The 57,671-nt window shown below is 70.4% G+C and carries 44 protein-coding genes (2 of these 44 cut by a window edge); 29 read left to right on the forward strand and 15 right to left on the reverse strand.

What is annotated here, in order from left to right:
- Window positions 1–575, reverse strand: partial view of a PstS family phosphate ABC transporter substrate-binding protein gene (locus ACFXKZ_RS04400; RefSeq protein WP_379996248.1) — the 5' portion only. It extends 400 nt beyond the left edge of the window; 575 of the gene's 975 nt are visible here — the first part of the coding sequence; the start codon lies at window positions 573–575; the stop codon falls past the left edge of the window.
- Between the two features lie 370 nt (window positions 576–945).
- On the opposite strand from ACFXKZ_RS04400, the gene pstC reads away from it, so the two are divergent.
- From pstC to ACFXKZ_RS04475, 15 genes are all read left to right on the forward strand, one after another.
- Entirely contained in the window at window positions 946–1,962 is a 1,017-nt protein-coding gene (gene pstC / locus ACFXKZ_RS04405; RefSeq protein WP_379996250.1) for a phosphate ABC transporter permease subunit PstC, read from the forward strand.
- A 128-nt stretch (window positions 1,963–2,090) separates the two neighbouring features.
- Window positions 2,091–3,272 carry a phosphate ABC transporter permease PstA gene (gene pstA, locus ACFXKZ_RS04410; RefSeq protein ID WP_379996252.1) on the forward strand — a complete coding sequence of 394 codons (1,182 nt, stop codon included), beginning with the start codon at window positions 2,091–2,093 and terminating at the stop codon, window positions 3,270–3,272.
- Complete coding sequence (locus ACFXKZ_RS04415) at window positions 3,269–4,891, forward strand: phosphate ABC transporter substrate-binding protein PstS (RefSeq protein WP_379996254.1); 1,623 nt, start codon at window positions 3,269–3,271, stop codon at window positions 4,889–4,891. Before pstA ends, ACFXKZ_RS04415 begins: the two co-directional genes overlap by 4 nt.
- A 193-nt stretch (window positions 4,892–5,084) precedes the next feature.
- On the forward strand, window positions 5,085–7,361 hold the full coding sequence (locus ACFXKZ_RS04420; protein ID WP_379996256.1) for a hypothetical protein: 2,277 nt from the start codon (window positions 5,085–5,087) through the stop codon (window positions 7,359–7,361).
- On the forward strand, window positions 7,358–8,326 hold the full coding sequence (locus ACFXKZ_RS04425) for a sortase (RefSeq protein ID WP_379996257.1): 969 nt from the start codon (window positions 7,358–7,360) through the stop codon (window positions 8,324–8,326). The genes ACFXKZ_RS04420 and ACFXKZ_RS04425 overlap by 4 nt, the downstream gene beginning before the upstream one ends.
- Before the next feature lie 176 nt (window positions 8,327–8,502).
- Window positions 8,503–9,219: a phosphate ABC transporter ATP-binding protein gene (locus ACFXKZ_RS04430; protein WP_379997292.1), complete on the forward strand. Its 717-nt coding sequence runs from the start codon at window positions 8,503–8,505 to the stop codon at window positions 9,217–9,219.
- On the forward strand, window positions 9,197–9,583 hold the full coding sequence (locus ACFXKZ_RS04435; RefSeq protein WP_078974919.1) for a hypothetical protein: 387 nt from the start codon (window positions 9,197–9,199) through the stop codon (window positions 9,581–9,583). Before ACFXKZ_RS04430 ends, ACFXKZ_RS04435 begins: the two co-directional genes overlap by 23 nt.
- 155 nt (window positions 9,584–9,738) lie before the next feature.
- Complete coding sequence (locus ACFXKZ_RS04440) at window positions 9,739–10,716, forward strand: MerR family transcriptional regulator (RefSeq protein ID WP_379996259.1); 978 nt, start codon at window positions 9,739–9,741, stop codon at window positions 10,714–10,716.
- A gap of 42 nt (window positions 10,717–10,758) precedes the next feature.
- A complete protein-coding gene (locus ACFXKZ_RS04445; RefSeq protein WP_379996261.1) occupies window positions 10,759–12,753 on the forward strand; it encodes a 3' terminal RNA ribose 2'-O-methyltransferase Hen1 in 1,995 nt (664 codons plus the stop codon).
- On the forward strand, window positions 12,750–15,350 hold the full coding sequence (locus tag ACFXKZ_RS04450) for a polynucleotide kinase-phosphatase (RefSeq protein ID WP_379996263.1): 2,601 nt from the start codon (window positions 12,750–12,752) through the stop codon (window positions 15,348–15,350). Before ACFXKZ_RS04445 ends, ACFXKZ_RS04450 begins: the two co-directional genes overlap by 4 nt.
- 275 nt (window positions 15,351–15,625) lie before the next feature.
- On the forward strand, window positions 15,626–17,062 hold the full coding sequence (locus ACFXKZ_RS04455; protein ID WP_379996265.1) for an amino acid permease: 1,437 nt from the start codon (window positions 15,626–15,628) through the stop codon (window positions 17,060–17,062).
- A 121-nt stretch (window positions 17,063–17,183) separates the two neighbouring features.
- Complete coding sequence (locus tag ACFXKZ_RS04460; RefSeq protein WP_379996267.1) at window positions 17,184–18,410, forward strand: arginine deiminase; 1,227 nt, start codon at window positions 17,184–17,186, stop codon at window positions 18,408–18,410.
- 135 nt (window positions 18,411–18,545) lie between these two features.
- The gene (gene argF / locus ACFXKZ_RS04465; RefSeq protein WP_379996269.1) at window positions 18,546–19,547 is read left to right on the forward strand and encodes an ornithine carbamoyltransferase; all 1,002 of its coding nucleotides are present in this window, start codon (window positions 18,546–18,548) and stop codon (window positions 19,545–19,547) included.
- A gap of 155 nt (window positions 19,548–19,702) precedes the next feature.
- On the forward strand, window positions 19,703–20,638 hold the full coding sequence (gene arcC, locus ACFXKZ_RS04470; protein WP_379996271.1) for a carbamate kinase: 936 nt from the start codon (window positions 19,703–19,705) through the stop codon (window positions 20,636–20,638).
- Window positions 20,639–20,867: 229 nt separating this feature from the next.
- On the forward strand, window positions 20,868–21,923 hold the full coding sequence (locus tag ACFXKZ_RS04475; protein ID WP_379996273.1) for a hypothetical protein: 1,056 nt from the start codon (window positions 20,868–20,870) through the stop codon (window positions 21,921–21,923).
- Between the two features lie 541 nt (window positions 21,924–22,464).
- Here the strand turns inward: ACFXKZ_RS04475 and ACFXKZ_RS04480 are convergent.
- Complete coding sequence (locus ACFXKZ_RS04480; RefSeq protein ID WP_379996275.1) at window positions 22,465–23,775, reverse strand: TerD family protein; 1,311 nt, start codon at window positions 23,773–23,775, stop codon at window positions 22,465–22,467.
- 298 nt (window positions 23,776–24,073) lie between these two features.
- Between ACFXKZ_RS04480 and ACFXKZ_RS04485 the strand changes: the two genes are divergently transcribed.
- The 5 genes from ACFXKZ_RS04485 (at window position 24,074) to ACFXKZ_RS04505 (ending at window position 31,809) form a co-directional block, all read left to right on the forward strand.
- Window positions 24,074–24,928, forward strand: coding sequence for an ABC transporter permease (locus tag ACFXKZ_RS04485; protein WP_379996277.1), 855 nt, complete (start codon window positions 24,074–24,076; stop codon window positions 24,926–24,928).
- Window positions 24,921–25,730: an ABC transporter permease gene (locus tag ACFXKZ_RS04490; protein ID WP_379996279.1), complete on the forward strand. Its 810-nt coding sequence runs from the start codon at window positions 24,921–24,923 to the stop codon at window positions 25,728–25,730. The genes ACFXKZ_RS04485 and ACFXKZ_RS04490 overlap by 8 nt, the downstream gene beginning before the upstream one ends.
- A gap of 38 nt (window positions 25,731–25,768) precedes the next feature.
- Window positions 25,769–26,716, forward strand: a complete 948-nt coding sequence (locus tag ACFXKZ_RS04495) for an ATP-binding cassette domain-containing protein (protein WP_379997294.1) — start codon at window positions 25,769–25,771, stop codon at window positions 26,714–26,716.
- A 192-nt stretch (window positions 26,717–26,908) separates the two neighbouring features.
- Window positions 26,909–30,079 (forward strand): hypothetical protein, encoded by a 3,171-nt coding sequence (locus tag ACFXKZ_RS04500; protein WP_379996281.1) that lies wholly within the window; start codon window positions 26,909–26,911, stop codon window positions 30,077–30,079.
- A gap of 92 nt (window positions 30,080–30,171) precedes the next feature.
- On the forward strand, window positions 30,172–31,809 hold the full coding sequence (locus ACFXKZ_RS04505) for a BCCT family transporter (protein WP_379996283.1): 1,638 nt from the start codon (window positions 30,172–30,174) through the stop codon (window positions 31,807–31,809).
- Between the two features lie 254 nt (window positions 31,810–32,063).
- Here the strand turns inward: ACFXKZ_RS04505 and ACFXKZ_RS04510 are convergent, their stop codons facing one another.
- Complete coding sequence (locus ACFXKZ_RS04510) at window positions 32,064–32,564, reverse strand: hypothetical protein (RefSeq protein ID WP_379996285.1); 501 nt, start codon at window positions 32,562–32,564, stop codon at window positions 32,064–32,066.
- A gap of 193 nt (window positions 32,565–32,757) precedes the next feature.
- Between ACFXKZ_RS04510 and ACFXKZ_RS04515 the strand changes: the two genes are divergently transcribed.
- On the forward strand, window positions 32,758–33,144 hold the full coding sequence (locus tag ACFXKZ_RS04515; RefSeq protein WP_379996288.1) for a peptidase inhibitor family I36 protein: 387 nt from the start codon (window positions 32,758–32,760) through the stop codon (window positions 33,142–33,144).
- 19 nt (window positions 33,145–33,163) lie between these two features.
- Here the strand turns inward: ACFXKZ_RS04515 and ACFXKZ_RS04520 are convergent, their stop codons facing one another.
- A complete protein-coding gene (locus tag ACFXKZ_RS04520; protein WP_379996291.1) occupies window positions 33,164–35,050 on the reverse strand; it encodes a serine/threonine protein kinase in 1,887 nt (628 codons plus the stop codon).
- Between the two features lie 81 nt (window positions 35,051–35,131).
- Entirely contained in the window at window positions 35,132–35,653 is a 522-nt protein-coding gene (locus tag ACFXKZ_RS04525; protein ID WP_379996293.1) for a hypothetical protein, read from the reverse strand.
- A gap of 69 nt (window positions 35,654–35,722) precedes the next feature.
- Between ACFXKZ_RS04525 and ACFXKZ_RS04530 the strand changes: the two genes are divergently transcribed.
- Window positions 35,723–36,262: a hypothetical protein gene (locus ACFXKZ_RS04530; protein WP_379996296.1), complete on the forward strand. Its 540-nt coding sequence runs from the start codon at window positions 35,723–35,725 to the stop codon at window positions 36,260–36,262.
- Here ACFXKZ_RS04530 and ACFXKZ_RS04535 read toward each other — a convergent pair.
- Together ACFXKZ_RS04535 and ACFXKZ_RS04540 are read right to left on the reverse strand one after the other, a co-directional pair.
- Window positions 36,224–37,786, reverse strand: coding sequence for an MDR family MFS transporter (locus tag ACFXKZ_RS04535; RefSeq protein ID WP_379996298.1), 1,563 nt, complete (start codon window positions 37,784–37,786; stop codon window positions 36,224–36,226). The two genes, ACFXKZ_RS04530 and ACFXKZ_RS04535, sit on opposite strands and share 39 nt — an antisense overlap.
- Window positions 37,787–37,868: 82 nt before the next feature.
- On the reverse strand, window positions 37,869–38,363 hold the full coding sequence (locus tag ACFXKZ_RS04540) for a hypothetical protein (protein ID WP_379996300.1): 495 nt from the start codon (window positions 38,361–38,363) through the stop codon (window positions 37,869–37,871).
- A gap of 242 nt (window positions 38,364–38,605) precedes the next feature.
- Between ACFXKZ_RS04540 and ACFXKZ_RS04545 the strand changes: the two genes are divergently transcribed.
- The 3 genes from ACFXKZ_RS04545 to ACFXKZ_RS04555 all read left to right on the forward strand — a co-directional run bounded on the left by ACFXKZ_RS04545 (window position 38,606) and on the right by ACFXKZ_RS04555 (window position 42,682).
- Entirely contained in the window at window positions 38,606–39,028 is a 423-nt protein-coding gene (locus ACFXKZ_RS04545) for an ATP-binding protein (protein ID WP_078974902.1), read from the forward strand.
- Between the two features lie 761 nt (window positions 39,029–39,789).
- Window positions 39,790–41,703 carry an IucA/IucC family protein gene (locus ACFXKZ_RS04550; protein ID WP_379996303.1) on the forward strand — a complete coding sequence of 638 codons (1,914 nt, stop codon included), beginning with the start codon at window positions 39,790–39,792 and terminating at the stop codon, window positions 41,701–41,703.
- A gap of 34 nt (window positions 41,704–41,737) precedes the next feature.
- Window positions 41,738–42,682 (forward strand): hypothetical protein, encoded by a 945-nt coding sequence (locus ACFXKZ_RS04555; protein ID WP_379996305.1) that lies wholly within the window; start codon window positions 41,738–41,740, stop codon window positions 42,680–42,682.
- 139 nt (window positions 42,683–42,821) lie between these two features.
- On the opposite strand, the gene ACFXKZ_RS04560 is transcribed toward ACFXKZ_RS04555, so the two are convergent.
- On the reverse strand, window positions 42,822–44,027 hold the full coding sequence (locus tag ACFXKZ_RS04560) for a DUF4073 domain-containing protein (RefSeq protein WP_379996308.1): 1,206 nt from the start codon (window positions 44,025–44,027) through the stop codon (window positions 42,822–42,824).
- Window positions 44,028–44,366: 339 nt separating this feature from the next.
- Between ACFXKZ_RS04560 and ACFXKZ_RS04565 the strand changes: the two genes are divergently transcribed.
- Window positions 44,367–45,152: a hypothetical protein gene (locus ACFXKZ_RS04565; protein WP_379996310.1), complete on the forward strand. Its 786-nt coding sequence runs from the start codon at window positions 44,367–44,369 to the stop codon at window positions 45,150–45,152.
- A gap of 38 nt (window positions 45,153–45,190) precedes the next feature.
- Here the strand turns inward: ACFXKZ_RS04565 and ACFXKZ_RS04570 are convergent, their stop codons facing one another.
- The 5 genes from ACFXKZ_RS04570 to ACFXKZ_RS04590 all read right to left on the reverse strand — a co-directional run bounded on the left by ACFXKZ_RS04570 (window position 45,191) and on the right by ACFXKZ_RS04590 (window position 50,538).
- Window positions 45,191–45,745, reverse strand: a complete 555-nt coding sequence (locus ACFXKZ_RS04570; protein ID WP_379996313.1) for a methylated-DNA--[protein]-cysteine S-methyltransferase — start codon at window positions 45,743–45,745, stop codon at window positions 45,191–45,193.
- Window positions 45,742–47,202 carry an AlkA N-terminal domain-containing protein gene (locus ACFXKZ_RS04575; protein WP_379997296.1) on the reverse strand — a complete coding sequence of 487 codons (1,461 nt, stop codon included), beginning with the start codon at window positions 47,200–47,202 and terminating at the stop codon, window positions 45,742–45,744. Before ACFXKZ_RS04575 ends, ACFXKZ_RS04570 begins: the two co-directional genes overlap by 4 nt.
- 87 nt (window positions 47,203–47,289) lie before the next feature.
- Window positions 47,290–48,660 carry a DUF2252 domain-containing protein gene (locus ACFXKZ_RS04580; protein WP_379996315.1) on the reverse strand — a complete coding sequence of 457 codons (1,371 nt, stop codon included), beginning with the start codon at window positions 48,658–48,660 and terminating at the stop codon, window positions 47,290–47,292.
- A 181-nt stretch (window positions 48,661–48,841) separates the two neighbouring features.
- On the reverse strand, window positions 48,842–49,939 hold the full coding sequence (locus ACFXKZ_RS04585; RefSeq protein WP_379996317.1) for a hypothetical protein: 1,098 nt from the start codon (window positions 49,937–49,939) through the stop codon (window positions 48,842–48,844).
- 89 nt (window positions 49,940–50,028) lie between these two features.
- On the reverse strand, window positions 50,029–50,538 hold the full coding sequence (locus ACFXKZ_RS04590) for a SigE family RNA polymerase sigma factor (protein ID WP_379996319.1): 510 nt from the start codon (window positions 50,536–50,538) through the stop codon (window positions 50,029–50,031).
- A gap of 167 nt (window positions 50,539–50,705) precedes the next feature.
- Here ACFXKZ_RS04590 and ACFXKZ_RS04595 point away from each other — a divergent pair, with 167 nt between their 5' ends.
- Together ACFXKZ_RS04595 and ACFXKZ_RS04600 are read left to right on the forward strand one after the other, a co-directional pair.
- Window positions 50,706–51,878 carry a PLP-dependent cysteine synthase family protein gene (locus ACFXKZ_RS04595; RefSeq protein ID WP_379996321.1) on the forward strand — a complete coding sequence of 391 codons (1,173 nt, stop codon included), beginning with the start codon at window positions 50,706–50,708 and terminating at the stop codon, window positions 51,876–51,878.
- Between the two features lie 49 nt (window positions 51,879–51,927).
- Entirely contained in the window at window positions 51,928–52,302 is a 375-nt protein-coding gene (locus ACFXKZ_RS04600; protein WP_379996323.1) for a PH domain-containing protein, read from the forward strand.
- A 9-nt stretch (window positions 52,303–52,311) separates the two neighbouring features.
- Here the strand turns inward: ACFXKZ_RS04600 and ACFXKZ_RS04605 are convergent, their stop codons facing one another.
- Window positions 52,312–53,337, reverse strand: coding sequence for a Gfo/Idh/MocA family protein (locus tag ACFXKZ_RS04605; RefSeq protein ID WP_379996325.1), 1,026 nt, complete (start codon window positions 53,335–53,337; stop codon window positions 52,312–52,314).
- A 353-nt stretch (window positions 53,338–53,690) separates the two neighbouring features.
- On the opposite strand from ACFXKZ_RS04605, the gene acnA reads away from it, so the two are divergent.
- Entirely contained in the window at window positions 53,691–56,408 is a 2,718-nt protein-coding gene (gene acnA, locus ACFXKZ_RS04610; protein WP_379996327.1) for an aconitate hydratase AcnA, read from the forward strand.
- A 434-nt stretch (window positions 56,409–56,842) separates the two neighbouring features.
- Here acnA and ACFXKZ_RS04615 read toward each other — a convergent pair whose 3' ends face one another.
- Window positions 56,843–57,671, reverse strand: the 3' portion of a protein-coding gene (locus tag ACFXKZ_RS04615) for an asparaginase (protein ID WP_379996329.1). It continues 170 nt past the right edge of the window; 829 of the gene's 999 nt are visible here — the last part of the coding sequence; the start codon falls outside the window, past its right edge; its stop codon occupies window positions 56,843–56,845.

Consider the following 57,671-nt stretch of genomic DNA (forward strand, 5'->3'; position numbering starts at 1 on the left):
GAGCCGGCCTGCGGGATGTGCTTCTGGATCACGCCGGACACGGTGCTGCCCGGGATCTGGTTCCAGTTGGTGATGTTGCAGTGGTAGATGTCCTGGAGCTGCGCCCGGGTCAGGTTGGTCGGCGCGCCGGCCTTCTTGGTCGCCCAGGTCACGGCGTCGCCGGCGACCCGCTCGAAGGTCAGGGTGGTCTCGGCGGTGCCGGTCTTCGGGCCGCGCGAGGAACGGGCGAAGTCGAGGCACTTGGCGTTCGTGCCCGCACGCTGGTCCAGCAGCGCCTTGATGCCGTCACCCGAACCGTTCGGCCACGCGTGGCCGGTGCCGGCACCGTACTGCGTGTTGCACTCGGCCTTGCCGGTGTTGATGCCACCGGCGGCTATCCCGGCGTTCACCGTCACCCAGTCGTTGCCATTGGGATCGACGTTCGCCGCGTACTCCGTCGTCAGCGCCTGGGTGACGTTCTGGAGGGTGTCGGAACCGGCGTTGACGTAGGTGTTGGCGTTGGCCGACGCGTTGGCGCCGACGACGAGCGCCATGGCGGCACCGACGGTGCCCAAAACGGTGGCGGTCTTGCGCATGCTGAAGACGCTGGACATTCGAAGTCTCAACTCTCTCTTGGCATTTGCTGGCCGTCGACCCGCAGTGGCCGACGCCGACAACGCTGCCGGCGGCCCGATCGTGGTGGGATGTCCGGCAGGGAAACGGCACCGGGCCGCACAAGGCGCCGACACGAACGGGCCGCGCCTGTAACGGAAACCGGATACTCCGGCACCCGTGCGGCACGGACACGACGTCTGCCGTACACCCTCGGCACCGGTTGTTTCCGTAGCGGACAGTTGCCCGGGGGCTGCGCTCTGGTTGTCTCCAGGCAGGGGTTTCCGGCTTGATCGCCGGCCGTCTGACGAACGGTCAGATCGGTTCGCCACCCGCTTCCAGGAGCCGCAACCCATGGCACACCCGACCGTGTTCGCCCCCGAATCGCCGGAGCTGCTCGATCGGCCCCGCCGGATCGTGGTCCGTCGCACCAGGGCCGACCACGTGTTCCGCTGGACCACGCGTGGTGTCGCGATGCTGGTCCTGGCCCTGCTCGCCGCGATCGGTGGCTACCTGCTCTACCAGGGCAGCAGCGCGCTCGACCGGGCCGGCTGGGGATTCCTCACCGAGGACGCGTGGGAGCCCAAGGGCGGCACCTTCGGTGTACGCGGACTGCTCACCGGAACCGTGCTCGTGGCCATCGTCGCGCTGATCGTCGCGGTACCCATCGCGCTCACCGCGGCCCTGTACATCACCGAGTTCGCCCCACGACGTCTACGCGGGGTGCTCACCTCGATCGTCGACCTGATGGCCGCGGTGCCCAGCATCATCTACGGCATCTTCGGCTTCTTCGTACTGCAACCCCAACTGATCCCGGTCAGCCGGTGGTTGGCCACCAACTTCGACTTCCTGCCGATCTTCGAGATCCGCACGATCGACGTGAAGGCCCGTTTCGTGGACAGCCAGTTCAGCTCCTCGCTGTTCATCTCCGGCGTGGTGGTGTCCACGATGGTCATCCCCATCTGCTGCGCGGTCAGCCGCGAGGTGTTCGGCCAGGCGCCGGTCGGCGAGAAGGAGGGCGCGCTGGCGCTCGGCGCCACCCGCTGGGGGGTGATCCGCGCGGTGGTCCTGCCGTTCGGCCGCGGCGGCATGATCGGCGGCGTGATGCTCGGCCTGGGTCGAGCCCTCGGCGAGACCATCGCCGTCGCGATGATCATCTCGTTCAACACCGACTTCTCGTTCCGCATCCTCGACGGCCAGGGCTCGACGATCTCGTCGCTGATCGTGCTCAAGTACGGCGAGGCCGACACCGAGTCGATCTCCGCGCTGATGGCCGCCGGCCTCGCGCTCTTCGTTCTCACGCTCGCCGTGAACACCGTCGCCGGCGTCCTGGTCGCCCGCTCGCGCAGCGGCAAGTCCACCGAGATCTGACCGAGGTCCGACGGGGCCCGACGCCGCGACCCGAGACACCGAGCCCCGGGACATCGCGTCCCGGTCCACCGAACTCCCGACAGCGACCCACGGCTCCACCAGACCCACCACCGAGGGGATCCACGACGATGACCGTCACCGAGCCGATCGTTCGGCCCGGACCCGACGCGCCGCCGCCCGCGTCCGCGCCGCGAGCACCGGAGCAGGCCCGCGTGGCGCTGCGCCGGGTCGCCCCCGACGACATCGGCGTCGCGCTCGGCGCCATGGTCGCCGGCGCGAGCTTCGCGTGGGTGCTGTACGGGCGGATCCTGCCGGTCGCCGGCTGGCAGGGCTACCTGATCACCGCCTACCTCAGCTTCCTGCTGCTGTACGCGATCGCCACCCACATGCGCCTGGACCGGGTGGCCGCCGGCGACCGGGTCGCCGGCGCGGTGATCTCCACCGGCGCGGCCCTGATGGTCGGCACGGTGGCGACCGTGATCGGCTACGTCTTCGTCAAGGGCTTCGGCCGCATCCTGAACACGGACTTCTTCACCGCCACCCAGCGCCACTTCAGCGCGCTGAGCCCGCACGGGGTCTCGGTGGGCGCCGCACACGCGATCGTCGGCACCTTCGAACAAATGGGCATCGCGATCCTGCTGAGCGTCCCGCTCGGGGTGATCGCCGCGATCTACATGAACGAGGTCGGCGGCCGGTTCGCCGTCGTGGTGCGCGTGGTCGTCGAAGCGATGACCGCGATCCCCTCGGTGGTCGCCGGCCTGTTCGTCTACGCCTTCTTCGTCATCTCGCTCGGCCAGGGCTTTTGCGGCCTGGCCGCGGGCCTGGCGCTGTCGGTGGAGATGATGCCGGTGGTCACCCGCGCCACCGAGGTGGTGTTGCGCCTGGTGCCCAACGGCCTGCGTGAGGCGTCGCTGGCCCTGGGCGCCGGGGAGTTCCGCACCCTGTGGAACGTTGTACTGCCCACCGCGCGCAGCGGCCTGGTCACCGCCGTCATCCTCGGCTGCGCGCGCGTGGTCGGCGAGACCGCGCCCGTGCTGCTGGTCGCGGGCGGCGGCGCGGGCATGAACTGGGACCCGTTCAGCGGTGTGCAGACCTCCCTGCCGTACTTCATCTGGGTGAACTACAAGTCGCCCAGCGACGAGCTCAACTCCCTCGCGTGGGGCGCCGCCGTGACCTTGCTGCTCATCGTCCTCGTGCTGTTCTCCCTCGCGCGCCTGATCGGCGGTCGCGCCCCCGGCGAGTCCGGACGCCGCAAGCGGCGCCGCGCCGGCGCCGCCACCAAGTCCCTCACCCCGGAGCCCACTTCATGACCAGGACCACGCGCCTGCCCGCGCATCTGCTACGCGTGGCGATCGCGTCCGTGCTCGCCGTCCCCCTGCTCGTCCTGCCGTCCGGCACTGCCTCGGCCGCCGCCGGCATCCACGGCAGCGGCTCCACCTGGAGCTCGCCCGCGACCATGCAGTGGTCGGCCGACGTCGCCGCCCGCGGCCTCGCGGTCGACTACACCCCCAACGGATCCACCGCCGGACGCAACGACTTCATGAGCCACCTGGTCGACTTCGCGGTCTCGGAGATCCCCTTCCAAGGCAACTACGTCGACCGGGCCGGGCAGGCGACCAACGAACTCGCGCGCCTGCAGGCCGACAACACCAAGTTCAAGTACCTGCCGATCGTCGCGGGCGGTACCTCGTTCATGTACAACCTGAAGATCCGCGGCCAACAGGTGCGCAACCTCCAACTGTCGCCGCGCACCATCGCCGGGATCTTCACCAACCAGATCAGGGTGTGGAACGACAAGGCGATCAAGGACGACAACCCGGCCCTGTCCCTGCCCGCCACCCCGATCACCCCGGTCGTGCGCTCGGACGGCTCGGGCACCAGCGCGCAGTTCACCGCCTTCTTGACCAACCAGGTCAACGACATCTGGCGGCCGTTCTTCCCCGGCGGCATGACCTCCGAGTTCCCGGTCAAGGGAGCCACCAAGGCGCAGGCCGGCTCCGAAGGCGTGGCCAACTACGTCGCGGCCGGATACGGCGAGGGCGCGATCACCTACGTCGAGACCGCCTACGCGATCCAGCGGCAATTCCCGGTCGCCTCGGTCAAGAACGTCGCCGGCGTCTACACCCAGCCCAGCTCGGATGCGGTGTCCATCGCGCTCACCAAGGCCCGGCTGAACCCGGACAGCACGCAGATCCTCGACGACGTCTACACCAACCCGGACAAGCGCGCCTATCCGATCTCCAGCTACAGCTACATGATCGTGCCGGCCGCCAAGCAGTTCTCCTTCGACGAGTCCAAGGGCGAAACGCTCGGCAAGTTCATCAAGTACTTCCTGTGCGCCGGGCAGGGACAGGCGCCACGGCTGGGATACTCGCCGCTGCCCCCCAAGCTGGTCAGCTTCGGCTACGACGCGATCAAGTCGATCCCCGGCGCGCCCGACCCGGGGGCACTGCCGGCGAACCTGGACAAGCCGACCAAGGCGGACCACGACGCCTGCCCGAACCCGACCTTCGACCCGGCCTGGGTGCCGCCGGAGCAGAAGCAGCAGCAACAACAGCCCCAGCAGGGCGGTCCGGGCGGTGCCAACAACCAGAACAACAACGGCACCAACACCAACGGCACCGGCGGCAACACGCCCAAGCCCGGTGACACGCCGGGAGCCGCCGGCGGCGGAACCGGCGCAACCCAGGGGCCGGACACCGGCGGCGGGGCCACCCTCGACCCGGACACCGGCGAAGTCGTGGCCGGCGGCGACAAGTCCGGCCCCGGCGGGCCGGTCAGCGCCGGATCGGTCGAAGCCGGCGACTCGCCGCCGCTGCCACCGGTCTGGTTCTACGCACTCACCCTGGTGTGCCTGATGGCGGCGGTGTTCGGCGCACCGTTCCTGTACAGCCGACTCGGTCGAGGACGTGGTCCCGATGTCCGCTGACCCGCGCGGGAAGGCCGCGTCGGGTGACCGGGAGATGTCCGGTCCGTACGCCGCAGGCGAACTTTCGAACACCGTGTCGGTTTCCGCTCCCCTCGTGCCGCCGCGCCGCGCGAGGATCGGCGCGGGTCGTTCTCGCCGGGGGGAATCGGTGGGGAAATCGGCCTCGAACGGGGGCGAGGGAAGTGGGGTTGCCGTGAGCGCCATCGAGCGTTCCACCGCTTCGCCGGGCCGCGCGTTGTCCGTCGCCGGCGTCATCGCGCTGTGCGTCGCGCTGCTCGCCGGGTGGCTCGGCGTGGTCGCCGGGACGGCCGGCGCGGCCGAGCCCGCCGCCCGCCCGGCGGTGACGGTGTCGCAGAGCACCAACCTCGTCAACCAGCGCATCCTGGTCAAGTGGACCGGCTTCACCCTCGCCGCCGGTACCAACAGCGTCGTCGTGATGCAGTGCAAGGGCACCACGCCCCGGCCTCGGGACTGCTGGTCGCCGACCTACACCGAAAACGGCGTCTTCCAACAACCCGACGGCAATCCGCCGATTCTCGCCACCAAGCAGACCGGAGTTCCCACCCGCGCGGACGGATCCGGAGAGGCGTGGCTCCAGGTCAGGCCGGCGCTGCGACTGCCGCAACTGGGCTGCTCGGACCGACAGGCGTGTTCGGTCGTGGCATTCGTGATGCCCGAGGCGGGCAGTACCGCCACCTCCTTCCAGGCGAAGCAACACATCGATCTGGGCGTCCAGTACCAGATCACCGACACCGACATGGACCTGGCCTTCGCCGCCGGACAGGTGGCGGTGACGCCGCTGTCGTTCATCCCCGCGCCCGACGCGTGCCCGGGCATGGAACACCCGGACCTGTCGATCAGCGGCACCGGCGAGTTCTCCCAGGCCGGCGCCTCGTGGGTGTTCGGCTTGTGCGGCGCGCGGACCAACCCCGCGAACATGACGGTCAGTTCCGGCTCCGGCCCCAACGCCCGCGAGGTCTTCCTCCGGGACGGAGCCGACATCGGTGTCACCCAGCAGCCCATCGGCGGCGCGCTCGACCAGGCCCGCCCGGTGGCGTTGGCCGGCACCCGGGACAAGGACAAGACCGTGTACGCGCCGCTGACCAACGGTGCGCTGGCGATCGCGTTCAACATCGACGACGCCGGCACCCACGAGCCGATCACGTCGATGAGCCTGACCCCGCGCCTGGTCGCGAAAATGATCACCGGGGCCTACACGACGGGGCCGCGGGGGCCGGGCGCGATCATCAAGGTCTACGACGACCCCGAGTTCAAGGCCATCAACCAACCGCACGTATGGCCCGTCGCCGACCGCAGCCCGATCCTGCGCGGCGTCCAGGACGACATGATCTGGGCACTCACCGCCTGGCTCGCCGCCGACCCGGAAACGGCCACATGGCTCTCCGGAACACCCGATGCCAACGGCATCGCGTGCCCGCCGGAGTGGCGCATCGGCGCGGCGACATACCCGCTGGCGGTGTACACCAACCGCCTCGAGGCCCAGTCCAACGTGAACGTGCCGCAGACGGTGTACGAGGACATCGTCAACCGACTGGGCAACGCGCTGCCGATGAACCGCACCGTGGGCGACTTCGGGCCCAAGGACGACGGCCAGGACGCCTTCGGTTCGCACACCGTGATGGCCGTGACCTCGGTCGAGGCGGCCCTGCGCATGGGCACCCCGGTCGCCAAACTCCGCAATGCCGCGGGCAACTTCGTGGACCCGACCGACCCCGCGACCGTGCGCGCCGGAATCGCCGCCGCCAAGCCGGGCCCGGACGGGGCGACGCTGACCAACGACTACCGCAGCACCGCCGCGAACGCCTATCCGCTCACCGCCACCGACGTGGCGATGGTCTCCACCGACAAGCTCACCGCCGCCAAGGCCGCCAAGATCGACACCTTCCTCGCCTACGCGGCGAGCGCCGGGCAAACGCAGACGGGCACCTTCCAGCCCGGCGCGCTGCCGCCCGGCTACACCCCGCTCACCGACACGCAGAAGCAGCAGATCGCGGATGCCCGCAAGAAGATCGCCGACGCGCCCAAGTGGACCGGGGAAACCCCGCCGCCCACCAACCCACCCGTGAACGGAAACACCGACAACAACACCGGTACCTCCGCGGGCACCAGTGCCGGCAACACCGGCATCCCGAACACCCCGGTCGCCGGCGACCCCGGCGCCTCGCCCTCGGCCGCGCCGTCGACCGCCGCGCCCTCCACCGCACCGGTGGGTGCCGCCGCGCCGCCCGCCGACAAGGGGCCGTTCCCGAAGGTCGCCAGCGTGATCAAGGACGCGCTCGACGGCGACGGGTCCGCGATCGTGCTGCTCGTACTGATGTGCGTGAGCGCGGGTGCGCTCGTCGCCTGCCCCGTACTGCTCTCCCTCGGACACAAACGCCGCACCGGCAACTGGCCACCACCGGTGGCCGCCGTCCTGCGCCTGATCGGTCGCCAGGGAGTGCCCGCATGACCGCCGACACCGTCTCCAAGGTCCCCGCGACCGCGCCGGCGACCGCCCTCGCGACCGCACCCGCGCCTGCGCCTGCGACCGCACCCGCAGGCGCCGGCGGGCACCCGCCGGCGACCGCAGGCGGGACCCGTGCGAGCCGGGCCGACCCGTACACCGTCGCGGGCGCCGCGGTCGCGCTGCTCGCGCTGCTCATCGCGGGCTTCGTCGGCTACGTGTACGTCGTCTCCGACATCCAACAGGCCCGCGACCAGAGCATCCTGGCCGACCGACTCTCCGACGAGCTCTACCGCGACCTCGCTCCTCTCGGCGGCACCATCGCCAAGGGCAGACCGGTGGCGATGTTGCGGATCCCCGCGATCGGCCTGCGCCAGGTCGTGGTCGAGGGCACCACCGCCGACTCGCTCGCCAAGGGCCCCGGACACCTGCGGACCAGCGGCCTGCCCGGGCAGGGCGGACACAGCGTGATCATGGGCCGCGCGTACAGCTTCGGCGGCCCGTTCCACGACCTCGACGACCTGCGCGTCGGCCAGCGCATCGAGGCGACCACCCAGCAGGGCGATTTCACCTACAAGGTGATCGAGCGCAGGCACATCGCCAACGGCAAGGACGACGTGCTCGCCCCCGGCCGGGAGAACCGACTGGTGCTGATCACCGCCGACTCGTGGATCCGCCCCGGCGGGCGCACGGTGGTCGTCGCCGAACTGCAGGGCGCCCCCAAGGCCCAGGAGGGCCGGCGTCCGCAAGGTCTACGCGCGGACGAGAAGGGCACCGGCGGCTACGCGAACGCCGGCGTGCGACTACTCCTGTGGGCGCAGGCGTTCACCATCGTGGTCGCCGTCCTGGTCTGGGCCCTGCGCCGTCACCCCGATCGCCGAGTCACGCTCCTGCTCGGCACCCCGGTCGTGCTCGCCGTCGTGTGGGCACTGTACGAATCCGCCGCACGCGTACTCCCGGCGACGCTCTGACGCCGGTTCCCGTCCCACTCCACACCCCGGAGGCTCCGCACGTGACCAGCCCGGACAGCGGTGCGACGACTCTCGCTCCCGCAGCCGAGACCCAGCCTTTACCGGCTCAATCCGCCGGCGGGCGTGGCTCGACGCTCACCGCGGAGACCGTCAGCGCCTGGTTCGGCACCCACAAGGTGCTCGAACGTGTCGACCTCGTGATGGCGGCCAACTCCGTCACGGCCCTGATCGGGCCGTCCGGCTGCGGCAAATCCACGTTCCTGCGCATCCTCAACCGGATGCACGAGCTGGTACCCAGCGCCCAACTCGCGGGCCGGGTCCTGCTCGACGGCGAGGACATCTACGACTCCGCCCGCCGGCCGATCGAGACCCGGCGCCGGGTCGGGATGGTCTTCCAAAAGCCCAACCCGTTCCCGGCGATGTCCATCTACGACAACGTGGTCGCCGGCCTCAAGCTGACCGGCGTGCGCAACGCGGACAAGGACGCCGTCGTGGAGTCCTCGCTGACCCGCGCCGGCCTGTGGATGGAGGTGCGCAACCGACTCAGGCAACCCGGCGGCGCGCTGTCGGGAGGCCAGCAGCAACGTCTCTGCATCGCCCGTTCGCTCGCGGTCGATCCGGACGTGCTGCTCATGGACGAGCCGTGCTCGGCCCTGGACCCGACCTCCACCAGGCGGATCGAGGACACCATCGGCGAGTTGCGCGACCAGGTCACCATCGTCATCGTCACGCACAACATGCAACAGGCCCAACGTGTATCCGACCACTGTGCGTTCTTCCTCGCGGCGGAGAACACCCCCGGCCACATCGTCGAGGCCGGACCCACCACCGCGATCTTCGGTGCCCCCCGCGACCCCCGGACGGCCGACTATGTCGCCGGTCGCTTCGGATGAGTCGCAGGCCCCGGACGGTACGCCGGAACGGCACGCGCGCTACGACGTCCACCTGGACGCCGAGCAGCACGTGCGGTGGCGGCTCATCGCCCCGAACGGCCGCGTGCTCGCGCGGTCCGCTCGGGGCCATGTCACGGCGGGGGCCTGCCGCATCGAGCTCGACCGACTGCGTCGCCGGGTCGTGGACCTGGTGCCCGTCATCGGACGGGCGACGGGGGCGCCGGGCTGGTTCTGGAGCGTTGCTCTCGAACCCAGCGCCCCCGTCGCGTTGTCGGCCCGTACCTACGAGCGCCTGGAGAGTTGCCAGGTGTCCTACGAGAGATTCGTCCGCCTGCTGACCGTCACCGAGCCCGACGACTGGTGACCCGGGCCGCGTGCCCGCCGCGATGGCACCGCCGCGATCGCACCGATCGTGGCGGTGCGCACCCGCGGCGCACCCGCGGCGCACCCGCCCGGCCCGGGCCGGTGGACCCTCCCGTCACGGGAGGGGGCACCGTGGTCGGTCGGGAGGTGATGAGGATGTTCCTCGGCATCGGAGACTTCGCTCGCGCCACGGGCCTGACCGTCAAGGCCCTGCGCTGGTACGACGAACAGGGCGTATTGGTACCCGCCGACGTGGACCCGGGCACGCGGTATCGCCGCTACTCGGTCGGCCAACTCGAACAGGCGGGCGTGGTCCGCGCGTTGCGGGCGGCGGGAGTGCCACTCGCGGAGGTACGGATCGCGGTGGCCGCCGGCGGCTCCCCGCAGCAGGCCCTGCACGCCCGTCGTGAGGCGGTGCGCGTCGAACGGGCTCGCGAGGACCGGGCGCTCGCGGCGGCCGAGCGGGTGCTTGCCGGCACGGAGGCGCGCTACGACGTGCGGTTGCGGCCCATCCAAGCGCAGGCGTGGGTCGGCGTCGTCGAGTACGTCGCGACGCCCGGGGGCGGCGCGGAGTCGGCGGGTGGGGGCGCGGGCGCAGGTGCGGGCGCGGAGCCGGCGGGTGCGGGCGCAGGTAGTGCGGGCTCGGGCGCGGTGGTCGCGGGGGCGGACGGGACGGTCGTGGACGCCGATGTCGCGGTCGAGGAGGCACTGTTCGACCTGTACGCGAGTCTGGTGGCGGACGGGATCACCCCGAGCGGCCCCTTCTGGCTGGACCTGGGCCGACCCACCGCGGACGCCGGCGCCGAGGTCGTGCTGTGCCTGCCGCTGTCCGCGCCGGCGCCCGAGGGCTGGTCCGTTCCGGGCCGGCGGACGGTCGCCGGCGTGCGCCCGGCCGGTCGCGAGCTCGCCACCGACCACGCGGTCACCGACGACGACCCCGACGACGACACCGCCGTGCATCCGGCGTTCGCAGCCCTCGTTCGCGCCGCCGCCGAACGGGGCTTGTCGATCGACCTGGGCACGCTGCGACAACACTGCCCGCGCGAGGTGCCGGGCGCGCCCGGATCCGGGACGTCCGGGACGGCGGTGGAACTGTCCGTGGCGGTCGAGGGCACGCACCCGACGGGCGAATAAAGCGATCGTCGACACCGGTACATCTGACACATAATCGGTCCGGTGTTCCTGACCATCGCAACCACGCATCGGCCCGCCACCGACCTCGGCTTCCTGCTGCACAAGCATCCCGGGAAGGCCCAGCGGTTCTCCACCACCTATGGCAACGCCCACGTCTTCTACCCCGAGGCGGACGAGGCACGCTGCACCGCGGCGCTGCTGCTCGACGTCGACCCGATCGCGCTCACGCGCGGGGTCAAGCGGGGCAAGGGCTCGCCAGACCTCACGCTCGCGCAGTACGTCAACGATCGGCCCTACGCCGCCTCGTCGTTGCTCGCGGTCGCGCTCGGCACGGTCTTTCGCACCGCGATGCAGGGGCGCTGCGACGCGCGCCCCGAACTGCCCGCGATGGCGCTGCCGCTGGAGATCGAGGTGCCCGCGCTTTCCGCGCGCGGGGGCGCGGAGATGGTCCGGCGGCTGTTCGAGCCGCTGGGGTGGCAGGTGCGGACCGAGACCGTGCCGCTGGACGCGGGCTTCCCGGAGTGGGGCGAATCGCGTTACGTGCGCCTGGCGTTGACCGGCACCATGCCGCTCGCGGAGGCGCTGCGGCAGCTGTACGTGCTCCTCCCGGTGCTGGACAACGCGAAGCACTACTGGGTCGCGCCGGACGAGGTGGACAAACTGCTCCGCGCCGGCGAGGGCTGGCTGGCCGCGCACCCGGACCGTGACCTGATCGCGAGCCGATACCTCGCGCGCCGAGCCACCCTCACCCGCAGCGCGATCGAACGACTGGCCGAAGTCGACGAGACCGCACCGGAAGACCTCGACAACGCGATACCGGACGAGCCGGATGAGGACCCGGGGCCGGGATCGGGGCATGCGGTCGCGACTGACGACGCAGCTCCCGCAGCCGTCACGGTAGCGAGCGCCGGCGTTGCGCCTGCGCCTGCGGGCGTCACGCACCCTCCGGCGACCGGTACGCCGACGCCCGCGACCGCCGCGTCCGCGCCTGCGGCCTCGGGTGTTGCGCCTGCGGGTGCGGGTGCGACCTCGGGCATCGCGCCGGCGGGTGCGCCTGCGGCGGGTATGTCCGTACCTGCGGCGTCGAACGCTGCGCATGCGCCTGCGGGTGCGTCTGAGACCGCGGGTGCTGCGCCTGCGGGTGTGCCTGAGAGCCTGGGCGGCGCGTCTGCGGGTGTGCCTGCGACGAATGCGTCCGTGTCCGCGGCGTCGGGTGTTGCGCCTGCGGGTGCGCTTGCGGCCTCGGGTGTTGCGTCCGCGCCCGCGACCGGTGTCGAGTCGTCTGCGCCCGGGACCTCCGCTTCTGCGGGCGAGGTCGCCGGCGGGGTCGGCCTGTCGCTTGCCCGGCAGCGGCGGGACGCGATCCTGGGGGCCCTGCGGGCAGCCGGCGCCGAACGGGTGCTCGACCTCGGGTGCGGTGACGGCAAGTTGATCGGAGCCCTGCTCGGGGAACCGCGTTTCCGCGAGATCGTCGGCGTCGACGTGTCCGTTCGCGCGCTCACCATCGCCGAGCGCAAGCTCAAGCTCGACCGGATGTCGGAGCGCCAACGCGATCGAGTGCGCCTGATCCAGGGCGCGCTGACCTACACCGACAAACGGCTCGTGGGCTACGACGCGGCGGTGCTGTGCGAGGTGATCGAGCACTTGGACGAACCGCGACTGCCTGCCCTCGAGTACGCGGTACTCGGCGCGGCCCGACCGGCGACCGTCGTGGTCACCACGCCCAACGTCGAGTACAACGTCCGCTACGCGCCCGAGGAACCGGGCGGCCACGGCCTCGCCGCCGGCGCCATGCGCCACGGCGACCACCGCTTCGAATGGGACCGCGCGACGTTTCGTGCCTGGGCCGAACGAGCGGCGGCGACCTACGGCTACGCGACACGCTTCGAGCCGGTCGGCGAGGTCGACCCCGAGGTCGGCCCCTCCACCCAGATGGTCGTGTTCACCCGTACCGACGTCGGCGCGGGCGCGATCACCCACACCGGCGCCACCCCCACCACCCCCACCGACGACGAAGGCACCGGAGCGACGGCATGACCCACGACGCGAGCGCCCGCCGCGCACTGACCATGCCCGACCTGTGTCTGGTGGTTTTGATCGGCACCACCGGCGCGGGCAAGTCCACCTTCGCCCGCACCCACTTCAAGCACACCCAGGTCCTCTCCTCCGACTACTTCCGCGGCCTGGTCGCCGACGACGAGAACGACCAGTCGGCCTCCGGCGACGCATTCGAACTGCTGCACCACGTCGCCCGCATGCGCCTCGCCTCCGGCCGGCTGACGGTGGTGGACGCGACCAACGTGCAGCGCGAGGCCCGGGCGCAACTGATCCGGATCGCCCGCGACCACGACGTGTTCCCGGTCGCGATCGTGCTGGACATACCCCAGGACGAATGCCAGGCGCGCAACGCCGAGCGCCCGGACCGCATGCACCTGCCCCCGCAGGTGATCCAGCGCCAGCACCGCGACATGCGCCGCTCGCTGCGCGGTCTCCAGCGCGAGGGCTTTCGCCGGGTGCATGTACTCTCCGGCACCGACGAGGTCGCGCGCGCCGAGATCGTCCACGAGCGCCGCTACAACGACCTGCGACACCTGACCGGCCCGTTCGACGTGATCGGCGACATCCACGGCTGCCGCGCCGAATTGGAGTCGCTGCTGGTCGAACTCGGATACACGCTCACCCGCGACGAGGCCGGGCGGGCGGTCGACGCGGCGCACCCCGAGGGCCGCACCGCCGTCTTCGTCGGCGACCTGGTCGACCGCGGGCCGGACACGCCCGGCGTACTGCGCCTGGTGATGGGCATGGTCGGTGCCGGACACGCCCTGTGCGTGCCGGGCAACCACGAGAACAAGCTGGTGCGCGCGCTCAAGGGCCGCCAGGTCAAGACCACCCACGGCCTTGCCGAATCGCTCGAACAACTGGCTGCGGAGAGCGAGGAGTTCCGCGCCGAGGTGGTCGACTTCTGCGAATCCCTGGTCAGCCACTACGTGCTCGACGGGGGTCGCCTCGTGGTGTGTCACGCCGGTCTGCCGGAGAAGTACCACGGCCGGATGTCCGGGCGGGTGCGCAGCTTCGCGCTGTACGGCGACACCACCGGCGAGACCGACGAGTACGGCCTGCCGGTGCGCTACCCGTGGGCCGACGAGTACCGCGGCAAGGCCACCGTGGTCTACGGTCACACGCCCACGCCACGCGCCGTGTGGGTGAACAACACGATCTGCCTGGACACCGGCGCGGTGTTCGGCGGCGAGTTGACCGCGCTGCGCTGGCCGGAGCGCCAACTGGTCGCGGTACCGGCCGAACAGGTTTGGTACGAGCCGGTGCGACCGCTCGCCTCCGCCACCCCCGGCGGTCGCGACGGGCGCGCCCTCGACCTCGGCGACGTGCTGGACCTGGCCCCCGGCGGGGTCGGTCGCCGGCACATCGAGACCGCCGGCGCGGGCCTGGTGACGGTGCGCCAGGAGAACGCAGCCGCGGCCCTGGAGGTGATGAGCCGGTTCGCCATCGACCCGCGCTGGCTGGTCTACCTGCCGCCGACGATGGCGCCCTGCACCACGAGCACGCTGCCCGGTCTGCTCGAACACCCGGCCGAGGCGTTCGCCCAGTTCCGCGCGGACGGCGTCACCCGGGTGATCTGCGAGGAAAAGCACATGGGCTCGCGTGCGATCGCCCTGGTGTGCCGGGACGAGGCCGTCGCACGCGAGGCGTTCGGCGTGGACGAGGGGATGGGCGCGGGCGCGGTGTGGACCCGCACCGGGCGTGGCTTCTTCCCCGACCGAGCCACCACCGACGGCTTCCTCGACCGGGTGCGCGGGGCGATCGACGCGGCGGGCCTGTGGGCCGAACTGGACACCGACTGGTTGCTGTTCGACGCCGAGCTGATGCCCTGGTCGGCCAAGGCGCAGGAGCTGCTGCGGCAGCAGTACGCGTCGGTGGGCGCGGCCGCGACCGCCGCGCTGCCGGTTGTCGGCGCCGCGCTGGCGCGTGCACTCGAACGCGGTATCGACGTCGGGGACCTGGCCGACCGGATCGCCGGACGCACGGCCAACGCCCGCGCGTTCGTGGACGCCTACGGCCGGTACTGCTGGCCCACCGACGGCCTGACCGGGCTGCGCTTCGCCCCGTTCCAGGTGCTCGCCGGCCGTGGCGGCTCCTACCTGGGCCGCGATCACGAGTGGCATCTCGCGCTCGCCGACCGGCTGGTCGCGGCCGACCCCTCCGGGCTGCTCGCGCCCACGGGGCGACTGGTCGTGGACGTCACCGACGAGGAGCAGGTCGCGGCCGGCATCGCCTGGTGGACCGAACTGACCTCCACCGGCGGCGAGGGCATGGTGGTCAAGCCGCTCGCGGGCGAGGCCGACCGGGTCGCCAACCGGCGCGTGCAGCCGGGAGTCAAGTGCCGCGGCCCGGAGTACCTGCGGATCATCTACGGCGCCGACTACACCGAACCGGTGAACCTCGACCGGTTGCGCGACCGCGGCCTCGGCCACAAGCGCTCGATGGCACTGCGCGAGCACGCGCTGGGCGCGGAGGCGCTGGCGCGGCTCGTGTCCGGCGAGGCGCTGTGGCGCGTGCACGAGGCGGTCTTTGCCGTACTCGCGCTCGAATCGGAGCCGGTGGACCCGCGACTTTGAGTCCACGCCACCTGTTCGCAGCAAGGGCGGCATCCGCGGAAACGCGGATGCCGCCCTTTTGTAGGTGAATGCCGGAAACTTCGGGTATGTCGCTTCAAAGCCATGTGCCGATTGCGGCGGGTCGAAGGTCCCGGGTCGATCGGTCCGAGCGTCGCCGCAGGTGGGGACCTGTGTCGGAGGTCGGGGCCCCGGGTCCGGGTGCAGGATTCGAATGTGGCGGAAAGCGGCGCCGAACACACTCGACGCCGGTCGCCTCGACACACGGAGGAGCAGCGATGAGCCACGCGGTGGATCCCGAGTCCCCGGCCGTCACATCGGCGCCCCCACCCGCGGCGGACGACCCGGATCCGGCACAGGGCACCCTCGGCCTGCCACAGGCGACCGCGCTCGTGATCGGCGGCGTGGTCGGCACCGGCATCTTCCTGCTGCCGGCCACGCTCGCCAAGTACGGCACCATCAGCATCCTTGCCTTCGGCCTGGTCACCGTCGGCGCGCTGGCGATCGCCGCGATCTTCGGTAAAATCGGTGCCCGCGTTCCCGCGGCCGGCGGCCCGTACGCCTACGCCCGCGAGGCGTTCGGCGAGTTCCCGGGCTTCCTGAACGCGTGGTCCTTCTGGATCACCGCATGGGCCGGCAACGCGGGCATCGCGGTGGCCTGGGTCGGCTACGTCAACTACTTCCTGCACTGGGACTCCACACCGGGCAAGATCGCGATCGCGCTCGTCGGCCTGTGGATCCCGGCCCTGATCAACCTGTCCGGCGTCAAGAACATGGGCCTGTTCCAGGTCGTCACCACCGTGCTCAAGTTCGTCCCGCTGATGTTCGTCGCCATCGTCGGCCTGTTCTTCATCGACAACGCCAACTTCGGCCCGTTCAACGCGAGCGGCAAGAGCTTCCTCGGCGCCCTCCAGGTCTCTGCCGCGCTGGTGGTGTTCGCCTACTCGGGCATCGAGGCCGCCTCGGTCGCCGCGGCGAAGGTCAAGGACCCCCGACGCAACATCGGCAGGGCCTCGATCCTCGGCACGCTCGCCTGCGCCGCGGTGTACATGCTGAGCACAATCGCGGTGATGGGCAACGTGCCGCACGGCGAACTCGTCGACTCCTCGGCCCCGTTCTCCGACGCGCTGAACAATATGTTCGGCGGGAGCGTCTGGGGCGGCCTGATGGCCGCGATGGCGATCGTCTCCGGGATCGGTGCGCTCAACGGCTGGACCATGCTGTGCGCGGAGATGCCGTACGCCGCGGCCAGGGACGGCATGTTCCCCCGCCCGTTCGCCGAGGTCAACCGGGCGGGGGTGCCTGCGTTCGGCATCCTTGTCGCGACGGTCCTGACCTCGGTCGTGGTCGCGGTGAACTACCTGTGGTCCGAGGACGCGTTCGAGACGATCCTGCTGCTCGCCACCGTCACCACCGTGATCCCGTACCTGTTCTCCGCGTCGGCGCAACTGTTCTGGCTGGTCACCCGTGAGCGCCCGGTCTCTCGCGCGGCGCTGGCCAAGGACCTGGTCATCGCGGTCGTGGGCTTCGCGTTCACGCTGTGGATGGTCTACGGCGCGGGCTCCGACGCGGTGCTCAAGAGCCTGATCATGCTGCTGCTCGGCATCCCGGTCTACATCTGGGTCAAGGCCGCGCGCGGCGAGTACGGCCCCGGCGGCGCCGAGGCGCCACCCACCGAGCCGGTGGACATCACCGTCGACATGCGCGGGCACTAGCGCGGTGCGCGCCCGGCGCGCGCATCGTGTCCCCACGAACCGGAAACACCATCCGCAAGCCTGTCCGGTCCCGACGACCGGCACGTACACCGCAGTTCGCAACGGTCAGGAGGACCATTCCATGGGGTTCCACGTCGAGTCGGAGACCGGTCGTCTCAAGCAGGTGATCCTGCACCGTCCGGACCTGGAGATGAAGCGGCTGACCCCGACGAACAAGGACGAACTCCTGTTCGACGACGTCCTGTGGGTCAAGCGGGCCCGCGAGGAGCACGACGCCTTCGCGGACGCGCTGCGCGATCGGGGCATTCGCGTGCACCTGTTCACCGACCTGCTGCGCGAGACCCTCGCGAGCGAGCCGCCGGCGAAGAAGATGGTCCTGGACCGAGTCTTCGACGAACGCGAGTTCGGCCTGCTCGCGGTGGATGAACTGCGCGGCCTGTTCGAGGGCTTCGACGTCAACGAACTGGTGCGCTACCTGGTCGGCGGGATCACCAAGCGGGAGATCCTGGAGTACATGGAGGAGCCGCACAGCGTCGCGTTCCACACCATGGACGTGGACGACTTCGTGCTCAAGCCGCTGCCCAACCACATCTTCACCCGCGACACCTCGTGCTGGGTCTACGACGGCGTCGCGGTGAACGCGATGACGATGCCCGCCCGCCGGCGCGAGACGGTGCACTTCGAGGCGATCTACACCTACCACCCGAACTTCGCCAAGGGCGACTTCAACGTGTGGAACCCCGGTCAGAAAAGCTTCCCCGCGACGATGGAGGGCGGCGACGTCCTGGTCATCGGCAACGGGGCGGTACTGGTCGGCATGAGCGAGCGCACCACCCCGCAGGGCGTCGAGGCGCTGGCGCGGGCACTGTTCAAGCACGGCTCCGCGACCAAGGTGGTGGCGCTGAGCATGCCGAAGAAGCGCGCGTTCATGCACCTCGACACGGTGATGACGATGCTCGACGGCGAGACGTTCACCAAGTACGCGGGCATGGGCATGCTGCCCTCGTACACGATCGAACCGGGCGACCACGAGGAGGCGCTCAAGGTCACCGACCACCCCGCCCACGACATGCACAAGGCGATCGCGAGCGCGCTGGACCTGTCCGACATCCGAGTCCTGGCCGCCACCCAGGACGTGCGCTCGGCCGAGCGCGAGCAGTGGGACGACGGGTGCAACGTACTGGCCGTGGAGCCCGGCGTGGTCTTCGCCTACGAACGCAACGTCACCACGAACACCTTCCTGCGCAAGAACGGCATCGAGGTGGTCACCATCCGTGGCAGCGAACTCGGCCGCGGCCGCGGCGGACCGCGCTGCATGAGTTGTCCCGTCGAGCGCGAGGCCGTCTAACCTGGCGGTTTGCCGATCCGTACGACCGTCGCCCGACCGTCGTGCACCCACGTGCGATCCGTCGAACCCCCGGTGTCCGACGGCTCCCCGATCCCCCGGATCCCCCGATCCCCGTTCGAAGAGAAGCCCGGAGCCATGGCCTTCAATCTGCGTCACCGCAACTTCCTCAAGGAATTGGACTTCACGCCCAAGGAGTTCAATCACCTGCTCGACCTCGCCGCGGACCTGAAGGCCGCGAAGTACGCGGGCATCGAGCAAAAGCGCCTCGTCGGCAAGAACATCGCGCTGATCTTCGAGAAGACCTCGACCCGCACGCGGTGCGCGTTCGAGGTCGCCGCGTACGACCAGGGCGCGGGCGTGACCTACCTCGACCCGAGTGGCTCGCAGATCGGCCACAAGGAGTCGATGAAGGACACTGCGCGGGTGCTCGGCCGGATGTACGACGGCATCGAATACCGAGGCAGCAAGCAGGAGTACGTCGAGGAACTCGGCAAGTACGCGGGCGTGCCCGTGTGGAACGGCCTGACCGACGAGTGGCACCCCACGCAGATGCTCGCGGACATGCTCACGATGCGCGAACACTCGGACAAGCCGCTGCACCGCGTCTCGTTCGCCTACCTCGGCGACGCCCGCAACAACATGGGCAACTCGCTGCTGATCACCGCCGCGATGCTGGGCATGGACGTACGCATGGTGGCGCCCGAGGCATTGTGGAACCACCCGGAGATCGTCGACAAGGCCAAGGAGATCGCGGTCGGGACCGGAGCCACGATCACCCACACCACCGACGTCGCCGAAGGCGTCAAGGGCGTGGACTTCCTGTACACCGACGTGTGGGTGTCCATGGGCGAGCCCAAGGAGGTCTGGGACACCCGGATCGCGCAACTCAAGGCGTACCAGGTCAACATGGACGTGGTGAAGGCGACCGGGAACCCCAAGGTCAAGTTCATGCACTGCCTCCCCGCCTTCCACGACCGCAACACCGCGGTCGGTCGGGACATCTTCGAGAAGACCGGCATGGAGGCGCTGGAGGTCACCGACGAGGTCTTCGAATCGGAGTTCTCGATCGTCTTCGACGAGGCCGAGAACCGCCTGCACACGATCAAAGCCGTCATGGTCGCCACCCTCGGCGACTGACACGCGGCGGAAGGATCGGCGCGGCCCTGGCACCGGACCACCGGTACCCGGGCCGCGCGTGGTTACGGAACGCCCTATTCATCCCGCTTTGCCGCGACGATCGCGATCGGCCGACCGCCGTTTGCGATCTTCGCCCCGGACCGAAGGGATCCACCATGCGCGTCGTCGTCGCCCTCGGCGGAAACGCGATGCTTCAGCGCGGGGACAAGCCCGACGCCGACATCCAACTGCACAACATCCAAAAGGCGGTCAAGTCACTGGCCCCGTTGGCGCGTGAGCACGAGCTGGTGGTGACCCACGGCAACGGTCCCCAGGTCGGCGTACTGGCCCTGCAATCCGCCGCCGACCAGTCGCTCAGCCAGCCCTACCCGTTCGACGTGCTGGGCGCGATGACCCAGGGCATGATCGGCTACTGGCTGCTCCAGTCGCTGCAGAACGCGCTGCCCGGCCGCCAGGTGTGCTCACTGATCAACCAGACCCTCGTCTCCACCGCCGACCCCGCCTTCCAGGACCCGACCAAGTTCGTCGGCCCCGTCTACGAGGAGGACGAGGCCAAACGGCTCGCGCAGGAGCGCGGCTGGATCGTCAAGCAGGACGGCAAGTGGTGGCGCCGCGTGGTGCCCTCGCCCAAACCCGCGCGCGTGGTGGAGACCCGGCTGATCCGCCAACTGCTCGCCTCCGGCGCGGTCGCGGTGTGCGCGGGCGGCGGAGGCGTGCCCGTGGTGCGCAACGAACTCGGCCAGCTCACCGGCGTCGAGGCCGTGGTGGACAAGGACCTCACCGCGGCGCTGCTCGCCGAAGCCCTCGACGCCGACGCGCTGTTGCTGCTCACGGACGTGCCCCGGGTGATGCGCGGATTCGGGCAGCCCGATGCGCAGGAGATCGCCAACGCCACGCCCATGCAACTGCGCGCCGGCGACTTCCCGGCCGGGTCGATGGGGCCCAAGGTCGACGCCATCTGCCGGTTCGTCGAGATGACCGGTGACATGGCGGCGATCGGCGCGTTGGATCAGGCCGCGGAGATCCTGCGGGGCAATGCCGGGACGATCGTCACGCCGAGCGGCAAGTATCCGGAGACCAGCCTGCTCTGATGGGGTTCGGGGGTTGGTGCTCGGTGCCTGGTTTTCGGGGCCGGGTGTTCGGTGCACTGCGGGTCGCTGGTCCGCGGTCCGCGGTCGGCGGTCGGTCGTCGGCGCGGACGGCCGGGGTGGTTCGGGGCGCGGCGGGCCCGCGGGAACGCGGGTTCGCCGACGATCTTTTCGAGCGCGGATCGGTAAAGGGTCTGGTCCGATCGACCCGTGTGCTGTGACCATGTCGAGCATGGCCGTCTCCGTGATGCCTGCCGCCGACACACTCGCCCGAACGCTGCTCGCCGCCCGAGGCGCCGAGTGGGGGGATTGGTCCGTCGAAGCCCTCCAGGAGACCGCCGGGCGGCTCGGCTGGGAGACTCGCCGGGACGAGGACGGGCGCCTGGTGATCGAGACCGGCATCCCCGGACTGCTGTGCCGGGGCGATCCCGGCGAGCATGCCGAGGGAGCGCCGTGCGTACGCCTCACCGCTCCGCTGCCGGTCCGCGTGGATCCACCGCCGCCGACGCCGGGCCTGCAGGGCCCCGTGGTGCCCGGCCAGTACGCCTACGGCGGCGGAGGCGGGATCGGCGCCTGGGGCACGGTGCCCTATGTCCGCGACCGCGGGCGGGAGTTGGACGCCGCGCACACCCGGCTCGGCGCGGCGCTCACCGCGACCCTGGGGCCCGCGCCCTGGCGTGGCGGGCCGGCCGCGTGGTTGCGGTGGCGGTCGCGCCGGATCACCCTGCGGCTCTCGCGTGACGACGCGAACGAGGCGCTGGTGATGGAGTTGTTCCCCACCCGCGCGGGCGAGGCCTTCGAACGGCGCGGATTCGAGCGCGCGGAATCGCTCGCCGGACTGCCGTACATCTGGTGCGTCAGCCGGCCCGACATGAGCCTGGCCGAGCTGTTCCTGCCGTTCGGGCCGGACCCGCGCGACTGGGCCGACTTTTGCGACGCGCTTCCGCGCGTACTGTCCTCGCTGGTGGTGGACATGCCCCTGGTCGGATGGGTGGAACCGGTGCTGCTGGTCTTGGGCGACGTCGCCGAACCCGCGCACACGGCCGAGATCCGGGTCGGACAGGACCGGCTCGAACTCGGCAACATGCCGGGCAACGGACGCCAGGTCTGGCTGCGCCCCGGCGCCGAACACGCGGTCGAGGCCGCCGAGTCGATCCTGGAGGCATTCGCCCACTGGGGCATCGACGGCGTCCGCAGACTGCGCACCCGGGCGTGGACGTCCGGCGGTTACGTCGACCTGCCGGGCATCGGCGTACGCCCGGAGGGAACCCACCCGGACGACGCGTGAGCGGGCACGGGGCGGCCCTCCGGGCGTAGGGCGACCGCGGGCCCGGGCCGGCCGCGAGTTGGCCGCAGGCGCCGAGTGGCCGCACGGAGGGCGCCTGCACGGGGATCCGTGATTACTCGCGACCGGGAGGGCGCCCGTGGACTACACCTGCGACCGAATGCTCCTGCGACCACCGGCACGCCTTGTTCCGGCCGCCGTGAGTCCACGCCCGCGACTACATTCGTGCGCCTGCGCAGTCGACCAAGTGCACACTCGCCATCCCTCCCGTGCGCCTGTGGCTGCAACGGCGACAGAGGCCGCGCTTGCAACCACATTTGTGCGTTTGCGCCCGCGACCAAATGCGTACCCGCGATCGCTTCCGTGCGCCTGCGCCTGCGCCTACGGCTGCAACCGCGACCGAGGCCGCACCTGCCACCGCTCTCCGGGCCCGTGCGCCTGCACCCAAGTCCATGCCCTGTGACCGCCCGCGCCCACGATCGCGACGGCGCCCGCGCCCGTGCCCGCGACGTGTGCGAGCTCGGGTGCGGGCGTCGGCTTCGCGTCAGTCCTTCGTGCCCGCCCGCCACTGCAGGCCCCAGCCGTACGCCTGGTCGACCTTCTCCTGGTTGCCCTTGATGTAGCGCACCTCGCGCTGGATCGTCAGATCCCCACCCTGGTTCTGCACCAACGCGATCGCGCACGACCGCGCCGCGCCACCGGTCTCGTCGAGCCTGATCTCCAGCTCGGGTCCGGTCGCCGGCGTCAACGTCACCACCGCCTGTGCGTCGTCGAACGTCACACCCTTGTAGATGAACGCGAAGATCAACAGGCGCTTGAAGCTGCTCTTGTGATCGAGGTTGATGAACAGGTTCTCGCCGGCGGCATTGGCGCCCGTGCGGTCGTCGCCGTCCAGGTACACGTACGGGGGCGAGTCGGCCGAGCCGAACGAGTTGCCGAGCGCCTGCACGATCCCCTTCCTACCGTCGGACAGCTCCCACAGGCAGCACAGGTCGAGGTCCGTCGGCCCCATCAACCGCTTGAGCATGCCGCGCCCGGGAGCGGCCTGAACCCAGTTCAGGTTCACCCGCATCCGACTCCCGGTGATGCCTTCCTTGCTCAGCGAGACCATCGGCGACGCCTTGGTCAACGTCACCTTGCTCAGCCGCACCGGCGGCCGGGCCGGATTGCTCGGGGCCGGCGACTGCCGGGTGACGGGCGGCGGCGTGGAGGCGGGCCGCGGCGCCGGCTCCGGCTTGCGGACGTTCAGCCGGGGCGGAGCCGGCTGCTGCACCGGGGGCGGAGGCGGCGGCGGCGCCTGCACCCGCGGGGGAGCGGGCGGCGGCGGGGCGGTCACCGAGATGCCGAAGTCGGTGGCGAGCCCTTCCAGGCCGGTCGAGTAGCCCTGCCCGATCGCCCGGAACTTCCAGGCCCCGCCCCGGCGATACAACTCGCCCGCGAGCATGGCGGTCTCCACGGTGGCGTTCGCGATGTCGAACCGGACCAGGTCCACCTCGGCCCCCGGGTCGCTCACCAGCAGGTGCAGATCCCGGATGCCCGCGAAGGTGCCGTTGTGCGCCGACGCCGCGAGCACCACCCGATCCACGCTCGCCGGCATCGACCCGAGATCGATCTCCAGCGCGTCCCGCGACCAGGTCCCCTCGTCCTTGCCGACGTGTCGCACCGCGCCGGACGGATGGGCCGGCTGGTTGTAGAACACGAAGTCGGCGTCACTCGCGACGCGACCGGACGCGCCCAACAACAGCGCCGACGCGTCCAGACCGGGTGTACCCGGCCCCGGCCGCCAGACGAGGACCGCGCGCACCTTCGCGGGGGTCACCGGCGTGTTCTGTCCCTTGCCCAACTGCTGCACCATGGACACGATCGTCACACGAGTGTGCTCATCGGTTCATCCCTTGACGCGAAAAAATCGGGTGCCCACTCGTACGGGTGAGTAAAACCTGGATGAAACGTACCCGAGTGTCCGCTATTCTTGCTCGCCTTGCCCGGGGTGTTGCGGGCCGGAGTCGGCGTTCGTCACGCATCAGACTCCGCGCAACGAAACCAAGAGTGAGCATCCCACGCCTCCGACCGAGGTCACTCCGGTATGCCCGGACTCGCGTGCCCGTTCGGCTCCGCCGACGCCGCACGCCGCCCGGGGAAGGGATTTCACCATGTCATTCGCTTCCGCGCGCCCGCTGCGGCCCGACCGTCCGCCCGATCGCCGGGCCCGCCTGTACCGCTTCGGCGCGCTGTTCGGCGCGGGCTTTCGCCGCTGGTCCACGTACCGCCAGGCGGCGCTCGCCGGACTGTTCACCAACATCGTCTTCGGTGTGATGATCTACTCGCTGCTGCGCGCCCTGGCCGACGACGGCCGCCGGCCGGGCGGCTACGACACCACCCAACTCGCCACCTACGTCTGGGTCGGCCAGGGCATCCTCAGCGTCGTCCACGTGTGGTCCTGGAACGAGCTCGCCGACCGCGTCCGCAGCGGAGACGTGACCGCCGATCTGCTGCGCCCCATCGACCCCTTCGAAGCGTTCCTGGCCGCCGACCTGGGGCGCGCCGCCTACGCGGTCCTCGCCCGCATGGTCGTCCCCGTCCTCGCCGGCGGCCTGATGTTCACCCTGTACGTCCCGCATCGCCTCTACACGGTGCCGCTGTTCGTCATCTCGCTGACCCTGGGCACGGTGCTCAGCTTCGCCCTGCGCTATCTGGTCAACCTCGGCGCGTTCTGGCTCCTCGACGCGCGCGGGCTGAGTGCGGTGTGGCTGCTCGCCTCCGGGGTGTTCGCGGGCACCTTTTTCCCGCTGCGCTTCCTGCCCGAGTGGGCGCAGGCGGTGTTGTGGTTCGGTACCCCGTTTCCCGGGTTGTTCCAGATCCCGCTCGACGTGCTGGTCGAACGTCCCGGTCCCGCACAGCAGATCGGCAGCGTCGTCCTGCAACTGGTGTGGGTCGCGATCCTGATCCCGCTCGTGGCGCGCGTGCAGCGCGCCGCCACCGACAGGCTGGTGATCCAGGGTGGCTGAGCCGGGAGTCGGACAGGCGTACGTGCGCCTGGTGCGGGCCCAGATTCGCAGTCAGACCCAGTACCGGTTGTCGTTCGGCATCGATGTCGCGTCCTGCGCGCTCGGCACGCTCGTCGAGGCCGCGGTGATCCTGGTGGTATTCCGCGTCTCGCCGACGGTCGGCGGATTCGGGCTGCGCGAGGTGTTGGTGATGTCCGCGCTCGCGGCCTTCGCGTTCGACCTCGCGGACCTGCTGGTGGGCAACATCGAACGTCTGTCCACATATGTTCGCAAGGGCACGCTCGACACCATCCTCATCCGCCCGCTGCGCGTGTTGCCGCAACTGCTCGCCACCGACTTCGCGTTGCGCCGCGTCGGGCGTGTGGCGCAGTCGTCGGTGCTGCTGGTGGCAGTCCTCGTATACGCCGGCATCGACTGGACACCGGCGCGCGTGCTGATGCTCGCGCTCACCCCGCTCGCGGGCTGCGCGCTGTTCGCGGCCGTGTTCCTGCTGGGCGCCTGCGTCGCGTTCTGGTTCGTCGAATCCGGCGAGATCGCGAACGCGTTCACCTACGGCGGCAAGGAGTTCGCCCGCTATCCGGCGACGATCTACCCGGGGCTGCTGCGCCGGGTGTTCGGGTACGGGGTCGGCCTCGCGCTCGTCGGCTATCAACCCGCGCTGTTCCTGACGGGGCACGCGGATCCGCTCGGCGGGCCGAACTGGCTCGCCTGGTCCTCTCCGGCCGCCGCCGCGCTCGCCTGGACGATCGCGCTGCTGGTGTGGCGGACGGGGATTCGGCACTACAGGAGTACGGGATCGTGATCGACACCGCGACCGAGACGATGATCGAGACCGACACGATGATCGAAGTGCGCGACCTGCGCAAGGAATTCACGATCAAGCGCAAGATAGGCCGGGTGCGGCGGGAAACGCGGACGGTGTCCGCGGTCGACGGCGTCGAACTGAGCATCGCCCGGGGCGAGATGGTCGGCTACATCGGACCCAACGGGGCCGGCAAGTCGACCACGCTCAAGATGATGACCGGGATCCTGACCCCGACCTCGGGCCACATCCGCGTCTGCGGACTCGAGCCGGTGCCCCGCCGGCGCCGACTCGCCCGCCGGATCGGGGTGGTCTTCGGGCAGCGCTCGCAACTGTGGTGGGACCTACCGCTGCGCGAGTCGTTCCGGCTGTTGGGCGCGGTGTACACGGTGCCGCGCGTCGAACACGAGGCCCGGCTCAAGCGATGCCGGGCGATGCTGGAACTGGACGAGTTCATGGACACCCCGGTGCGCCAACTCTCCCTCGGGCAGCGCATGCGCGGCGAGATCACCGCGGCGCTCCTGCACGGACCCGACGTGTTGTTCCTGGACGAGCCGACGATCGGACTCGACGTGGTCAGCAAGCAGTCGCTGCGCGCGTTCCTGGCGGACATCGGCGCCGGCGGGGAGGTGACGACCGTCCTCACCACCCACGACCTCGCCGACATCGAACACCTGTGCCGACGCCTGATCGTGATCGACCGGGGACACGTGGTCCACGACGGCACGCTGGAGGCCCTGCACGCGCGCTATGGCTCGCGCCGGCGAGTGGTGGTCGATCTGGACGAGGCGCGCGAGCTGGATGTGCGCATGCCGGGGGTTACGGTCGAGGGCGCCGAGGCGGACGGTCGCCGGGTCACCTTTGCGCTGGACGGGGTGCCTGCGGGGGAGTTGATCGCCAGGATCGCGCGCGACGGTGGGTTGCGGGACGTGTCCGTGCGCGAGCCGACCATCGAGGAGGTGGTGGCGCGGTTGTATCGGGAGTGACGGGGCGTGTCGGGTGTCTGGAGAGCGGGCCCGGGCGGTGGTTCCGGAAGCGGGCGCCGGCGGTGCGTGCGCCGATCGACGCGCCGTGGACCGGGTGGGTGCCGGAACGGCGGGCACGGCCCCGGTTTGAGGGATTGCCCGCTGCGGGCGTGTGCCGCCCGGGAGGAGAGTCTTCCTCAGGGAGGACGGGACATGGCGCATGGTGAGGAGGAAGTCGTCGGTGCCGCGCTGCTGCGCTGGGCGGACGGGCGGTTTCCGTTGCCGACCGATCCGGGGCATCGCTGGTACACCGCTCGAGGGGGCGTCGTCGCGGCCTTGGCCGGGGCCGCGGTGACGCTGCGGGCGGCGGATCCCGACGCGAAGGCGACGGGGTGGGTGGGCGACGCCGACCCGGACCAGTTGCGGATCCTCGCCGCTGCGTCCGCCCGTCCTCCCGTCCTCGTGGTGGTGGGCGCGGCCGGGACGGGCAAGACCAGGACCGCCGCGATGATCATCCGGCGGGAGATCGACACCGGCGGTCGGGTGCTCGTGGTGACGCGACAGCGTTACGGCGTACAGCGGTTGTGGGCGGAACTCGCCGACGTCGGGGTCGACGTCGGGGCGCGGGTGCCATCCCCGGGCGCGGGTGCGGGCGGGAGGTGGGGCGCCGGCGAGGGGGCGGGTGCCGAGGACGGTGCGGTGTTGGATCGGCACAGGCGTGCCATGGTCGAGCCGTTCGGCGCCTGGGGGTTGACCCTGCACGGGATCCAGGACCACCTCGTCGGGCGGGCGCCGTGGACCGGGCCCGTTCTCGATCCCCGGCGCGCGGCGGAACTCGATCCAGGCGAGGCCCGGCGGCTCGGATGCGACCTCGAGCGCTTCGTGCGCGCGGGCGGGCTGCGTGACCGCGTGTGGCACGGGGTAAAGATCGACACCCCCGAGCAGGCGCGGACCATGGTCGGCGAACTCGCCGAGTTGCGTGCTCGCTTCCGGGTGATCCGGGCGGCCGCGAGGCGGGCCCGACTGCATCCCGATGGGCCCGAACCGCGCGATCCGGCCGAGTGGGCCGCGTGTCTGGCCCTCGTCAAACGGGTGCGAGAGTTCTCGGTCGGCATCGATCCGGGGGTCCTCGTCGGGCCGTATTCGATCCGGCAACTGCTGGCGACCACGCACTGGTACGGCCGTCCCGCCGTCCGCCGCCATGTGCGCGAGCACACACGCTTTCCCATCGATCGGGGCGGGATGCGGCTCGCGCTGGCGGAGGCACGGGCGCTGCGTCGGCTCTTCCGGGAGCAGCCGGGCGGACTGCCCGAGGCGGCGTTCCTGCGGGCGATGGTGCCGGCGTGGGCCGACTCGGAGCACGAACGGCAGGCGCTCGCGGCGTACGCCGAAACCCTGTTCCCACCCCTGGGCCTGGCGGCCGACACCTCGTTACCCGACATCGCGACCCACCTCGACCGTTTCGCCCGGTCGATCTCGGCGAAGGGCGTGTCGCCGGAGGTACTCGCGGACCGCTGTCGCTCGTATGCCCGACTGGCGACCGCCGGCCTCGCCCCGCTCGTCGCCAGCCTGACGGCGCGGACGGTGCCGGCGGAACAGGTCGCGGACGAGTACGAGCGATTCCTGTACACCTCACTCGCACACGCCGCGACCGCCGGCGACCCCGGCGGGGTGGTGGGCCTGCAGGCGCACGCGCATCGCTATCGGACCCGAGCGGCGGCGACTGCGGGCGCGGGTGGACCCGGGTCGGTAGCACTCGCGGATGGGCGGATGCGGTTGCAGGCGATGCCGGCAAGCGTGCCGGTGCACGTGATGTCGCCGCGTGCGGCGCGGCAGTTGCCGGATAGCGCGCACTTCGACTTGGTGGTGGTGGACGACGCGGGGACGGTGAGCGAACGCGACGCGATCCCGGCGCTGTTGCGGGCGGATCGGGTCGTCGTGATCGGTGACCCCCTGGGGCCGGGGCTCGGCGATCCGGACGGCCCGGTCGAACCCGGCGACCCCGGTTCCGAAGGCGACCTGCGGTCGGTGCTCGCGTCGGTGAGCCGGTTCGTTGGGCCGATCCGGATCGGCTACCCGCACCGTGCCCTCGACGAACGGCTCGCGCTGCCTTCGGACGGCGCGACCGCCGCCCTCCCGGGCGTGCGCGGGGAGGTGGCCGTGCGGCACATCGTGTCGGTCGAGGACGATGTCGCGGCGGTGGTCGAGACGGTGCGGGAATACCGGGCACGCCATCCCGACGAGAGCGTTGCCGTCGTCACCCTGGGTGGGTCGCAGGCGCGCCGGATCCAGGCCGCGCTGCCGGCGGGGCGCTCGGGCCCGGACCTCGTGGTGGGTCGCGCGGCGGCCCTTCATGGCGGTGAGTGGGACACGGTGCTCCTCAGCGTCGGGGCGAAGCGGGATCGCGAGGGTCGGCTGATCCATCGATTCGGCGCGGCGACCATGCCCGGCGGGGACGCACTCGTTGCGTCGGCGGTGTCCCATGCACGCCGGCGACTGATCGTGGTGACCGCCTTCGAGGCGAGCGAACTCGACCCGGCCCGACTGCGCGCACGCGGCGCACGGCTGTTGCGAACGGTGCTACGGCACGCGGCCTCGGGCGGGTGCGGCCGTGGGAGGTCCGAGGGCGAAGCAGCGGTCGCGAGGGCGCCGGCGCGCGTGAAGGCGGTCGCGGGCGTGCGGCTCGGCGGGAACAGGCGCGACGTCGACGGCCCGGACGTGTTTCATGCGGACGTGCTCGATCGGCTGAGGGCGGCCGGTCTCGACCCGATGTACGAGTTCGGGGGCCCTGCGGGTGTTGTGATTGCGCTCCCCGAGCGTCCGGCTGATCTTGGTGCGGGTGCGGGTGCGGGTGCGGGTGCGGGTGCGGGTGCGGGTGCCTGCGAGCGAGTGAGGGTGGAGGCCGTTGTCGACGCGTGCGGAAGCCGCGATCGACATCCGACCGCAGCCAACAGCGCACCTTCCGCAGCCCCGCCCGCCCCCGCAGGCCCGCCTGCGGGCGCCGGCGGCTGCCTCGGAGCCCGCATCGGCGACACCCCTCATGTGGGTGAGGACGCGGTCGAGGCCGCGCACGCCGGTGCGCCTGTGTCCGCAGGCGCAGGCGCAGACTCGGTGACATCGACGAACGCAGTCGCGGGGTGCGGACGGTGCTCGCGACGGATGCTCGTCGCGATCGAGACGGATCGGAGCACGGTCTACCTCGCGACGCCCTCCGCGCGCGAGCGTGAGTGGCTGCGGACGGTTCGACTGGAGCGGCGCGGTTGGGCTGTGTACCGCCTTTGGAGCGGGGACTGGATTCGCGACCCGGACAAGCAGATTCGCCACATCGCGGCGCTTCACCGGTCGACGGCGGAGGCCGTACGGATGGCTGCGACAAAGGAGTGACACCCACGTTCGACCCGGCGCGCCCCCCTCGTCCCGATCCGCGAGCCCGCACGATGTGATGCGGGGCATATCCGGACGAAAAGGATGACTCAGTGAGCGGATCGAGCCGGGACGCCGCAGCCGCGCCTCGCGTGGACCCGGTCGTCGCGGGCATCGGCTTCGCCGCTGTTCTCGCCGTCGTCCTCTGGGGCGTCTTCGCGAAGGGTTCGCTCGATACGGCGGCATCGAGCGGCCTCGACTGGACGATCCGCAATTTCGGCTGGTTGTTCGTCGTCGCCGCCGACCTTTTCCTGGTGCTCGCGGTGTTCATCGCCCTGTCGAAGTACGGTCGGATCCGCCTGGGCCGAGACGACGACGAACCGGAGTTCGGCACCGGAGCCTGGATCGCGATGATGTTCAGCGCGGGCATGGGCATCGGGCTGATGTTCTACGCGGTGGCCGAGCCCATCCAGCACTTCACCACCCCGCCACCGGCCTCGGGAGCGGTCCCGGAGACCCCGGGCGCGGCCGGGGCGGCGCTCGAATGGACGTTGTTCCACTGGACGTTGCACCCGTGGGCCATCTACGCGATCGCCGGCCTCTCCCTCGCGTACGCGACCTTCCGGCGCGGTCGGGGAAATCGGGTCAGCGCGGCATTCGTGCCACTCCTGGGTCGGCACGCGGACGGTGCGGCGGGCCGGGCGATCGACCTGCTCGCCATCTTCGCGACCGTGTTCGGCTCGGCCACGAGCCTCGGTCTCGGTGCCCTTCAAGTGGCCAAGGGCCTCGACCTCACCACCGACATCGAGGACACCTCCACACTGCACGTGGTGATCATCGTAGCCCTGACGGCCGCGTTCGTGGTGTCCGCGTTCAGCGGGATCCATCGCGGCGTCAAGTGGCTCAGCACGGCGAACGTGCTGCTCGCGCTGATGCTCATGTTGTTCGTCTTCGTGGTCGGCCCGACGGTGTACGTCCTCGGCGTGTTGCCGGCCTCGGTCGGCAGCTACCTCAACGACCTGCTGACCACGGCGACCCGCACCGGAACCTTCGGCGGCGACGCGTGGATGGGCTCCTGGACGATCTTCTACTGGGCATGGTGGCTCTCCTGGGCCCCCTTCGTGGGGACGTTCATCGCACGCATCTCACGCGGCCGGACGGTCCGCCAGTTCGTGATCGGCGTACTGCTCGTACCCAGCGGGGCGAGCACCGTCTGGTTCGCGGTGATGGGCGGGACCGCGCTGCGGATGCAACAGACCGGCACGGCCGACTTGGTGGCCAAGGTCGCCGAGGGGCCGGAATCGGGGCTGTTCGCGATGCTGGACGCACTGCCCCTGTACGGCGTCACCGCGACCGTGACGATGGTCCTGGTCGCGCTGTACTTCGTCACCGGGGCCGACTCGGCATCTCTGGTGCTCGGTTCGCTGACCAGCCGGGGCTCACTGAGGCCGGGTCGCCTGCTGGTGGTCGTATGGGGCGCCCTGATCGGCGCGGTCGCCGCTGTACTGCTGGTCGCGGGCGGGCTCAAGTCTCTTCAGCAGGCGACCATTCTGGTCGCGTTGCCGTTCGTGTTGGTGATGATGGCGTTGTGTGTTGCGCTGTTGAAGGACCTGAACAGCGATCCGATGGTCGCCGCGGGTCCACGACGGATGCGGGCGCGCGGTCTGTCGGACGCGGTACGCACGGCGGTGGGCGCCGAAGACGACGGTGTCGAGGCCGAGGCCTTCCATCGACACCACGGCGGGATCTGAGCGCGCCGATCCGACTCGAAGGCGGCGCCGTGGCCGGGGCCCGCGGGCCCCGTCCGCCGAGACGTGGATGTAGCCGGCGCTGAACGAGAAACGCGGAGCGGATGTACGAGGTCCACATAGTGCCCGCTCGCGGTTGATTCGCCGATGGTGCCGACCGCCGCCGAACCGGCGGCGGTCGAACGGTGGATGACCACGTGATCGGGGGTCGGTCGCGGCGACCGAGCGGTCGACTCCCGATCGGCGCCGGACGTCGATCAGCGCTGGACGTCGATCACGATGCGGCTCGGGTTGGTCAGAACGGACGTGACCACCTGATGCACATTGCTCTTGTAGCCGATGCCGACCTTGAGTTTGCCTTCGAAGTCGCAGGTGATCGCGTATCCGGTGAGCGAGGGCAGGTTGGTCGTCACCTGACGCGGGCCCGTATAGGTGGGGTTGCCGTTGTCGTCGTGGGCGGCGCTCGCGATGTCCAACTCGAGGTACTCGGCGCTGTTGGGGAAGCTGATCGGCTTCCCGCTCGCGCACTGGTAGAGCTCGTTGCTCGTGGTGCTCCCGTAGGCGGGCACGCCGGCGGAGAAGTCGAGGACCACGCGGTCGTAGGTGGCGTGTTCCCCGGCGCGGATGTTGGTGAGGTAGGTGGCGCCGGCGGCCTGCGCTGTTCCGGACAACACGGTCGTCGCGGCGATGCCGACGACGGCGGCGACACCGAGCGCGGAGCGGACGAGATGGCGACGAGGGACGGACACAACAGCCATGACAGCCTCCGAGTAAAGCCGATACCTACACTGACGAAACGTTTCGCACTTCGGTTCCCGGATGCGGGATATTGATATCCGATGCACTCTTTAGAGCTAATTCACCGCCATTCGCGTGCGTTTTCCCCCTCCACGAGCGACCGTGGAAACACGTCGGAACCGGGGCACGGATTCGACGAACGGGGAACATCCCATGAACCGCATGCGACGCCGTTTTGTCTGCGCGCTGGCCTTGACCACGAGCCTGTTGACCGCGGTGGGAGCGCCCGGCGCATCCGCCGACACCGCCGCCGCGTCCGCGTGTGCGCCCGGGCAGGTGTGCTTCTGGCCCTCTCCGGGCTTCGCGGGCGCACCGACGGCGAGCTTCGAGTTGGCCGATTCCAACGTGGAGCAGTGTGTCTCCCTCCCCGAGGGGGTCGATGCGCTGTCCTTCGCGAACCGCATGGATCGCTACGTGACGATGTATCAGAGCCGGGAATGCGCCACGGAAGGCGACTTCAGCACCTATCCGGGTGAGGGCGTCTTCGTCCCCGATGTGCCGTTCACGGTAAGGGCGTTCGAGATCTGGGAGAAGCCGTGAGCGCGGTCGGGACCGCCGGTCACCCCTGGGCGCCCGAGTAGCCCGAGAAGTCGAAGGACGCGGCGATGCGATCGGCCGTCGCGTCCAACCTCGGCGGCATCGCAAAGGTCTCGATCGAGAGCTTCGTGACCGGCAACCACCACACGCGTGGGTGATAGGAGGAGCCGTTGTCGCAACCGGCCGTCCAGCGCCGATAGTCGGCGGACTTGTTCCCGACCGGGCGCAGACCTCGTTCCACGATCGCCGAGGACGTGGTCAACGCGCTGCCGTGAGGGATGGTGCCGCGGCACCACGCGTCGCCCTGCCAGACCCACCCAGAGCCGGATTCGAGATCCAGTGCCCGCCCCCATTCGTCACCGGGCGGGTCCGGCAGGCGGATCTCCACGCCGTCCACCGCGCACCCGTCGTTGGGGCGACCCAGAAGCGCGGTGGGCGGCAACACGCACACCACGTTCGGGCCGTCCGCGCCCTGTTCGACGGTCCAGCCCGCAGGCACGGCGAAGGTGATGCCCTGGAGGCTGTGCCGCGTCTCTCCGCCGGAGTTCGGCGGGGCTGCCGTGGCGCGGGTCCCGGCGGTCGGGGGCACGACCGTGGCGGTGGGGGCGGTACCGCCGGGGGTGCCGTCGCCCGGTGACACGCGTCCTGCGGCGGAGGGCCGGGTCGAGGGGGTGCCCGTGGTCGGCGGGTCGGTCCGATGGGCGGCGGGGGAGTCGTCGTGGACAAGCCTGGGCACGGCCACCGCCGTGCCCACGGCCAGCAGGCAGGCCACGACGGCGGCCGCGATCGGACCCGCGCGACCACGCCTGCGGGGTTCGGCGGAGGGCACCGCCCAGGGTGAGGACGTGTAGGTCGGTACGTGGCTCGGCGGCGGTGCGGGGACGACCAGGTCGTGCGCCGGGCGCGCGGGCAGCGGGTGGGTGACCGACGGGCGCGAGTCGTCGGCAGGGGGAGCGGGGTGGGGCGGGGCGGCGGCGGGCAGGGGAGCCGGCATGGGCGGCCCGGACGGCGCGGGGGTGGGTAAGGAGCCGGCAGGGGCTTGGTGCGCGGGAAGCATCGTGGTGACGGCTTCGGGGAGCCATGTGTCCGGGGCCGGGTGCGCGTCCACGCCGAGTGCTTGGAGGTAGGCCAGTACCTGTGTGGCGGGTGGGCGGTCCTCGGGATCCTTGGCCAGACAGGACTGGATCAGGCCCCGGAGTTCGCGCGGTACACCGTCCAGATCCGGCTCGCCGTGCACGACGCGGTACACCACGGCCTCCACACGGCCGCCTCCGAAGGGTGGTCGGCCGGTCGAGGCGTAGGCCAGGACACCGCCGAGCGCGAACACGTCCCCCGCGGGCCCCACTTCGATGTCCAGCGCCTGCTCGGGGGCGAGATAGCCGGGGGAGCCGATGGTGCTGCCGGTGCGGGTCAGCGCGGTCTGCTCGCCGATCCGCGAGATGCCGAAGTCGATCACGCGCGGGCCGTCCTCGGCCAACAGCACGTTGGACGGCTTCAGGTCCCGATGCACCACCCCCGCGGTATGCAGCGCGGCCAAAGCCTCGGCGAGGCCGCCGGCCAACACCCGCACGGCCTCGACGGGCAGCGGCCCCTGCTCGACCACTGCCGCGTGCAACGACGGCCCGGGTATGTAGGCGGTGGTCAGCCACGGCTCGTCGGCGTCGGCGTCGGCGTCCAGCACGGGTGCGGTGAAGAAGCCCTGCACCCGGCGGGCGACGTCGATCTCGCGCCGGAACCTGGCCCGGAAGTCGGGATCCTGGGCCAACTCGGCGTGAATCACCTTCACCGCGACGGGCCGCCCACCGGGCGATCGGCCCAGATAGACCCGCCCCATACCGCCGGCGCCGAGTCGGCCATGGATCGCATAGGGCCCGATCCGCGTCGGATCGCCGGCCTGGAGCTCGCGCATCGATTCCCCCTGAGTCGATGGGTGTCCCTGCCCCCGCGATGCCGACTCCCCCGGCGGCCACCTGCCCGGCGGCGACCGCCGTCAGCGCGGCACGTGCGTCACGAGGTCGAGCAGATCCTGCCAGCGCATGACCGCCTGCGGGTCCCGAATCCGCAACGCGACGGCGGCGCGGGTGAGATGCTCCCGGGCCCGGCCGAGTGCGGGCACGGGATCGTCGGCATGCCCGGATTCGGCGTCGGACCCCGACTCCCACTCTCCGGCAGCGGGTTCGGCGGTGTCCCATGCGGCGCGGAACACGGCCGCTATGGTGTCGGGCTCCAACCGACCATCGTCCTGCAACGATTCGCCGACCCGCCGAAACGCGGCGAGGAACGCGGCGGCCGACGGCTCCGGAGTCGCCGACAGCGCCTGGATCAGGTCCGCGGCGTCGGCCGGCGTCGGGCAGGTCGGGAGGCGTGGCCCGGCCACCCAGTACACCTGCTTGTGCGGCATTCCGGACTCGATCACCAACCGCCCGGCGATCGCGCCGACCCGGTCGGCGTAACCCCGGATCCGGAAACGTGCGCCATTGTCGTCCTGGCGCCACAGCTCCCACTCGTTCATACGACACAGTGTCCCTTGTTCGAGTGATCGCAGGGCGCGGCAACGCGACACTCCGCTCCAATACATCGCATGACGACGATGACCGTGACGGCCGCCGAGCAGGTTCGGGACACCGACCGAGTGCCTTCGCCGCATCCCGAGTTGGAGGCCGCGGTCGACGCGGCGCTCGAACGGTTGATGCGCGCCGGATACACGCGCTCCACGTCCCCGTTGCCGCGCCGTACCGCCTTCGAGGCCCGTGCGACCACCGAGCCGGAGGCGTGGGCGCGTTGGTGGCGCCGGTTCGAACCGGCGCCAGAGCGGCACGACCTACCGGCCATACGCGGCATGATCCTGGGCCTGATGGCCGGCTACGGCCTGTCCCGGCTGATCGAGGGTGTTCCCGAACGCAGCCTCACCCGACGCGTGTGCGACGTGGTGGCGGTGCTGCATCGACTGAAGGAGCGGGGCCACCACGAACTGGTCCCGGACCTGGCCGGACTCGCATTGCGCCGACTGGAGACCGACGAGGCGCTCGCCGCCAACCCCAACCACTGGGCCTGGGACGCGGCGGAGGACCTGCGCGATATGTCAGCCGGCCTCGGAGAGCTTGCGCTCGGTGTCCGCTGACGCGGCCGTCAGATGCTTCGGTCCCCGGCGCAGCGGGATCTCCCGCAGCAGCAGTGCGAGTACGAAGCCGAGCACCGCGATCGGGATCGCGGCGAGGAACACCGCGTCCAGAGCGTCCGCGAATCCGGCCAGTGTCGCCTCCCGTTGCCCCGCCGGCAACGCGTCGATCGCCTGCCGCGTCACGCCCATGCCGCTCTCGCCGGCCCCACCCGCGACGGCGCCGTCGGCGAGCCCGTGTGCGAACACCGCTCCGAGCATGGCCGCGCCCAGCGCCGAACCGATCGAGCGCGCGAACGAGTTGAGGCCGGTGGCCACGCCGATGTCGGCTTGGTCGACCGAGTTCTGCACCGCGAGTGTGGTGACCGGTCCGATCGTGCCGAGACCGAATCCCAGCACCATCAGTCCGATCAGCAGATGCGGGTACGGGCTGTCGGTGCCGAGCAGTGACAACACCGCGAGCCCGGCCGCGGCGAGCAGGGTGCCGATCAGAGGAAAACGCTTGTACTTGCCGATCCGCGAGATCAACCGACCCGTCAGGGTCGAACAGACCATCATCGAGAGCATCATCGGCGCGAGCAGCAGCCCCGACTCGGTGGGCCCGTGACCGCGCACGATCTGCTGGTAGATCGGCAGGAAGGTGCTCATCCCGATGGTCAGGCACCCGGTGACCATGGTCAGGGGGCATGCGACGCGCACGATCGTATTGCGCGAGAGCAGCCGTAGGGGGATCAACGGATCGACTGCGCGCCGCTCGACCAGGACGAATGCCGCAAGCATGGCGACCGCAGTGCCGGCCAAGACCAGGCTCGGCGCGGAGATCCAGGCGTACTGCGTTCCGCCCCAACTGGTGAACAGGATCAGGGCGCTGGTCCCGCAGGTGAGCAGCGCGAGCCCGTACCGGTCGAACGGACGCTTGGTATACGCCTTGCGCGGCAGCCTGAGCACCACCGACGTGACCATCAGAGCCACCGCGCCCAGTGGGATGTTCACATAGAACACCCATCGCCACGACAGCGCTTCGGTGAAGAAGCCGCCGATCAGGGGCCCACACACGGTCGAGAAGGCGACCGTGGACGCGATGAACCCCTGGTAGCGACCGCGCTCCGCAGGTGGCACCAGATCGCCGATGATGGCCTGCGCGTTGCTCATGAGCCCGCCGGCGCCGAGCCCCTGGATCACCCGGAAGGCGATCAGGGTCCCCATCGACTGGGCGATTCCGCACAACATCGAGCCCGCGAGGAAGACCACGATGGCGAACTGGAAGAGCCGCTTGCGGCCGTGTACGTCACCGAGCTTGCCGTACAGCGGGATCGAGACGGCGGTGGCGAGGGTGTACGCGGTGGTCACCCACGCCAGATGTTCGAGCCCGCCGAGGTCGGCGACTATCGTCGGCATCGCCGTCGAAACGATGGTCGCGTCGAGCGATGCCAGCATGACGCCGAGCATCAACCCGCAAAAGACCAGCAAGATCTGGCGATGCGTCAGAGTGGGTGGGGCGGCGGTACCCGCCCCCGAATCCTTCACATCGCTAAAAGCTAGGCTGGGTAATGAACCATGTCAATGATCATCCCGGCCCGGGCCTGCGATGTGCCTCGATGCGGCCCGCCTACGCGGCACCGCTGCGCAGCAGGGCCACCACTCCTTCGACGCCCTCGCTGCGCAGTCGCTCCACCACGCGTACGCCCTCGAGGCGGGTCTTCATGTCCTGCGGGGTCAGGCCTCGCTCCAGGCACGCGGCCGCGAGCTTGTACTCGGTGGGCAGGATGCCGGCGGTCAGCCAGGCCAACACCTGGGCCGCCGTCAGGTCCAGCTGGGTCCAACTCGTCGCCATCGCGTGGCGTTGCTCGGGCGTGGTTCGGGGGTCGATCTGCTTGATCACCCGACCGATGTCGAGTACGCGCGTAGCGTCGCGATTGGGAGCCGCGGTGGGCGCCGGCGCCGGGATGACCGCGCGCGGCACCGACTGCGCCTGACGGCGCTGCTGCGGGGGCTGGTGTTGTCGATTGGACCGGGTCGGCGTTTCCGAACTGCGCCGACGAGGCCGCCGACCGTCGAGGAGATTGGCCAGCATGGCCTGTTCGACGGCATCGAGATCTTCCACCACAGGTAGTCACCCTTCTGGAATCCGCACCGTGCACAATCCGGTCATTCGCGAAGGAATGCCGTTGTTCGGCGCTCACAATCACACGCCGGGAGGGACGTGGACTGCGATGGTCTTGCCCATGTCGACCTTCGCTCACACACGCGACCGATCATCGAATCGTAGCGATATGACGAATCGTCAACCGTGCGCCCGCAAGCGCGCCGGTCAGTACGCTGAGGCGCGGTGCCGAAAGGGGTGACATGGGAACGGGATACGAGCGATCCTGCTGGTTCACCCTGCCCGCCCAACCCGCCTCCGTCGCACAGGCCCGGCGTGCCCTCGCCGACCATCTGACCTACTGGGGACTGCCCTACGGGCACGACTTGGGCTACGCCCTAAAGTTGGTCGCCTCCGAACTGATCACCAATTCCGTCGAACACGCGGCCGTACTGTCGCCGGAGGTCTCGGTGACGTGCACCGTGCACGACGGCTGGCTGTGGCTGGGTGTTCGCGACCGCCATCCCTACCGTCCGGTCGCCCTGTTGGAAACGGTCGACGACACGTCGGGCCGCGGCCTGTTGATCGTCCGCAACATCGTCACCGAACTCGCCGGTCAGATTCACATCGAGGCCCACCCGGACGGCAAGACGCTGTGGGTGATACTGCCGTGGCCGGTCGCCTGATCCCCTTCCCGGCAGGCGCGGGCATACCGCGCCCACGGTGAGCGCGTGCGGTCGAACTCGTCGTAAGCGCACGTGAGATCGGCCGAGGTGGACGGTGACGGAGCCCCTGCGGGTGCGGGCTCCCGTGCGGACGCGCGGAACGGATCGTGAGATTCCTTCGCATGCGACCCTCGGCGCCCGCGGGACAAGGGCATTCGTATCGTAACCGCATGACGGCGATGCGTAATGGCGATCGGCGGATCACGCGATCGTCGCAGGGATATCCTCCACAAGTGCCCCGAGGCGTCCCGAAGTGGTGCAAGCTCCTTGTGGAAGTGAGTGGTGTGCCGCGTGGCTTCCCCTCGTCCGTCCCGATCGCCACCGGCGGATGGGCGGATCCGCCCCAGGCCCACCGGCATGTTCACGGGCCGGCGCGGGCGGACGGAAAACCGGCTCGGAAACGCCTGTTCCGGCCGTCGACGTCACTGTTACCGGGAGGTTCGTATCGTGCGGAGGAGTCCTCCGAACCGCTCGGTGACGACGTTTCGGGTGGTGGTTCGCATTCGCCGTCGATGCCGTGCCCGACGGTGTCGCGGATCATGACGAGGGGTCGCCATCGCGCAAAGCCCGCACACGCGGGCCTGTTGCGGGACATGATTCTGATAACCAACGGATTGCCGTACGGTGAACGTCCCTCGGAGCGGTGGCGAATGGACCGCGTCCACGATCCGAACCGTAGTCCGACCCACGGCCGTGCAGACCAGGGGAGGTACGTACCGCACATGTCGACATCCGCGGAGGCGCTTCCGGAGCCGGCGCGACCGGGCAGCCCTCGAAAGCCCACCCCGGGGCCCGCCGGCGACGAACCCTCGCCGGCGCGTGACCATCCGGCCCACGTCGAACCCGAACACCCGCGCACCGGTGCGGTACTCGGCGCCGCGCGGCACTCCGGCCCCGGTGACCGAGTCTCGACCGATCCGCTGCTCGATCCCGTGCCGGCGCGCGCCGCCGATCACGCGGCCATCGAAAATCTGCTGCGCTGCCGCATCCGCGAGAGCGGAACGGTGGTACCGGCGGACGGCCCGTTACGGCTTCCGTTGCCCGCGACCGCCAGCACCGTCGTCGCGCCGATCCTGTATCGATCCGAGACGGGCATGCACCGATTCGGACCGGTCCGACTGAGCAGCGGCGTCGCACTGGACGCCACCACGCTCGCGGTCCTGCTCGCGATCGAGGCCGCGCACGGTCGCGTCGGCTCGATCACCGCGATCGCCGACATGACGGACCGGGTCATCGACTCGACCCGGCGGATCGCACACCACCTTTCCGAGCGTCGCAAGTCGCCCGAGGACGTTGCCGGGAACACACCGTTCCTGAGCACCGAGCAGTCGATCGTGCTCGGTCACCCGATGCACCCCTCGCCGGCATCCCGGCAGGGCATGTACGGACCGTCTTCGCCGCGTTACTCGCCGGAACTCCGCGGCTCGTTCCCGTTGCACTGGTTTGCCGTCGACCCCTCGGTCGCGGTTCACGACGGCGACCTGGGGCGGCCTGTGCCGGTCGTCCTCGCCGGCCTCGCCGAGGGCGACGTGAACCTGCCTCCGGGCATGGTCGCGTTGCCGGCGCACCCGTGGCAGGCCCGGGACGTGCTCGCCCGTCCGGGCATCGCGGCCCTCCTGGATCGCGGCCTGCTGCGCGACCTGGGGCCCGGCGGCCCCGCCTGGTCGGCGACATCCTCGCTGCGCACGGTGTACCGCTCCGGCGCGCCTGTGATGCTCAAGACCTCGCTCGGCGTCGAGATCACCAACTCCCGGCGCGAGAACCACCGCAGTGAACTGCGCCGCGGTCTCGCGGTGCACCGGATGCTCGACGCCGGCCTCAAGCGGGTCATGCATTCTGCCCATCCCGGCTTCGACGTGCTGCGCGACCTGGGCTGGATCGCCGTCGACATCCCGGGCGGGCGTGGCGAGTCGGGGCTCGAACTCGTGGTGCGGGACAACCCGTTCGGCGCGCGCGATCGCGTGCACTGCATCGCGGGCCTGGCTGCTCCGCGCCCGGACCTGGCGCGGAGCAGGTCGATGCTCGCCGATGTGCTGTACACGCTCGCCGCGCGCACCGCGACACCGCTGCGGGAGACCGCGGAGTCGTGGTTTCGGCGCTATCTGGACGTGTTGGTCGCGCCGATCCTGTGGTTGCACGGTGAATACGGCCTGGGCCTGGAGGCGCATCAGCAGAACACGATGGTCGTGCTGGACACCGACGGCCGCCCTATCGGCGGTCGCTATCGGGGCAACCAGGGTTACTACTTTTCCGCCGAACGGGGCGCTCGTCTGGCGCGTTGGCTCCCAGGCGCGGGTCGGGATCTGGGCACGTGGTGTCCCGATCATGTGATCGACGAACGGCTCGGCTACTACCTGGCGATCAACAACGTGCTCGGTCTGGTGGGTGCGATGGGTGCGCAAGGACTGGCGGACGAACAGGCGTTGATCGCGATCTTCCGCGACCGACTGGTGCGCACCCGCACCGATCATCCGGCCGGACGCCCGCTGGTGGACCGCCTCCTCGACGGTGCCACACTGCGGTGCAAAGCCAACCTGCTCACCCGCGTCGCGGGTCTCGACGAACTCGAAGTCCCGTTGGAGACCCAGTCCGTCTACGTCGACATCCCCAACCCGATCGCGGGCGTACGCGGCTGAGAGGTTCTCGTACCACCACAGAGGAGACGGCACGGTGCGCGCGAACGTCACGGTCCTGGCGCTGCACCGGCACGAAGGCGAACCACTCGAGTACGAGGACGCGGTCTGGATCGGTGACGGCGCCGGCCGGGGGTTTTTGACCCCGGCCGGGCCCGCCTGCAGAAGAGCCCGGGTGGACCGACCCGGCGCACTGCGCGTCGCGCTCGCGGACGGCGCCGCGGAGAGCCTGCTCGCACGGCGCTGGGCCGAACTCCTGGTCCGCGCCTGCGGGGCGGCGCCCACACCGCTGCTGTGCGGAGGCACGGGCTTCGCGGACGTGTTGGCGCGGGCGGCGGACCGATGGCCCGATCTGACCAGGCGCTACCTGGTCGAGCGGGACCGGCGCGGGATGCCGGTACAGCCGTACGAACTCCGCAAGTTGACCCGTGGGGCACACGCGTCCGCAGTCCTCGCCGCACACCTCGCGCCGCACCCGTGGCTGTCGGGGCGGGGCCAGTGGGCCGCGGCCGTGCTCGGCGACGCGTACCTTTTCCAGGTCCGCGGTGACCGTCTCTGGCGTGTGTTCCCGACCTCTCGGCGGGTGGATGTCGCGACCAGCAACGGCGCGGATCCTGCGGCGGTCGCCCGACGGGTGCGATGCGCGCGGGGCACCTGGACCGACCGCGACCTGCTGTACGTCGCCAACGACACGGCGGGCGCGTGGTTCCTGCGCACGGCGCTGGCGGGCGGCCGGCCGTGGGAGGAACTGCGGGAACCCGCGGCAAGCGGCCCTTCGGAACTTGCCCGATGGGTGGCCGCGCGCCGGCGGGCGGGTGTGCTCGCCGACGGCGACCTCACCCTCGTGCGGGTCGATTCCACGATCGGGCCGCCTCGGCTGCCGGCGACCTCGACCTCCGACGCGGAGCCGGCTCTCGCGGCGGAAGTCCTGCCCGCGCCGCCCGGTTCGACAACGGCCGGACCTCGAGCCGGGGCCCGGTAGCGCTCGCGTGCGCTCGACCCGCCGCGCACAGCACGTGGCCCGCGCCGTCGTCGCGCCGCTGTTCGCGAATTCGACGGTACGGATGGGGGTGGGACCGCCCGAGGCACGGTTCCACCCCCATCGGCTCGGTCGCAGCTGATCAGCAGGCGCCCTGGTCCTCCCACACGCCCCACGGGCCGGTCGTGCCCGGCGTCTCGCCGCGCGTCCACCACTTGGCACGCCAGGTGCGGGTGTTCCACACCACGGTGTCGCCGTTGTTGTACGTCATCGACTCCGTCCACGGCTTGGCCGCCGCGCACTTGGTGTGGAGCTGGACGTTCAGCTCCTTGATCCACTGGTTGCGCCGGAAGTCGCGTGCCTTGATCGTCACCCGGTCGTTCGCGACCTCGACCTGAAGCCCGCTGTTCTCCAGCCCGTCCAGCGCGTTCTCGCCGCCGGAGCCGTTGTCGGTCCACTGGGTCTGCACGGCGCCGGTGTTGACGACCGTGAAGCCTTCGAGGTTGCCGGTCCCCGGCACGACCTTGCGCACGGCCCAGTCGGACAGGTTCAGATCCCAGTGCGTGTGGGACGTGAACAGCACGGCGTCCTTGTGGGCGCCCAGGATGTTCATGAGCCGGTCGGCCTGGAGGTAGTCCGACTTGTAGAGCTTGTTGCGCGTGCCCGACACCGTGTCCGGAAGGACGTGGTGCGAGAACACGAACGTGGGCTTGCCCTGTGCCTCCCAGTAGTTCATCCGCTGCTCGAGCCAGGTCAGCTGCTCTTCGCTGAACCACACCTCGTCCCACTTGGACGGGTCGCTGTACTTCATGTACTTCTCGGTGCCGAGGAACAACATCGGCACACCGTCGACGACGCGCTCGTAGTAGACCTTGTCGAGGCCGGTGAAGTCGTAGAAGTTCTGAAACAGCGACTGCTCGGTCGTGCCGTTCGGCCAGGTCTCTTGGCACAGCTTGTCCGGGTTGCAGTACTTGGGCACGTAGAACTCGTGGTTGCCGATCGTGAAGTACGTGTTCGCCGGGTGCGGGCGCGAGTTCAGGACCTGCTTCACCTGGTCGTACTCGGCCTTGTAGCCACGCGGCGTGATGTCGCCGTTGACCACGAGCGCGCGGCTGTCGGGGTTGACGACCTTCATCTGGTCGAGCGCCCGGCCGAAGTCCGCCAGGTCGCCCTGTACGTCGCTGACGACGTTGAAGGACACCTTGGCGGGCGCGGCGGGGGCCGCGCTCGTGGGGGCGGCCGCGCGGGGGGTGGGGCGGCTCTCGGCGTACGCGGCGCTCGCGCCCGCAGTGAGGGCGAGCGCGGCGCACACGGCGGCGATGCGCCGGTGCTTGCGGATGTCGGGCATGGCGATCCTCGGGACAGGAGGCAGTGGGGACGCGCCCATCACACCGGTTGGGGCCGGCCGTTGGGCGGCCCTCGATGATCATGAAGATGTCGAGCAGCTGAAGATCATCCGCGAATCCGGCAAAGTGTGCCTCAAGTTGTCCACAAGTGCCCGGTTGTCCACAGCTCCCGTCGCCGGCAGCACGCGGCCGGCCGCACGGACCAGGATCCGGGAATGGAAGAGGCCCTACGAGTCCTGCGGGAGCTGGCATGGCAGTACGACGGAGTGGTGACACGGGAACGAGCGACATCCGCCGGAGTATCCGGACAGGTGTGGCGAAGGCTCGTGAACGCTGGGAAGGTGCGCGAGATCGCACGCGGCGTGGGGCACGTCGATGCCGATCGATGTCTGCTCTCCTCGCGCGGGCTGTTGCGTGCCGGGCTCGCGGCGTATGGAGAGCGGGCCGTCGCCGTATTGCACAGTGCGGCCCGTATGCACGGGATGCGTGGCGTGCCACACGAGGCATGTGTGCACGTGGCGACGCCCGATACCGCCTCGCGTCGTGGTGGTCCGGGGATCGTGGCGTATCGCCGTCGGCTGCGAGCCGACGAGACCGTGACGGTGGACGGCCTGCCGGTGACGACGCCGGTGCGCACGCTCGCCGACCTCGTCCCGAGGTTGTCGCCCGAGGAAGGTCTCGCGGTGCTCGACTCGGCGCTGCACCTGGGACTGGTGGAGGAGGCGGACCTCGTGGGGATCGAGCGGGTGTCGGCGGGCCGTCCCGGCGCGGGCCGAGTGCGACCACTGCTCGCGATCGCGGACGGGCGAGCCGAGAGCCCGTTGGAGTCGCGGGTACGGCTCGACTGCGTGCGCGGCGGGGTCGCGCCGGACGAGTTGCAGCACGAGGTCGCCCTGCCCGGCGGCGGTCGGGCCCGGGTGGACCTCGCGTGGCTCACCGGCTTGCGGCCCGTCTTCGCAGAGGCGGACGGGATGGACGTGCACTCGCGGCCCGACGCGCTGTTTCGCGATCGGGCCAGGGCCAACGAACTCGCTCTCGTGGGCGCCCTGGTGCTGCGTTTCACCTGGCACGACACGCTCCGCCGGGGACAGGTGGCCGCGCTCGTGCGGCGAGCCTTCCAGTCGTGAGTCCCGTGGCAGCGGTGGTGTCGTCGAAGGCGGCCTCGCTATCCCGTGACGCGGACGTTCTCCAGGGCCAACAGGCGTTGCTTGCGCGGCAGTCCGCCGGCGTAGCCGGTCAACGTGCCGTTCGCGCCGATCACCCGGTGACACGGGATGATGATGCTGATCGGGTTGCGACCGTTGGCGAGCCCGACCGCTCGGGAGGCGGTCGGTTGGCCGAGGAACCTCGTCGCCAGGCCGCCGTAGGACATGGTGTGCCCGAACGGGATGGTGGTCAGGGCCGACCAGACCTTGAGCTGGAAGGCCGTGCCGACCGGCGCCAACGGCAGGTCGAACTCGCGCAGTTCGCCGGCGAAGTAAGCGCTCAACTGCGCCTTCGTCTCACCGAACGCACCGGGATCGTGTACCCAGTCCGCTTGTGGCGTCGCGCCCATGAACAGGGCGGTGAGCGAGCGGCCGTCGCCGATCATGAGCAGCTCGCCGACGGGGGAGTCCATCGTCGCGTATCGACGAGGGCCGTCGAGGGGGGTATTGAACACGGCGGGAGGCACGTTGGGGTCGGGCGCTTCGACGGCCTCGAACAGGGCGTCCTGGTTCATGCGACTTCCTTCACCGAGACGGTGGACGTTGCGGACAGGCTCGCCCACAGGTGGTGCAGTGCGTACGAGCGCCACGGGGACCACGACTGCGCCGCCGAGATCGAGAGGTTCAAGCCCGCGAGCGCGTGCTTGACGCCCAGATCCGTCGGCAGGAACACGTCCGGATCGCCGAGTGCCCGCAGTCGAATGTACGACGCCGTCCAGGGGCCGATGCCCGGAAGGGCCAACAAAGCAGCCTCGGCGGCCCGACGATCGACCCCCGGGTCGAGGCGAACGGCGCCGGACGCGAGTGCGCCGGTGAGCGCGAAGAGCGCCTTCTTACGCGCGTTGGGCATCGGCAGATCGGCCGGATCCGCGTCCGCCAGCGCGGCGGCCGTCGGGAAGGCGTGAGTGAGTGTGCCCTGAGGTGCGGGCAGCGGCTTGCCGTACAGGGACGTCAGCCGACCCGCGATCGTGCGCGCGCCCGCGACGGAGACCTGCTGGCCGAGCACCGCCCGCACGGCGAGTTCGTCGGGGTCCACATGGCCTGGCGAGCGCAGCCCGGGCGTGGCCCGCACCAAGGCGGCCAGCGCGCCGTCGGCGAGTTCGGCGTTGCCCAGTGCCTCGTCCACCGCGAGCGGGTCCGCGTCCAGGTCGAGCAGGCGGCGGCAGCGCTGCACGGCGGCGCCCAGGTCGCGCAGATCGGCCAGGACCAGACGGCACCACACCCAGGAGGGGCCGGGGGAGAGTTCGACCACCCCGGTGCCGTGCGGGAGAGACAGCACCCTGCGGTAGACGCCGTGCGCGTACTCCTCGATGCCGGGCACCGCCCGCAGACCCAGGAAGTCGAGCGCGTGTGCGAGTGCGATCGGCTCCCGGTAGGGCAGGCGCAGCCGGATCTCGCCGGGCTCGACGCCTCGCGCGCCGGCGCGCCCGCGCACCTCCGTCGGAGTACGCCCGAACACTTCGCGCACCGTGTCGTTGAACTGGCGCACGCTCGCGAAGCCGGCCGCGAACGCGACCTGTGCGATCTGGAGATCGGAGGTCTCCAACAGGACCCTGGCCGTTTGCGCCCGCCGGGCCCGGGCCAGCGCGAGGGGACCCGCGCCGACCTCGGCCATCAGCAGGCGGTTCAGTTGGCGGTCGCTGTAGCCGAGGCGGCCCGCCAGGCCGCCCACGCCCTCGCGGTCCACGACGCCGTCCGCGATCAGGCGCATCGCCCGGCCGACCACGTCGGCGCGCACGTCCCACTCCGGCGATCCCGGCGAGGTATCCGGACGGCAGCGCTTGCACGCCCGGAAACCCGCCGCCTGCGCGGCCGCCGCGGAGGGGTAGAACCTCGCGTTCTCCCGCTTCGGCTTGACCGCGGGGCAACTCGGCCGGCAGTAGATGTCGGTGCTTGTGACCGCCATGTAGAACCAGCCGTCGAACCGACTGTCTCGGCTGCTGCACGCTCGGTAGCACTGCTCGTCGTCCATCACGTCGACCAGTGTCACCCGCTCCCGGCCCGGGGGCCGGCGGGAATCGGACGCCGGCGTGGCGCCCCTCCGGGCCTCGAGGCGGGGCTACAAACCCCGGATCAGACCGTTGCGGAAGAGGTCCACGAAGATCGCGTGGTCGGCCCGGGCGCGTGCGCCATAGGCGTGTGCGAAGTCCACCAGCGACGTGATGAAGCCATCCTCGTCGCGCTCGATCGCCGTGCGGATGGCGTCCTCGGTCGAGAAGGGTACGAGCGTGTGACCACTCTCCTCGTCCGCGACGGCGTGCATCGTCGCGGTGGCGCGGCCCAGGTACTCCACGACCTCCGTGATCGTGTCCACCTCGTTGAGGTCGGACCAGTCGAGGTCGTTCGCGTAGGGCGAGACCTCGGCGACCAGTTGCCCGATCCCGTCGATGTCGGTGTAGCCGAGCCACGGGTCCGCGTGCGCCTGCAGGGCGCGCTGGGAGATGACCGTGCGGTGTCCCTCGTGCTCGAAGTAGGAGCGCACCTGGGGGTCGGTGACGTGATGGCTGACCGAAGGCGTCTGGCCCTGCTTCATGTACAGGATCACGTCGTTCTCCAGCGCCTCCGTGTTCCCCTCGATCAGCAGGTTGTACGAGGGCAGACCGGCGCTGCCTATGCCGACTCCGCGCCGACCCACGACGTCCTTGACCTCGTAGGTGTCCGGCCGCTGCCGGGTCGCGGGGGGCAGTGTGTCGAGGTAGCGACGGAATGCCTCCAGGACCGTCGCCTTGACGTCGTCCGGCAGCTCGAACGCGCCGCCCGACAAGGCGAACCGCCGTTCGTGGTCGGCCACGACCGTCTCCGAGCGCAACAATTCGATGCGGGTCTGCAGGCGGGCCCGGCGCAGGACCTCCAGCAGCGGACCCTCGGTCGTCGCCAGGGTCAGCGCGGAGTCCTGGGGCGTGGTCTTGTCGGTCAGCAGGCGAAGCTGGTCGAGGTAGGCCGCGCCGTAGGCGGCGACCAGGGACGCGATGGTGTCGTCGCTCAGCGCCTTGCCGTGCCCGATCAGCGCGAGGCTGGCGGCGAACCGCTTGACGTCCCAGGTCCAGGGGCCGACGTACGCCTCGTCGAAGTCGTTGACGTTGAACACGAGCTTGCCGTCCGCGTTCATGTACGTGCCGAAGTTCTCCGCGTGCAGGTCGCCGTGGATCCACACCCGCGAGGTGCGCTCGTCGAGGAAGGGATCCTCGCGGCCGTCCAAGTCGGCGTAGAACAGGCAGGCCGTGCCCCGGTAGAACGCGAATGCCGAGGCGGCCATCTTGCGGAACTTCACCCGGAACGCCGCCGGGTCGCCGTCGATCAGCGCGCCGAAGGCACGGTCGAAGACCTGCAGGATGTGTCGGGCACGCTCCTCGGCGTCCGTCGGGCCGTACTGCGCGTAGCCACCCTCGAACCCCACGCCGCCCAGACCGATACCTATGCCCCCGGTCATCGCGACCGCCTCTCTCGAGAATCCGCGGGGTCGGCAGGACCCCGCGTCAGGATCCCAGACGTCCGGCTGCGGGCGGCATCGAGCCCCCGAAGCGTGAGGGGGAGTCAGAGGCGCTCGGGGGCTCGACGTCCGGCGCCTGCCCGGACACCGCCGGGTCATGCCCGACAGGCGGCGGAGATCTTCAGCCGCTGTTTCCGGGGCCGGGGGTCGACGTGCTGGGAGATGCGGTCCCCGGCGCAGTGCCGCGGGTGTGTTCCGACCATGTTCCCGCGAACGGTTCCGCAGGCGGAACGGCCTTCCCACTGCTGCCCGTCGGACCGGACGGCGCGTTCGCCGGCGGCAGCTGCGGCTCGTACTTCGCGTCCGAGGAAGAAGCGCGGACGAATACCGGCAGGGCGCTGTCGGCGATCTTGTTGATCTCGGGTGGGATCCATACCCTCCAGACCGGATCGAGCGCGAATCCGCGCAACGCGTCCATCTGGAAGATCGGCGTCTCCCGGCTGACGGGGCCCTTCTCCTCGCGGGAGGCGATCTCCCTGATCTCGACCACGACGCCGTCGGGGCGCTCGACGCGCACGGACCAGTCCTTCGGTCCTCTTCCCGACGGACCGGCCTTGCCGTCGGCACGGTTTGCCGGGGTGTCCGCCGACGCGGGGTAGACCCAGTCCTGACGCTCGACCACGCGGGTGCCGTTCCCCATCTTGCGGTCCGTGCACGTGGCCTTGGTGCTGCCGTCCTGCGGCGGACAGTGGACCTCGTCGGATTTCTCGGCGTCCTGCCGTACCGTCACCGAGAACAAGGTGGGGCCGGACGAGTCGTCGAGGACCAACGACACCGACGCGCCCGCGCTGCGTATGCCCGCGGACGTTTTGACTGTTTGATCCGACCCGGTGACTCCGGAGCGCACGAGGCCCTGCGGCGCACGCTGCAGGAGGTTTTGCAGCAGCACCGGCGGCAGGACGGGCACCAGGCCGGTGGGTGCGGACAGGGTCGGCCCGGGTTTGGGTGCCGTCGCGGTCGGTGGGGCGGGGATCTCCGTCGCGATGCCGGCCGGGCCCGTGACATGCCGGTCGCCACCGTTGTCCCCGCCGGAGACGGCGAGGACGGTCGTGCCCGCCACGGCGAGCACCGCCGCGGCGGACGCGCCCACCTGGAGACGGCGGACCAGCTTCATCCGTCTGCCTCGGGCGATGCCGCCCGCGACCAATCCCGTCGGGGGCACCAGCCCCGACGCCGACGTCCGCATCGCGGCCGCCAGTTCCTTTTCCTCGGACCCCATAGACGTACCGTCTCCTCGCCATCCGTATGAACCCGGGTCGTCTCGTTCACCAGCCGTACGGCCGTGCCGGCGGTGCACTCGTCGACCCCTCATGCGGCGGAAAGCCAGCCGGACTCGCTCCCGAGCAGGCTCCGCAATTTCTCCAGCGCCCGCATGGACCTACTGCGCACGGCTCCCTCGGACACGCCCATCTGCCGTGCCGTCTGCTCCACGCTCAGGTCCTCCCAATAGCGCAGGACCAACACCGCCCGGTCCTTGGGCGGCAGTTCGGCCAGGCTCTTCAGGAGGGTCAGCCGCAACGCCTGGTCCTGCTCGGGACCGGCACCCTCCGGCAGGTCCGCGTACGGCTGCTCGGTGCTGCTCAGCCTGCGCCGGTGGGACAGATACGTGCGCGTGAGCACGGTGCGCGCGTATGCCTCCGGGCTGTCGGCCCGGCTGACCCGCTTCCATGCTCGGTACAGCTTGCCCAGCGTCGTTTGCACGAGGTCCTCGGCGAGATGCCAATCGCCACACAGGAGCCACGCCGTCCGGAACAGCCGACCGCTGCACGCGTTGGCGAACTCCAGGAAATCGGCCGGCTCAGCGTCGAAGCCCGCCATAGGCCCTCCTCGTCCCTACGCGCCCTCGCGCGTACCCACCCCATAGACGCGGCGGCCCCCCCGACACGTCACACGTTCCGGCCGAGAATACGTATGCGCAGCTCATAGGCCTTTCAGGGGGTTGGTCCCGCAGATGGCGGGTCGGCCCGTAGCCTGGGCGGCGATCGATGACCATCGATCCCACAGCCCTCGTCATCCACGCCCGGCACGGGGGACAGGAACCAGCCAGGGGAGTCGACGTGACGCCGGTGGGCAACGATGTGGACCGTTTCAGCGCGAAGACCCGGGACTGGGTGGACGAGGCGATCCGCAAGGTGAGCGCCGACGCGAACCGCTCCGCCGACACCCACCTGCTCGCCTATCCGCTGCCCACCGAGTGGGGCATCGACCTCTACCTCAAGGACGAGTCCACCCACCCCACGGGCTCGCTCAAGCACCGCCTCGCACGATCGTTGTTCCTCTACGCCCTGTGCAACGGGTGGATCGAGGAGGGCACCACCGTGATCGAGGCCTCCTCGGGCTCCACCGCCGTCTCGGAGGCGTACTTCGCCAACCAGATCGGCCTGCCCTTCGTCGCGGTCATGCCCGCCACGACCAGCCCCGAGAAGATCGAGCTGATCGAGTTCCACGGCGGACGATGTCACCTCGTCGACGACGCCGCCACGGTCTACGACGTCTCGCGCTCGCTCGCGGCGGAGACCGGCGGCCACTTCATGGACCAGTTCACCTACGCCGAGCGCGCCACCGACTGGCGAGGCAACAACAACATCGCCGAGTCGGTGTTCGAGCAGATGTCGGAGGAGCGGCACCCCATTCCCGAGTGGATCGTCGTCGGCGCCGGCACCGGGGGTACCAGCGCGACGATGGGCCGCTACGTGCGCTATCGCCGACACCACTCCAAGATCTGCGTCGTGGACCCCGAGAACTCGGCCTTCTTCGAGGGGTGGCGCACGCACGACCCCGCGTACGCCGAGGCGTGCTCGTCGCGGATCGAGGGCATCGGCAGGCCGCGGGTCGAGGCCAGCTTCATGCCGAACATCGTCGACCGCATGATCAAGGTCCCCGACGCCGCGTCGGTGGCGGCGATGCGCGAACTGCACCGCCGCACCGGCCACAAGGCCGGCGGTTCGACCGGCACCAACCTCTGGGGCGCGCTGCGCCTGGTCGCCGAGATGCGCGCCGCGGGGCGTACCGGCTCGATCGTGACGCTGTTGTGCGACGGCGGCCAGCGCTATGCGCACTCGTACTACTCGGACGAGTGGTTGGCCCGCCAGGAGTTGGATCTCACTCCATACGAGGCAACCTTGACCCACTTCCACGACACGGGCGAATGGCGCTGATCGGGCGGCCTTAGGCTGGGTGTCGCAGGTCCACCGGGAGGAGCACGGGATGAGCGGGGCGGGAAACGTCGTCTTCGACAAGCGTGAGCAGTTGGAGAAGATCCAGAGCGGTCTGCTCCCGGGCGAGCAGATCATCGCGGTCTACGACGCGAAGGGTGTCGGCACCGGGTTCATCGGCCTGACCGATCGGCGCGCGATCATCCAGGACAACAGCTTCGTGGGCAAGAAAATCGCGATCACCTCGCTGCCCTACTCGAAGATCAGCAGCGTCAGCATGGTCTCCAACAAGAGCTTCACCGGCTCCTACCTGAGCTCCAGCGAGATTGCGATCCACGTCGGCACGCAGACCTACAGCGTGGAGTTCCGCAGCGACGACAAGGGCCGGCACGTGCACGACGTCATCCTGCACTACATCATGCATTGAGCCGCTCGCTCAGCGTGTGGCGGTGGCCTCCCCACGCAGGGGCAGGCCGGCCGCGCGGTAGATCGCGTCCATGATGCGCAGGGTGGGTACCGCGTCGGCCGCGGGCGTCAGGGTCGGCCGGCCGAGTCGGATCGCGTCCGCGAACGCCTGGAGTTGCAGGCGGTAGGTCGGCGTCCTCGCGGCCTCGCCCAGGTGTTCGTGCCGCCGGCGCTTGCCCACGCTCACGGTGAACCGGTGCGGCAGGTGCGGCATCAGGTAGTTGAATACGCGCATCTCGCCGCGCGTGCCCACCACGTGCGCGCGCATGTCGAGCAGGCGTCGCGACCACATCGACGCGTGCACCGCGCCCAGGACACCGCCCGGCAGTCGCAGCCGGGCCGACATCGCGCGGTCCACTCGGCGGTCGCGGGGTACGGTGAGCGCCCGCGCGCCCAGGACCTCGATCGGGTCGCCGTCGTCGTCGCCCGCCAGCACCCGCATCAGGTGTACGGCGTAGCATCCGGCGTCCATCAGCGATCCGCCCGCGAGGTCGTAGCGGTAGCGGATGTCGCCCGGCAGCGGCAGCGGGAAGCACATCGAGGTGTCGATCCGGCGGATCTCGCCCAGTTCGCCGTCGTCGACGATCTCCCGCATCCGCCCCGCGAGCGGGTGGTAGCGGTAGTGGAATGCCTCCATCGCGACCAGGCCCGCACGCTCCGCGGCGTCGGCGATCTCCCGCGCCTCGGCCTCGTTGGCGGCCATCGGCTTCTCGCACAGCACGTGCTTGCCGGCCGCCAGCGCCCGGGTCGTCCAGTGCGCGTGCAGTCCGTTGGGCAACGGGATGTAGACCGCGTCCAGTTCGGGATCCGCGATCAGATCGGCGTAGGTCGCGTGCACGCGCGGGATGCCCTGGCGCCGGGCGAAGGTGTCGGCGCGGGCCGGGTCGCGTGCGGCGATCGCGGCGACCCGTACCTCCGGGATCAGCCGCGCGGGCCTGACCAGCGCGGCCGGCGCGATGCGAGCCGCGCCCAGTATCCCGATCCGGATCCGCTTCATGGCGTCATTCCCCTCGTCGCCATCCCACCCGATGCGCCCATACCCCGGGCGTGTTCCCGAGGCCACGCTCCGGACCCACACGGTGGGCCGTACCGGACTCGCTGCCCCGCATGTTAGGGGCGCACGCGCGTGCGTGGGAGAGATCGTCGGGACGAATCCCGACCGACCTTTCGGCGCGCCGGAGACGGGTACCCGCACGGGGGAGTCGGCGCCTGGGCTAGACTTGTCTTGACATCAAGATATCTGCGGGGCGCAGACCCCGGCATCCCCTACTTAGGGTCACCTTGCTTGGCGAAGGTCGAGTGGGTGTCGGCAGGATGCGGGAGAAACGCACAAGATCAAGGGAGACCGTCGTGTCCGCGAACAGCTTCGACGCTCGCTCCACCCTGAACGTGGGTGACGAGTCGTACGAAATCTTCCGGCTGGACAAGGTGGAGGGCAGCAAGCGCCTCCCCTACAGCCTGAAGGTCCTGCTGGAGAACCTGCTCCGCACGGAGGACGGCGCGAACATCACCGCCGATCACATCCGCGCCCTGGGCGGCTGGGACGCGAAGGCCGAGCCGAGCGAGGAGATCCAGTTCACGCCGGCGCGCGTGATCATGCAGGACTTCACCGGTGTGCCGTGTGTGGTGGACCTCGCCACGATGCGCGAGGCCGTGAAGGCCCTCGGCGGCGACGCCTCCCGGATCAACCCGCTCGCGCCCGCCGAGATGGTCATCGACCACTCGGTCATCGCCGACGTGTTCAACCGTCCGGACGCGTTCGAGATCAACACCGACATCGAGTACGGCCGCAACAAGGAGCGCTACCAGTTCCTGCGCTGGGGCCAGACCGCGTTCGACGAGTTCAAGGTCGTACCCCCCGGCACCGGCATCGTGCACCAGGTCAACATCGAGCACCTGGCCCGCACGATCATGGTCCGCAACGGGCAGGCCTACCCCGACACCTGTGTCGGTACCGACTCGCACACCACCATGGTCAACGGCCTGGGCGTGCTCGGCTGGGGCGTCGGCGGCATCGAGGCCGAGGCCGCCATGCTCGGCCAGCCGGTCAGCATGCTGATCCCGCGCGTGGTCGGCTTCAAGCTCTCGGGCAAGGCGCAGCCGGGCGTCACCGCCACCGACGTGGTGCTGACCATCACCGACATGCTGCGCAAGCACGGCGTGGTGGGCAAGTTCGTCGAGTTCTACGGCGAGGGCGTCGGCGCGGTGCCGCTGGCCAACCGCGCCACCATCGGCAACATGTCGCCGGAGTTCGGCTCGACCTGCGCGATCTTCCCGATCGACGCCGAGACGATCACCTACCTGCGCCTGACCGGCCGCGACGACAAGCAGCTCGCGCTGGTCGAGGCGTACGCCAAGGCCCAGGGGCTGTGGCACGACCCGAGCCACGAGCCGGAGTACTCGGAGTACATCGAGCTCGACGTCTCCACCGTGGTGCCCTCCATCTCCGGCCCCAAGCGTCCGCAGGACCGGGTCGTGCTGGCCGAGGCCAAGTCCCGCTTCCGCGGCGCGCTGCCGGACTACGTCACCAACGGCGACGAGTCGGGCAAGGAGTCCTTCCCGGCCTCCGACGCCCCCACCGGTTCGAACGGTCGCGTGCACAACCCGACCAAGGTGGTCGGCGCGGACGGCGTCGAGTACGAGATCGACCACGGCGCGGTCGTGATCGCCTCGATCACCTCCTGCACCAACACCTCGAACCCGTCGGTGATGCTCGGCGCCGCGCTGCTCGCGAAGAAGGCCGTCGAGAAGGGCCTCACCCGCAAGCCGTGGGTCAAGACCACGCTCGCGCCCGGGTCCAAGGTCGTCATGGACTACTACGAGAAGGCGGGCCTGATCCCGTACCTGGAGAAGGTCGGCTTCTCGCTGGTCGGCTACGGGTGCGTGACCTGCATCGGCAACTCCGGCCCGCTGCCGGAGGAGGTCTCCAAGGCGGTCAACGACGCCGACCTCGCGGTCGTCTCGGTGCTCTCGGGCAACCGCAACTTCGAGGGTCGGATCAACCCCGACGTCAAGATGAACTACCTGGCCTCGCCGCCGCTGGTGATCGCGTACGCGCTCGCGGGTTCGATGGACATCGACATCACCACCGAGCCGCTGGGCCTGGACCCCGAGGGCAAGCCGGTCTACCTCGCGGACATCTGGCCGAGCGACGAGGAGATCGCCGAGGTCGTGGCCTCCTCCATCGACCAGGACATGTTCATCGACCGCTACGCCGACGTCTTCGCCGGCGACTCGCGCTGGCAGTCGCTGGAGATCCCGACGGGCGCCACCTTCGAGTGGGACCCGCAGTCCACCTACGTGCGCAAGCCCCCGTACTTCGAGGGCATGCAGATGCAGCCGGCGCCGGTGGTCGACATCGCGGGCGCGCGGGTGCTGGCCAAGCTCGGCGACTCGGTCACCACCGACCACATCTCGCCGGCGGGCTCGATCAAGGGCGACAGCCCGGCGGGCAAGTACCTGGCCGAGAACGGTGTCGAGCGCAAGGACTTCAACTCGTACGGCTCGCGCCGAGGCAACCACGAGGTGATGATCCGCGGCACGTTCGCGAACATCCGCCTGCGCAACCAGATTGCGCCGGGCACCGAGGGCGGCTTCACGCGTGACTTCACGCAGGCCGACGCCCCGGTCTCGACGATCTACGACGCGTCGGTGAACTACCAGGCCGCGGGAATCCCGTTGGTGGTGCTGGCGGGCAAGGAGTACGGCTCGGGCTCGTCTCGCGACTGGGCCGCCAAGGGCACCTCGCTGCTGGGTGTGCGTGCGGTGATCGCCGAGTCGTACGAGCGCATCCACCGTTCGAACCTGATCGGCATGGGCGTCATCCCGCTGCAGTTCCCGGCGGGCCAGAGCGCCGCGTCGCTGGGGCTCACCGGCGAGGAGACCTTCGCGTTCGAGGGCATCACCGAGCTGAACGAGGGCCGTACGCCCAAGACGGTCAAGGTCACCACCGACACCGGTGTCGCGTTCGACGCGGTCGTGCGCATCGACACCCCCGGTGAGGCGGACTACTACCGCAACGGCGGCATCATGCAATACGTGCTGCGTTCGCTGGTGAACAAGGGCTGATCGCACGTCGATCGAGGGCCGGGCACCGTTTCGCGGTCGCGGCCTCGCGGTGGTCACGCACCGGGCCGGGCTCCCTCGGGAGCCCGGCCCGGTGTTCGTGTTCCGCCGCGGTTTTGCCGGCGTTGTTCGGCGCGTCATCGGGGTCGCCCCGCATGCGTGATCGGCCTTCGCACCGGACCGCCCCGTCGCCGGCGGGCGGTCTCGGCGCGGGTGCCCCTGGCGGGTGCGCCCGCGTGCGCCTGCGCCGGCGGGCGCACCGGCCCTGCAGGCGCACGAGCGCTTGGCCGGGCTCACTGGCCTCGCAGGCCCAGGTGCACGAGCGCAGGCGCACCGGCACGAGCGTCAGGTGCCTGGGTGCAGGCACTGGCGCGGCCGGTTGGTTTCCCAACCGGCCGCACGGTCAGTGTTGCGTTCGGCCCATGTGGGCGACAGGACTACCGGGCCGGTTCACTCAAACGAGGGAAGGCGCGGATCGCGCCGACTACCTCGCCGGCGCCGTACACCGGCGACTGCGTGAACGGGGCGAGGGTTTGCTCGTCCGCGCCCATGTGCCACAGCAGGGCCGCGATCGCGACGATGTGCGCCCGCGTGGCCCCGTCCGCGATCTTGACCGCGGCGCCGCGGCCGTCCGGCAGGCCGACCGCGTACACCGCCTCCGCGCCGTCCTTGGCGAGCAGTCCCGGGATCGTCCGCATCAGGTCCGTCACGTCGCGACCGGTGCCCGCGACCCACTGCGGGTGCGCCCGCATCGCGTCCGCGATCCGCCGTTCGGGGGTGCCCTCGGCCGCCCCCGCGAAGCGCCCGAACGAGCGGGCCAGGCCGGCCAGCGAGATGGCGAACAGCGGCGCCCCGCAGCCGTCCACGCCGACCGCCGCGACCGGCTCGCCGGCGACGTCCTCCACCGCTCGGCGGACGGCCTTTTGCAGCGGGTGCTCCGGCGCCAGGTAGTCCTCGGTCGACCAGCCGTTGCGCACGCACGTGAGCAGCATCGCCGCGTGCTTGCCCGAGCAGTTCATTGCGATCCGCTCGGGACCGCGACCGTCCGCCAGCCACGCGTCGCGCTGCGCCGCGCCCAGGGGCAGGTCCGGTACACACCGCAGCGCGCTCTCCGACAGGCCCGCCCGGGCCAGGATGCGCCGGGTCCCCTCCAGGTGGAACGCCTCGCCGGAATGGCTCGCGCACGCGAGGGCGAGCAGTTCGCCGTCCAGGTCCAGTCCGTTGCGCAGCATCGCGAGGCCCTGGAACGGCTTGTTGGCCGAGCGC

This window comes from Embleya sp. NPDC059237 (assembly GCF_042754105.1).
Lineage (GTDB): Bacteria > Actinomycetota > Actinomycetes > Streptomycetales > Streptomycetaceae > Embleya.

Coding starts and splice junctions, on each gene's coding strand:
- ACFXKZ_RS04605 (WP_379996325.1), bottom strand. CDS start 53,337: ATGAAGCGGATCCGGATCGGGATACTGGGCGCGGCTCGCATCGCGCCG.
- ACFXKZ_RS04570 (WP_379996313.1), bottom strand. CDS start 45,745: ATGAACCAGGACGCCCTGTTCGAGGCCGTCGAAGCGCCCGACCCCAAC.
- ACFXKZ_RS04575 (WP_379997296.1), bottom strand. CDS start 47,202: ATGGACGACGAGCAGTGCTACCGAGCGTGCAGCAGCCGAGACAGTCGG.
- ACFXKZ_RS04585 (WP_379996317.1), bottom strand. CDS start 49,939: ATGGGGTCCGAGGAAAAGGAACTGGCGGCCGCGATGCGGACGTCGGCG.
- ACFXKZ_RS04520 (WP_379996291.1), bottom strand. CDS start 35,050: ATGCGCGAGCTCCAGGCCGGCGATCCGACGCGGATCGGGCCCTATGCG.
- ACFXKZ_RS04455 (WP_379996265.1), top strand. CDS start 15,626: ATGAGCCACGCGGTGGATCCCGAGTCCCCGGCCGTCACATCGGCGCCC.
- ACFXKZ_RS04480 (WP_379996275.1), bottom strand. CDS start 23,775: ATGGTGCAGCAGTTGGGCAAGGGACAGAACACGCCGGTGACCCCCGCG.
- ACFXKZ_RS04545 (WP_078974902.1), top strand. CDS start 38,606: ATGGGAACGGGATACGAGCGATCCTGCTGGTTCACCCTGCCCGCCCAA.
- ACFXKZ_RS04560 (WP_379996308.1), bottom strand. CDS start 44,027: ATGCCCGACATCCGCAAGCACCGGCGCATCGCCGCCGTGTGCGCCGCG.
- pstA (WP_379996252.1), top strand. CDS start 2,091: ATGACCGTCACCGAGCCGATCGTTCGGCCCGGACCCGACGCGCCGCCG.
- ACFXKZ_RS04595 (WP_379996321.1), top strand. CDS start 50,706: ATGACCATCGATCCCACAGCCCTCGTCATCCACGCCCGGCACGGGGGA.
- ACFXKZ_RS04485 (WP_379996277.1), top strand. CDS start 24,074: ATGTCATTCGCTTCCGCGCGCCCGCTGCGGCCCGACCGTCCGCCCGAT.
- ACFXKZ_RS04580 (WP_379996315.1), bottom strand. CDS start 48,660: ATGACCGGGGGCATAGGTATCGGTCTGGGCGGCGTGGGGTTCGAGGGT.
- argF (WP_379996269.1), top strand. CDS start 18,546: ATGGCCTTCAATCTGCGTCACCGCAACTTCCTCAAGGAATTGGACTTC.
- ACFXKZ_RS04500 (WP_379996281.1), top strand. CDS start 26,909: ATGGCGCATGGTGAGGAGGAAGTCGTCGGTGCCGCGCTGCTGCGCTGG.
- ACFXKZ_RS04530 (WP_379996296.1), top strand. CDS start 35,723: ATGACGACGATGACCGTGACGGCCGCCGAGCAGGTTCGGGACACCGAC.
- ACFXKZ_RS04450 (WP_379996263.1), top strand. CDS start 12,750: ATGACCCACGACGCGAGCGCCCGCCGCGCACTGACCATGCCCGACCTG.
- ACFXKZ_RS04550 (WP_379996303.1), top strand. CDS start 39,790: ATGTCGACATCCGCGGAGGCGCTTCCGGAGCCGGCGCGACCGGGCAGC.
- ACFXKZ_RS04475 (WP_379996273.1), top strand. CDS start 20,868: ATGGCCGTCTCCGTGATGCCTGCCGCCGACACACTCGCCCGAACGCTG.
- ACFXKZ_RS04415 (WP_379996254.1), top strand. CDS start 3,269: ATGACCAGGACCACGCGCCTGCCCGCGCATCTGCTACGCGTGGCGATC.
- arcC (WP_379996271.1), top strand. CDS start 19,703: ATGCGCGTCGTCGTCGCCCTCGGCGGAAACGCGATGCTTCAGCGCGGG.
- ACFXKZ_RS04435 (WP_078974919.1), top strand. CDS start 9,197: ATGTCGCCGGTCGCTTCGGATGAGTCGCAGGCCCCGGACGGTACGCCG.
- ACFXKZ_RS04425 (WP_379996257.1), top strand. CDS start 7,358: ATGACCGCCGACACCGTCTCCAAGGTCCCCGCGACCGCGCCGGCGACC.
- ACFXKZ_RS04495 (WP_379997294.1), top strand. CDS start 25,769: ATGATCGAAGTGCGCGACCTGCGCAAGGAATTCACGATCAAGCGCAAG.
- ACFXKZ_RS04440 (WP_379996259.1), top strand. CDS start 9,739: ATGTTCCTCGGCATCGGAGACTTCGCTCGCGCCACGGGCCTGACCGTC.
- ACFXKZ_RS04600 (WP_379996323.1), top strand. CDS start 51,928: ATGAGCGGGGCGGGAAACGTCGTCTTCGACAAGCGTGAGCAGTTGGAG.
- ACFXKZ_RS04515 (WP_379996288.1), top strand. CDS start 32,758: ATGAACCGCATGCGACGCCGTTTTGTCTGCGCGCTGGCCTTGACCACG.
- pstC (WP_379996250.1), top strand. CDS start 946: ATGGCACACCCGACCGTGTTCGCCCCCGAATCGCCGGAGCTGCTCGAT.
- ACFXKZ_RS04525 (WP_379996293.1), bottom strand. CDS start 35,653: ATGAACGAGTGGGAGCTGTGGCGCCAGGACGACAATGGCGCACGTTTC.
- ACFXKZ_RS04460 (WP_379996267.1), top strand. CDS start 17,184: ATGGGGTTCCACGTCGAGTCGGAGACCGGTCGTCTCAAGCAGGTGATC.
- ACFXKZ_RS04590 (WP_379996319.1), bottom strand. CDS start 50,538: ATGGCGGGCTTCGACGCTGAGCCGGCCGATTTCCTGGAGTTCGCCAAC.
- ACFXKZ_RS04510 (WP_379996285.1), bottom strand. CDS start 32,564: ATGGCTGTTGTGTCCGTCCCTCGTCGCCATCTCGTCCGCTCCGCGCTC.